This is a genomic window from Stenotrophomonas sp. AG209 (assembly GCF_003550055.1).
Taxonomy (GTDB): Bacteria; Pseudomonadota; Gammaproteobacteria; order Xanthomonadales; family Xanthomonadaceae; genus Stenotrophomonas.
In genome coordinates this window covers 286257-342396 of record NZ_QXDB01000001.1, presented here as the reverse complement: position 1 = coordinate 342396, position 56140 = coordinate 286257, and the positions used below count along the sequence as shown (strand labels likewise).

Here is a 56140-nt window from a genome sequence, read left to right as displayed (position 1 = left end):
AAACTGGCGGGTGTGAACGACTGGCTGAAGGCCAATATAGAGGCCTGATGAACCATCCAGCGGTCATCGCGCTGAGGACCTGTGACTCTCCTACAGACTCCAATCGATCCGCATGCCTGCAATCAGCGCATTCGGCAGGTCACGCTGGCGTGCGGGTTCATTGAACTGGTCGGGATGCACGATGTAGTGCAGGTTCGGCGCAATCCGAAGTTGCGGTGTGACCTGGATGCCATAGCTCAGCTCCATCATCACCTGGCTTCCGTGCGGCGTGCCGCTGCCGCCGGCTGCCGCACGGGCCAGGCGAAGGTTCTCCAGCGCGATGCTGCTGTACTTCTGCTGGGTCACCACAAAAGCGATGCTGTCCTGCGGCCGGCGGGCGAACGTGCCCTTCTGCACCAGGCCGGCCTGCAGGAAATGATCCTCGATCAACTGGCCAGAGGTGCCCTTGAGCACCGCACCGAACAGGGTCAGGCCGCGTCCGGCACCATCACCGGTGAGTTGCTGTTCGAAGCGGGCGAACGCGCCGGAGCGGCCACGACGGGTCGCATGGTCCTGGCCACTGAGAAGTGCCGGAATGCCGTTGGCATCGCGTAGTGGATCGAGATAGGTCGAGTTGTCCTGCCAGCCACCGATTTCGTAGCGGGCTTTCAGTCGTGCCGAAGCAGGGCTGCGCCAGCCGATCGTGTAGGGCACGATCCAGCCCGTGGCCTGGTTCGTATTCCACTTCAGGCCGTGCTGGCCATCCTCCGCCTGGCTGGGATCGACCTGGTACGCGCCGACGCGCACATAGACATCGGGCGTCACCCAGGCCGTGGCATCGGCCATCCAGCTCGATACCGGCCACCAGGTGAAATTGCTGGTACGAAACACGTAGGTCGGGTTGCCGCAGGCCGAGTTGCCCTGGAAGTACTGGCAGAGCTCCGAACCAAGGTGGTGGATGTTGGCGACGCTGCGCCCGGCTTCCACCACCAATCGGTCGTTCAGCAGTTTCTGTTCAAGCGTCAGGTTGGCCAGGCGCGTGCCCTGGCCACCGTAGATTTCCTGCACCGAGGTGCTGTTGCCAGTGCTGCTGTTGGCCAGGTTGGTGCCATGGCGGTTGATGCCGTAGGCCTTGATCGTCGCGCCCCGCCAGCCAAACGCCGCGTCCAGATCCACGTCGGCGCCGAACATCAGCTGGCCAGCATAGGCCGTTCCGCTGCGCTTGCCGCCGTCGAGCGTGGCGGCCGCTTCGCCGGTGTAAGCCAGCTTGGGGGTGAGGACGTCGCTCGCCTCGGCGGCGGCGGCCAGGGGTAGCAGGGCCGGCAGGGTCGCCATCAGCAACAGGCGGCGGGAAGGAGAGGTCATGGGCGAGGTTCCTTTTACAGGGTGGGAGCCGTGACCGGCTTCTTGAGCACGCGCAGCGCGACCGCGGTGACGGTCACGCCGGCCACCAGTGCCAGCAGGTAGACGCCAAGGTGGGTGACCGCGTTCGGGATCGGCAGCACGAACACACCACCGTGCGGCACCTTCAGCTCGACGCCTGCGGCCATCGAGATCGCACCGGCCACGGCCGAGCCGAGGATCAGCGCCGGAATGGTGCGCAACGGGTCGCGCGCGGCGTAAGGGATCGCACCCTCGGTCACGAAGCTGAGGCCAAGCACGCCAGCGGCACCGGCCGTGCCGCGCTCCTCGGCAGTGAAGCGGTTGCTGAACAGCCATGTGGCCAACGCGATGCCCAGCGGCGGCGTCATGCCGCCGATCATCGTCGCCGCCATCGGCGTGTAGACCTGGCTGGAAATCAGTGCGGTGGAGAACGCGTAGGAGGCCTTGTTGACCGGCCCGCCCATGTCCACCGCCATCATGCCGCCCAGCAGCAGGCCGAGCAGAATCGCGCTGCTGCCCTGCATGCCGCGCAGCCAGTCGGTCAGCCAGGCCAGCAGCCCGGCGACCGGCGTGCCGATCACGTACATCATCAACAGGCCGACCAGCAGCGTGCCCAGCACCGGCAGGATCAGCACCGGCTTGAGGCCTTCCAGGCTGCGCGGCAGGCGCAGCGCACGGTTGATCCAATGCACGCCGTAGCCGGCGATGAAACCGGCCAGGATGCCGCCGATGAAGCCCGCATCCATGTTGACTGCCACCAACCCACCGATCATGCCCGGCGCGATGCCCGGGCGATCGGCGATGGAGTAGGCGATGTAACCGGCCAGTGCCGGCACCATCAGCATGAAGCCGGACTTGGCGCCGATCTGGAACAGCGACCAGGCCAGCGTGCCCTTGTGTGCATCGTCGAAGGCATAGATGCCGCCGAGCGCGAACGCCAGTGCGATCAGCAGGCCACCGGCAGTGACGAACGGCAGCATGAACGACACGCCGGTCATCAGGTGCTTGTAGGGGCCGGTGACCCTGGCCTTCTCGGGGGTGCGGCCTGAAGCCGCCGTACCCGCCTGCACGCCGGCCTCGGCCAGCGCCTTGCGGATCAGGTTCTGGCCGTCATTGATCGCCGGCTTGGTGCCGCTCTTGAACAGGCGTTTGCCAGCGAAGCGCGACAGATCGACTTCGCGGTCGGCGGCGATCAGCACCAGGTCAGCGGCAGCGATTTCTTCGTCGCTCAATGCGTCCTGCGCGCCGACCGAGCCCTGGGTTTCCACCCGGATCGCATGGCCCAATGCCTTGGCGGCCTGCTGCAACCCTTCGGCTGCCATGAACGTGTGGGCGATGCCGGTCGGGCAGGAGGTGACGGAGACGATGCGCCTGCTGGCGCCTGCGGCGGGCGCGGTTTCGGACGTCGTGGCAAGCTGCGCCAATACGGCAAGCGGGTCGTCCAGCACTTCACCGAGGCTGGCGCGCACGATCTGGGCGTTGCCGAAGCGCGCGGCATCTGCCTCGCCATCACCCACCAGCAGCAGCTGCGTTGCGGCGGCGGCCTGCGTTGCCGGCAGTGCCCCGGTCACGCCCTGGTCGCTGCGGATTTCGATCGCCAGTTCAGCCCCTTGCTGGCGGGCGGCGCGGCGCAGCGCTTCGGCGGCAAGAACCGCCTCGATGCTGCGTTCGCCGGCGGCGATGACTACGGTGGAAGCTTGCATGGGAACTCCTGGAATTCTTCGGGTTCGTCCTTGCAGTAGGGGCTATCGGTGGCCCGAGGCCAGCCGCAGCGTCCTCTGCAGGGGTTTCAATCCAACCGCTCGATCAGTACATCGCCGGTCCACGCGCGCACCTGCGCCGGGTCCAGCCGTCGCGCGTCGCCGCTCTCCAGCCGGCTCATCGAGAACGCTGTCGCCAGCCGCGCGCAACCCGCCAGATCCAGGGAGGGCTCCAGCAATGCGGCGGCGATGCCGGCGACCATGGCGTCGCCCGCACCGACCGTACTGCCCTGCGCCAGCCGCGCCGGTCGCGCGACCAGGGCGCCGCTGCGATCAATGAACAGCGCGCCGTTGGTGCCCATCGAGATCGCTACGAGTGCAACTCCGCGTTCGACCAAGGCCTGGCCCGCGGCCCGCAGGGCGCTGCGATCCGGCAGCGGCGTGCCGGCCCAGGCCTCCAGTTCGTGGCGGTTGGGCTTGATCGCGTAGGGCAGTACGCCTTGTGCGCCGCTCAACGCGGCGGCGAGCGCGTCGCCACTGGTATCCAGCAGTACGCGCGCACCAGCGGCGCCAGCCCGCGCCTGCAGTCGCGCCCATGCATCGGCTGGCAGCCCGGACGGCAGGCTGCCGGACAGCACCACCGGCTGGTCCGCCTGGAGCAGTGCGTCGAGTCGGCGTGATACCGCGTCCAGATCGGCGTCACACAGTGACAGGCCGGGCAGGTTGATGTCGGTGGTCTCGCCGTTGGCCTCGTCGACCAGCTTGATGTTGGTGCGGGTGCGGCCCGGAACGCGCAGGCAAGCGTCTGCGATGCCACGCTGGGAGAACAACGCGTTGAACACGCCGTCGTTGCCATCGCCGAGCACGCCCAGCGCGGTGGTCGGCACGCCCCAATCGGCCAGGCAGGCGGCCACGTTGACGCCCTTGCCGCCGGCGTCGTCGCGGGAGCTGCGGGCACGATGCACCTGTCCCGGATGCAGGTGCGGCAGCCGCACGGTCTGGTCGATCGCCGGGTTCAGGGTAGCGGTGAGGGCCTGGGCGCTCATGCGTGCGCTCCATCAAGGGCACGCACCTGCTCCGCGGTTTCGCAGTCCAGCGCGGTAGTGGCCAGCGCTTGCAGATCGGCCAGCGCGTTGCCACGCAGGCGTGCCTTCACGGCCGGGATGTCGTTTGGGGTCATCGACAGTTCGTCCACGCCCAGGCCGGCCAGCAGCATTGCGCCGAAGAGATCGCCCGCCAGGCCGCCGCAGACCCCAACCCAGCGCCCATGCAGGCGTGCGCCTTCCACCGTGGCGCGGATCGCGCGCAGCACGGCCGGGTGCAGGCTGTCGGCCTCGGCGGCGAGTTCCGGGTTCTGGCGGTCGATCGCCAGCACGTACTGCGTCAGGTCGTTGGTGCCGATCGAGAAGAAGTCGGCATGGCGGGCCAGCACATCACTCTGGGCGGCGGCGGCCGGGACTTCAATCATGATCCCGATCGGCACGTCGGGCGCCTCGAGCTCGGCGCGCAACCGTTCGCAGATGGCGCGCAGTGCGATCAGCTCGGGCACCGAGGTGATCATCGGGAACATGATGGACAGGCGTGCGCCGTCCTTCGCCGCGCGATACAACGCACGCAGCTGCGGTTCCAGCAGGTCGGGGCGACGCAGCAGCAGGCGCGCGCCACGCACGCCGAGGAACGGGTTTTCCTCGCGCGGCAACTCCAGGTGAGCAACCTGCTTGTCGCCACCGATATCGAGCGCGCGCACGATCAGCGGGCGGCCGTCGAGTGCCTTGGCCATCGCCACGTACGTGGCGTACTGCTCATCCTCGCTGGGCGTACTGCCACGTTCGAGGAACAGGAACTCGGTGCGCATCAGGCCGACACCTTCCGCGCCTTGCTCCAGCGCCAGTGGCACCTGCTCGGGCAGGTTGACGTTGGCGCCGATGTCGATGCGGTGGCCGTCTGGGGTCTGTGCCGGCTGCGCGCGTTGCGCCGCTTCACGCTCGCGGATCTGCTGCTGTTCGGCGATCCACGCACGGGCCGAGGCGAGATCGGCCTCGGACGGAGACAGATAGAGGCGCCCGCTGCTGCCATCGATGATCGCCTCGCTCCCCGCGCTGATCGCCAGCAGCTCCGCGCCAGCGGCGACCAGCGCCGGCAGGCCCAACGTGCGCGAGAGGATCGCGGTGTGCGAGGTCGGCCCGCCCAGCGCGGTGGCGAGGCCAAGCACGCGACCGGTATCGAGGTTGGCCGTGTCGGACGGCGACAGATCAGCAGCGAGCAGGATGCAAGAATGTGCAGGCAGGTCGGCAAGGCCGCCACCCGCCGCGGACGGATCAAGCTGTGCCAGTACGCGCCGGCCCACGTCACGCAGGTCGGCGGCGCGCGCGGCCAACACCGGGTTGCCCAGTGCCGCCAGGCCGGAGGCGATCTGCTCGATGGCCTGGTGCCAGGACCACGCAACGCCATGGCCTTCGACCATCAGCTGGCAGGTGCGGGTAATCAGATCGGTGTCGTCGAGCAGCGCGGCTTGTGCCTTGAAGATCGCCGCATCCGAGGCACCGAGCCGGCGCTGGGTGTCGTCCTGCAGCGCGGCCAGTTGTTGGCGGGTGCGGCTGAGCGCGTCCTGCAGGTGTGCGCCGCCTTCGCCGAGAGGGGTGGGGCGGTCGGCGACCTCAGCCTGCGTGCTGGCCAGCACATGCACCGGGCCGATCGCCAGGCCAGGGCTGGCGCCGATGCCGACGATCGCCGCCTGTGCGTCCGGCGGATTCCAGCCCGCAACCGGCGCGGCCTTGCGCTGCGCTGCGCGCTCGGCATCGGCCTTTTCCTGTGCCACCAGCCCATCCATGACCTTGCGCAGTGCGGCCAGCAGGGCAGGGGCATCGGCGCCCTCGGCAGACACGCTGACCGCGTCGCCATGGCGCAACCCGAGCTGCAGCAGCGCCACCAGGCTTTTGGCATCGGCAGCCTGATCGCCCGCGCGAACCTGTGCGCGGGCCGCGAAACCGCGCGCTGTTTCGGCCCAGCGCGTGGCCGGGCGCGCGTGCAGCCCGCTTGGGTAGGCGATGGTCCAGTCGAAACGCTCGGCAAGGTCCGTCACCGGCACAGTGGGAGCCCTGGTCGAAACATCGCCAGCCAACGCGTTGATGATCTCGCTCGCATCGGCCGTGGTGAACAGGCGCTGCAGGGTCGCGTCATCCTGGATCAGCCGGGTCAGCCGCCGCAGCAGGGTGATGTGGGTATCGGACTGCGCGGCAATGCCGACCACAAGGCGGGTGACCTGGCCCGGGTTCCACTCCACGCCTTGCGGGAACTGCAGCACGGCAATGCCATCGCGGCGCACCAGGTGACGGTCCTCACCCAGCCCGTGCGGAATGGCCACGCCATGGCCGAGGAAGGTATTCGCCAGCGCCTCGCGCCGGCCCATGCTCGCCTCGTAACCCGGCGCAACGCAGCCGGCGGCGACAAGCATCTGCGCCACCTGGGCGATGGCGTCGGCCTTGTCGAGCGCACGCGCATCCAGGCGGATCAGTTCCCGGCTGACGGGGGCAGGGGTAGTCAAGGGCTGCAAGGCGGGCTCCGGGAAGGGGATGCTGTGGCGTATTGGGAACGTTCCCAGTCCTCATTTCAATGTGCACTGCACAAAAAGCCAATACTCCTTTGGGGTTAGCATTGTTCTGGATGGCCATTTGGCCATGATCAGCGACAGTTTCCGGGAACGGTTCCAATGAGCATCAGCATCAACGACGTCGCGCGCGTGGCGGGAGTGTCCAAATCCACGGTGTCGCGGGTGCTCGGTGGCGGCCCAGTCAGCGAAGCGGTACGCGGTCGGGTGGAGGCGGCGATCCGCCAGACCGGGTATCACCCCAACCTGCAGGCACGACGCCTGCGCGCCCGGCACACCGGCATCATCGGGTTGATCGTGGCGGACATCCGCAACCCATTCTTCACCGCGCTGATCCGCGCGGTGGAGGAGGTGGCCTATCGTGAAGGCCTGCGCGTCACCCTCTGCAACACTGACGAGGACCCCGAGCGTGAGGCGCTCTATCTGCAGTTGATGCACGAGGAGCGCATCAGTGGACTGATCTTTGCGCCCACCCGGACCACAGTGGGGCGCCTGGAACGGCTCGCAATGAACTATCCAACGGTGCTGGTGGACCGCGCCGCACCTGGCGGGTCGATCGACAGCGTGGTGCTCGACAATCCGGCCGCGATGGCGGGCCTGGTCGAGCATCTGGTGGCGCGTGGCTATCGCCGCATCGGCGGCCTGTTCGGCAGCACCAGCACCACGGCGGCGGAGCGGCGGGACGGCTATCTCGCTGCGATGCGCACGCATGGGCTGGATCCGGATTATCGCGAGGTTGAGCCAACGGCTGAAGCGGCCATTGCAACGGTCGATCAGTGGCTGGCCGGCCGGTCGCGGCCGGAGGCGCTGGTCGCCAGCAACAGCCTGCTGCTCATGGGGGCATTGAAGGCCGCCCGCAGCGCAGGGTTGGCAATTCCTGGCGGGTTGGCGCTGGCGGGCTTCGACAACGAACGCTGGACCGAGATGGTCGAACCGGGCATCACCGTGATCGAACAGCCGGTCGAAGAGATGGGGCACGCAGCGATGTCGCTGTTGCTGGAACGACTGCGCACGCCGGAGTTGCCGGTGCGCCGGTTGGTGATGACGGGCCGGTGCGTGGTGAGGGGGTCAACCGCATGGAATCCAGAAGGACGACAACCAAGGTCCAAGGCATGAGAGGACATCAAGGCCGACAGGCGCGTCGTCGCATGAGCCGACTGCTTACGCTTGGAGCCTGCTTCCTGGCCGGATCCTTGCTTGCGGAGACATCACCACCGAAGCGCACCTGGCTTGTAAGCGGCGCAGAGCTGATCACGCTACTGCAGGGAAAAGGGGCTGACGGATTCTGTGCCGGCGAACAGTGCCGGAATCTGTCCAGCGCCCGTGCCAGTGCCTACATCCAGGGTGCTGCCGATGCCAATCGTGGCCAGTGGTGTGGCCAAGGCCAGATCCTTCCACATGAACTGGTCGATCGTGTCGCCTCCCATCTCCAGCAACTGCCCCAGGACCGCTTGCAACAGAATGCTTCTTCGCTGGTTGTGGAAGGCCTGCGAACAGCGTTTCCTTGCGAACGCCGGGCATCGCGCGGTGGCATCGGACCGTCCAGGAGAAACTGACCCAACCTCATTGAAGTGATCTGCCAGGCTTGTTCCCCGCCGCAACCGGGGTTGGCAGCACGTGCCGCTGTCGAGAAATTCCGCGCGTTGACCGCAGATTGCTTCGGCTCGGGAACAATCCCAGCGCCCCACGTTCCAGACCAGGTAGTCCATAGCCTGCCTTCCTCGTCGAAGTAGCATCGACGCTTGGAGCATTAAGCACTTCCGCTGAATGCGTTCGGTCTACGGAAGCTATTGGATGAACACTGAAAGGACGATGGCGGGCGGGCCCGCGCCCATACGCGATGGTCGCCGGGATACCGAGATCCGTAACTACGTGATGAACCTCGGCCCCCAGCATCCCGCGGCCCACGGGGTCCTGCGCCTTGTGCTTGAGATGGATGGCGAGACAGTCGTGCGCGCGGATCCGCATGTGGGCCTGCTGCACCGGGGCACTGAGAAGCTGGCGGAGTCCAAGCCCTTCAACCAGTCCATCGGCTACATGGATCGGCTGGACTACGTATCCATGATGTGCAATGAACATGCCTACGTACGCGCGATCGAAACCCTTCTGGGAATCGAAGCGCCGATCCGGGCACAGTACATCCGTACGATGTTCGATGAGATCACCCGGATCCTCAATCACCTCATGAACATCGGAACGGGCGCGCTGGACCTTGGTGCCATGGCCGTGATGCTCTATGCATTCCGGGAGCGCGAAGAGCTGATGGACTGCTACGAGGCGGTATCCGGTGCTCGAATGCATGCCACCTACTATCGGCCAGGTGGCGTGTACCGTGACCTGCCTGAGCAGATGCCGAAGTACAAGGAGTCGCGCTGGAAGACGGGGAAGCAGCTGCGGCGGTTGAATGCCGCGAGGGAGGGGTCGCTGCTCGATTTCATCGAGAATTTTACCCGCGAGTTCCCGGACCGGATTGACGAGTACGAAACCCTGCTCACCGACAACAGAATCTGGAAGCAACGTACGGTGGGCATTGGCGTCGTGAGCCCGCAGCAGGCCATGGACTGGGGAATGACCGGGGTGATGCTGAGAGGCTCGGGCGTGGCATGGGATCTGAGGAAGAAGCGCCCCTACGCGAAGTACGATGCCGTTGACTTCGACATTCCGGTCGGCACCGCCGGTGACTGCTATGACCGCTACCTGTGCCGGGTCGCGGAGATGCGGCAGTCCAACCGCATCATCAGGCAATGTGTCGCCTGGCTTCGCGCCAACCCCGGTCCGGTGATGGTCCACAACTTCAAGGTGGCGCCGCCGTCCCGGCAGGAGATGAAGTCCGACATGGAAGCGCTGATCCATCATTTCAAGCTCTTCAGCGAGGGCTACCAGGTGCCGGCAGGTGAAACCTACGCAGCGGTCGAGGCGCCCAAGGGCGAATTCGGTTGCTACCTGATCTCCGATGGCGCCAACAAGCCGTTCCGGGTGCACCTGCGTGCTCCCGGCTTCGCTCACCTCTCTTCTCTGGATGAAATCGTCAGGGGCCACATGCTGGCGGATGTCGTCGCCATGATTGGCACCTACGACATTGTGTTCGGCGAAGTGGATCGATGAGGAACCGGCTCAGCCCGCACATGGGGTGAACCACGTTCCGGCAGTCGCGAAGGGAACAGCCATGTGCAGCCTGAGCAGGTCTTCCACGGTGCGTGCCGCGCCCATCTCCAGGTTGAGGATGCCGGGCTCCAGGATTGATCCCAGCAGAACGCCGACCGCGATCGCATGAAGGCTGCGCGCCGCAGTGGCTGCATCAACGCCCTCGCGGAGTTGGCCCAGCGCCCCTGCGCGCTGGTACACAAGCTCCAGCATGCGGACCTCCGGCATCGCGCACGCTGCGAGCACGTCGCCTATGCCGCCCAGCTCACGTGATGCACCAGAGCGCAGGAGAAGCTCAACCGTTCGACGAACGCGTGGGGTGCGGCGCGTGTGATCAAAGACCCTGACCAGGTCCGCAAACAGAAGCCTGAACGGGTCACTACACTGCCGGATGGCGACCTCCTGCAGTCCTTCGGATGCATCTGGCCGCCCTCGCGCGGAGAGTTCACCCAGCAGGTTCTGGCGGGACCCGAAGTGCCAGTAGATCGCGCCGCGCGAATGGCCGCACTCGGTGGCGATCAGCTCCAACGTTGCGCCCGCGGCTCCGTGGCGCAGCAGGCACACCAGTGCGGCATCGAGGATCCTCTCACGCGTGGCGTGTGCGTCCTGCCTGGTTCTTCTAGCCATGGCACGGTTGCATCCCTGCCGTTCGATGAGCGCGTGGCCGCGCGTCCTGATCGTCCTTAGACAAGGCGATGGGACGGACCATGGCCACAGCGCTGCACCGGGATCTGCGGCGCTTGAATGTCGATCTTCGGTTCATTGGCGGGGGCAGGGCAGGACAGTGAGCCAAGCCAGAGACCATCGGCGGCGAGACGCGCAGACTTCAGCGCGGGATCGTCCGCCTCGGACGGCTCGGTGGCCAGCTTCTTCTTCATCCACTCGATCCACTGCAACGCCGGCAACTGCGTGAGGTCCAGGCGAATGATCAGGGCCGAGAGCATTGCAACGTCGTGCCGTCTGCAGCCTTCCACGACAGATTCCACGTAAGCATTTGTAAAGGCGCCATGCCGGAGGCCGTTGGTACGCATCTTCTGCTCTACATCCAGGCTGAATCCCTGGAGCCAGCTGGCGAAAGTGGCATCGATGAGATCCTGCTTGGAGTAGAAGTGATGGAACATCGCGCCACGGCTCACGCCCGAGAATTCAAGAATCTCACTGACAGTGACCGAAGACCGACCGTTGCGGACGATAAGCGCTGCCGTTTCGCGGATGAGTATGCCGGGCACACGCACGGACGAACTATGGGTAGCGTTCAAGAGAGCTTTCCTCATGTAGCGGGCGACCAACGATCCGCCAGGCCGGTACGGCCTGGCGGATTGCCGTTCGAGCCAGTCAGTGATGCGCCGCGGATGCTTCGCTTTCGGCGCTCTTCCGGGAAGCGATGGGCCTGCCGAATTCAATCTCCGGGTCCGCCTTCTCGGGCTGCCATGCCCCCAGTGCCAGTTGCACCTGCACGTGGGCCATCAGCAGCCCGGCCTGTGCCGCCGCAAGCTCTCTGCGCGCCTTCTCGTGCAGCGCCTGCTGCTGCAGGCCGGCATCCTTCGGTTCGATTCCGGCGTCCACGCGGGAAGAAGCATAGGCCGAAGATCTGCTGCTGAGTGCCTCGGCATTCACCGCCTGTTGCATCCTGACGTTGGAACTCGTCCACGCATGCAGGGAGTCCTCACTCTCCTTCAGCGCAGTCAGCACGGTCTGCTCGAACGCATGCCAGCTCTGATCGCTGCCGGCGCGAGCGGCTTCCTCCCTGGCCTTTTTCCGGCCAAAGCTCAGCCACTCCCACTGAAGCTCCGGGCCGGCAGAGAAGCGCTTTGCACTGGAATCGCCCAGCGAACCGAACGGTGCAAGGATGCCGCCGAAGACATTCAGCGTGAGGCGCGGAAGGTGCGCGCGCTCGGCGAGTACGACGTTGCCAAGGCTTGCTCGCAGCAGTGCATCGGCCTTGGCGACGTCAGGCCGCCTCGCCAGGAGGTCGGTCGGCTGCGCAAGCGATGCAAGACCCGGCGGGGCCGGCAGAGGAGCCGGGGCCAGCAACGCCTCCCAGGTGTCGTCCCGCGCGGTCGGCGAGCGGCCCGCAAGAACCGCCAATGCGGCCCTGTCCGCCTGCAGCCGGGTAACGGTTGCCGCCTCCTGCGCCACCAGCTCGGCATGTTCGGATTCGACCGCAAGCGCCTCCCTGCGATCGACCAGCCCGGCCGCATACCGCGCCTTCACGCGCACAACGCGGGCCTTGCTCAGCTCAACCTCGCGCTCAAGAGAGGACAGGTTGATCTGGTCCATCCTGAGCAGGAAGTAGTTCTTCGCAATCTCGGCCTGGAGCACTGCGGCAGCCGACCTCGCGTCAGCCGCCGCCGCATCGGCCTTGCGATCGGCCATGGCTGCGGCGGTGCCAATGCGCCCGAACAGATCCAGTTCCCAGGAGAACATCTGTCCGGCGGACAGCAGTCTCTGGGAAGGGGGGCGGGGAAGATCCTGGCGATAGGGATCCGCTTCGATCTGGGCGGACTGCATGGCTTCGGCCTTGGCCTGCAGCGCACCGCTCGGCAGATAGTCCTTGCGCGCCGCGCCTGCCAGCGCCCGCGCTTCCACCACGGCGGCAAGGGCAGACTTCAGGTCATGATTCCCACGCATGGCCAAGCTCACCAGTGCATCCAGGTTGGGGTCGGAGAAGTCCTTCCACCATTGCCTGTTGGGCGTCCCGGGCAGGACATCCGCGTCCAGCGCCGCCGGCGTGGGGGCCTGGCCCACATGATGCCGGGCTGCAGCGTCAGGGATCTCGGTCCTGGGGGCCACAGAGGCGCAGCCAGAAGACAGCGCCACGAGCACAGCAATCGACAGGCAGGCAACTCGATTTCCAATAGACATGATCATGCCTCCTCGGCCGGGTGAATGCGGTAGAGCGCGGCATACAGCGCTGGAATGAGACCCAGCGTGATCAGCGTTCCAAGGGCGAGGCCGCCGATCATCACGATCGACATGCTGGTCCACATGGAACCGCCAAACAGCAGCAGCGGGACGAGACCGAGAATGCAGACCATCTTGGTCATCACGATGGGGCGCAGGCGCTTTGCCGCAGCCTCTTCAATGGCCTGGAGGGGAGGCAAGCCATCGCGCTGGCCTTCGTCGATCGCATCGATGAGCAGAATCGCGTTGTTGACGATGATGCCGGCAAGTGCGAGCAGCCCCAGTGTTCCGATGAAGGTCAGGCTGGTGCCACTCAGCTTGAGTGCCAAGGTCGCGCCGATGACCACGAACGGAATGCTCGCCAGGACGATGAGGCTCTTGCGGATGCTCTCGAACTGCCATACGAACAACAGGAACATGGCAGCAAGGCAGAGCGGGAGCAGCTTCTCGATGCCGTCGTTGGCACTCTTGCTTTCTTCGATCTCGCCACCGAGTTCAACCCGCACGCCCTGCTTGCGGAATTCGGAAAGGAGCGGCTCCACCTTGTCCGCGATCCCCTGGGCCGTCAGCTCGGAGCTCTTTGCAAGTACGGTGACCGCGCGCGTCTGGTTCACTCGCTGGATTGAAGACAGCTGCGGCGCCAACCGAAGCTTGGCCACCTGGCCAAGGGGCACGCTTCCGCTGCCATCCGCCTTCTGGATCGGGAGTGCCTCAAGCTGGCCGATATCCGTGCGCAGCGCCGCCTCTCCGCGGAGGATGACCGGGAGAACGGTGTCGCCCTCACGATAGCGGGAGATCGTCGCGCCGGTCAGCAGCATGTCCATGCTCTTTGCGATGTCCGCGCTGCTGATGCCAGCGGCTTGGGCCTTGGGCTGATCGACGTCTACATCAAGCTGGACAACCTGGCGTTCGGCATCGCTGGATACATCCACCATCCCCGGCGTGTCCTGCAGCGTGCGCAGCAGCTTCTCGGCGGCAATCCGATGTGCGCCGTCGCTGCTGGAGATGCGGAACGTCGCAACGCCGGCATCCGAAGATCCCATCGAGAATCGCTTGGGCTCCACCCGCACGTCCGGGAAGTGTGTTGCCATCACAGAACGCAGCCGCTCAATGGCCGCTTCATGCTTGACGCCCTTCGCAAGGGACAGCACGGCATACGCGCGGTGTCCTGCGGGAGTAGGGGGATTCAGTGCCAGGATGAAGCGTGGACCACCATCGCCCATGTACAGGGCGTGGCTGGAGATCTCCGGAACGAGCTTCTCGTCGGCCAGTACCTTGCTGATCTGGTGAGCAACCGCCATCGTATTGGCCGGACTGGAATCCGGGGAAAGCTCAATGGCCATCTGCAGCTGATGGCGCTCGGACGGCGGCATCAGCTCGTTGGGGACGGTGGTGAACAACCAGCCGGAGGTTGCCAGCAGTGCAACCATTACGCCGATGTAGATGGCCTTGTGCCCCAGGATCCAGCGGACCTTGCCGCGGTACCAGCCCGTCAGCCGCTCGACCGCGCGTGCGGTGCGGCTGAGTTCGGCATGGTGATGGGCAAAGTACTTGCACAGCAGCGGAATCAGGGTAACGCCGATGACCAGCGACAACAGCAGCGCGATGGCCATCACGATGCCGAGGCTGCGCAGATACTCGCCGGTTTCCGTGCTGGAGATGGCCAGCGGCATGAACGCGAGGATGATCGCCAGCGAAGAAACCAGAAGCGGCACGAACATCGTGCTGCCTGCGTGAGCGGCAGCCTGGTCCGGCGACTCACCCAGCGAGAGCCGCCGCTCCATGTCCTCGGCAACCACGATCGCGTTGTCAACGAACAGGCCCAGGGCAATGATGATTGCACCCACCGAGATCATGTGCAGATCGATGTTCAGGATCTTCATGATTGCCATCGTCCCCAGCACCGTGGTCGGCACGATGGCGCTGACGATCAGGCCGGTCCTCATTCCAAGGAACAGCACGACGACCGCCATGACGATGGCCAGGGTCTCCAGGAAAACCTTGGCAACACGCAGCAGCTGGGTGGAAACAACCTCGGCCTGATCCGTGATCTGGACAAGCTGCATGCCGGCCGGCAGCGTTTCCGAAAGCCGTTCAACGTCGCCGCGCAGCAGATCGGCGAAGCTGACTACGTTGAGTCCTGGTGCCATGGAGACCGCTATTACGACGGCCGGCGTGCCATTGACGAATGCGCCGGTCATCGGCGGGTCCTGGGTCACCCGTTCCACTCGCGCAAGGGCGCCCAGAGGCACCGAGCCACCCTTCGGCAGCGGAATCGGCGTGCTCTTCAGCTGGGAGGGGTTGTCGGCGTCACCGCTCACGTTGAGCGCAATCTCCGACCCCCCGATCTCGACGTAACCCGCCGGCGCGATGACATTGCGCTTGGAAACCGCATCGGCAATCACATTGGGGTTGAGCCCGCGCGCAGCCAGGGAGGGCACGTCCAGGATGATCTGGACCTGCTCGTCCCTCACGCCATGCAGCGAGACACGCTCCACCCCGGGCAGCCGGAACAGTTCATCGCGCAGGCGGCGGGCTTCTGCCCGAAGCTCGCCTGCGCTGTAGCCTTCGCCGGTCAGGCCCATGGTCATCACCGCGACGCGCCCGAATTCGTCGTCCACGACCGGGCCAATCGTTCCCTCGGGAAGCTGGCTCTGGATGTCCCCCATGCGTGAGCGCAAGCGCTGCCACACGATGGGGATCTTTTCCGATTCCACGGTGGGGTAAAGATCAACGTAGGTGAACGCAAAACCTGGACGAACAGTCGTCCGGATGCGCTTGACCTCCGGCATTCCCCGAATGCTCTCCTCGATCGGGCGAGCGACAAGCTGCTCGACCCGGTCCACGCCGGCTCCTGGCATGAAGCTGAGTACCGTCGCCGTGCGAATGGTGATGGGAGGCTCTTCAGTGGACGGGAAGTCCAGCGCCAGAATGAGGCCGGTGAGGACGATCGCCATGATCGCCAGCAGAGTCAGTCGTGGACGCGCCAGTGAGAATGAGGAGAGGCTCATTGTTCTGATCCCATCTTCATGTCGACGGGCTTGATCTGCGTGCCCGGGCGGATGGCCTTGGCACCCGCGACCACGACGCGCTGACCGGCGGATATCTGCCCACTCACCTCGATCCAGTCGCCGTGGTACTGACCCAGGCTCACTTCAGCAATTTCGGTCGTCTTGCCATCTTTTGCCAGCCGAAGCACCTGCCCCTTACCGCCAACGGCAGACGGCAGGACAGCACGAAATGGCACCTGGAGCCTGGCCGGGCCCGCATCCGCGCCAGTGATCTGGACCGACCAGGTCGAGCCCACGGTCGCCGCCTCGGGAACTGCGACGTATGCCGTACGCACGCCGCCGGCGTCGACGCGTCCGTCGACACGCAGCACCTTGCTCGCCACGGTGTCCGAGCCGCTGATCAGATTGACCATCTGCCCAACATCCAGGCGAGCGCTGCCCGGAATCGCGACAGACAGCTCACGGCCCGCACCATCGACCTGGATGGCAACAGCGCCGGGGCCCACGGACTGTCCAACTTCAACGTTGCGGGCAACGACCACTCCATCGAAGGTGGCTCGCAGCGTGGCCTCCCCCTGTGACCAGCCGGCAAGTTCGTGCTGCGCGCGGGCGTTTCGAACAGCCGCCTTGGCGGCCGCCAGTTCGGCCTTCGCTGCGGTCATCTCCGCCGGGCTGAGCGCATCGGCCTTCTCTGCAACATTGAATCGCTCAACGCGACGCTGGACCTCGTCCAATGCCGCCTGCGCCCGTGCAACGTCACCTGCGGCGGATGCCTCCTGTGCTGCGAATGGGATGGAATCCAGGCGGGCCAGCACCTCGCCTTTCTTTACGGCATCGCCAGGTTCAACGAGTACTGCAGATACCTTTCCGGAAACCGGGAAGGACAGCTGTCCTCGCTGCGTGGCGCGTACGGTGCCGATGTAAGAGCGCTGATCGCCAGTGGCCTGTCGAACGGATGCGACGTACGCGGTACGTGCTTCGGGCGCGGCGCTTTCCGGTGTGTCGGAGCATCCCGTCATCGCGGACAGGGCAATGGCCAGTGCGCTGAGACGAGGCACCAGCGACCGAGTCATATGGGTCTTCACGTTCGGTTCCTTGCATGGGTGGTCGGTTCCACAGACCGGTTCGGCGCCGTCGGGTCTGCAGGCGGCGTAAATTTAGGGGGACACCTGCACCACGAACAGGACAGTTCTGGACACACAGGGGCTTGAACAGGTCAACTGGGACAGATGGCACACCTGCTGATCCCTCGTGGCAGGAGGCGTCCCGGCCTGAATCTGGTCAGCGACGTGAGGGCGTTGTTACTGCTGGTGCCCTCGAAGGGACATTGGAGGACGGGCGGGGGACCCAAAAGGTCAGAATGTGTCCGCCACGTTGAAACAGGTCCCCTCGCGGCCCGACTATGTCGATGTCGAACTACCTTTCGAATACGTGATGGCCCCTATCCCCAAGAATCTGCCGGCATCCATGGACTGGCCTGTCGCCGGCGAGGATGCCGCGCTGGATGCTGTCGCTCTCCATGCTTCTGAAGATCCAAATTCCGCAAGCGAATCGCAGATTGCAGAGATAGTGCCCACGGGGGCGAGGGCGATCCTCGGCCTGGTCGAGGACCGCGGGTTCTCTCCAGAGGAGCTATGCCGCGGGCTCGGCTTCACTTATCGAGATCTATCGATGAGGGACGTGAGGCTGTCCTATCGGCAGATGCGCCAGTTGTTCATGCGGGCTGAGCGTTTGCTGGGCGAACCTGCGCTGGGCCTGGCATTGGGGGCCAGACAGACGCCTATTTCATGGGGCGTACCCGGATTGGCAATGCTCACCTGCGAGACCTACGGCGATGCACTGACATACGGCCTCACCCATCAGCAGGCAATCGGCTCGATGCTGATCCACACGGTGGAGGAAGTGGGAAGGGAAGTGAGAATGGAAGTCCGGTTCAAACGATTCGACATTCAACTGGAGTCAGTACTGGTCGAGGACGCGTTCGCCGGATTCGTTGCGGTCAGCAGATACGTGGTTGGACCATCATTCGCGCCACTCAGGGTTGATTTCTCCCTCCCCAAACCGTCTGATCCTGAAGTCTATCGACGATTCTTCCAGTGCCCTGTGCGCTTCGATGCTGGCGTCAATCGCCTGACCATAGACTCACATTGGTTGAGCGCGCGCTTGCCCGGATTTGATCGGGTCAATTCAAGAATTGTCCGGGAGCAGTTGGATTCACTTCTTCCAACGCGAGGGGGGCGCAATGAGATTGTTGAATCCCTGTCGAGCCATCTTCGATGTGATATCGAGGCAACGACCAGGCAGAGTGAACTTGCGAGCCTGATCAATGTCAGCGAAAGAACGCTCCGCCGCCGCCTGAGCCGGCAGGATTCCAGCTATCGGGAGATTCGGGACGAAGCGAGATATGAACGTGCCCGCGACCTCCTGCTGAACTCAGAGTTGAGCATCGCCGAGATTGCAGAGGCGGTTGGATATTCCGATGCCCGCGCATTCCGGCGCGCATTCAAGCGTTGGGCAGGCTGCCTGCCGACCGAGTTCCGGGAATCCAGGTAGGCAGCATCCCCCTCGGTTCCCGCGCTGCGGAGGGCCATCGTTGGAAGCCTGGCCACCCAACCACACCGGCTCGACGACCAGCTCATGCTGCCGGCGGTGGATGCGCCATCGCGATCAATTGTACCTGTACGTGTTCGGTCCTCCCCAGCCCCCTCCATCACCTGGGTAGAACCATGAAGCGTATACGGCTGTTTGAATCGAAGATCGCCGCGAGATTCCTTCTCGGTTGATTCCTTTCCACACAACCTGCGAAAGCAATGCACTCCGCAAAGCCCCAATACCCTGGTCCTGCATCAGCCATTCATCGATCCGCCACTCTGAAAAATGCACGGCCTGCCAGGCGCGGCACAACAGGCAGCTGGCGGCAGCGGGTCCCATGGATCATTGCAGGCATGGCAATGCTGTTGCTGGCCGCATGCAGCCAGGTTCACGTTGTCAGGTCAAACCAGGCCAGGACCTATGCAGGGCTCACCATGCACGGCGAGCGCCGGATGGAGATCGTGCCAGCGGGCAGCTCGCATGGGCGCTTTCAGACGGTGACTCTCGCACCCGTCCTGCTGATGCCAGAGGTGGCCGCAACGCTGGGCCCGGGCATTGGCGAGCGCCTCAAGGCTGCCGTAAGCAGTCAGCTGCAGCGGCAGATCGACAGGCGCCTGGGCCGGAGCCTGACCGGGGCAGGGCAGCCGGGAACAGGGCTGTTGCTGCTTGCAAGGATCACCTCGGTGAAGGAGGCCTCTGCTGGCCTGAACATTGCCACATCGGTCCTTGTGGGGCCGGTAAGCAAGGGGCGGCTTTCCCTCGAGATCGAGGCGATCGACGCTAGCACTGGCAGGCAGGTAGCACTCCTGCTGCTGGCCGACGAGGCGGACATGAGAGACATCCGAAAAAGCTACACACCGGATGGCCATGCCAAGGCGCTTGCCGGTCGGCTTGCGATTGATGTGGTGGAATTCATTGCGCCGATGGTGAGACCACGCCAGCCTGTTTCACCATCGGCCGGATGAAGAGCGCCACCGATGCCGCGGTGGCGGCCCAGCCAAGTCCATCGGGGTGCCTGTCGCCCTGCCATCGCGTAGATGGCTCACTCTAGCCCTTGGCCGCGCAACTGCGTACGAAGGGGGAAGTGCAGGGGGTATGCCGCTCGAGGGCAGGGGAAGCCCGTACCCTCACACCATTCACTCCACAGCAGCGAGAATGGCCTACCGGGTGCGCCCATTGTGCGGCCCGCCCACCGAATGCAGGAACGCTGAAATGTCCAACACCCCCTTTGGTGAATCGTCATGCGCTGCCGCCGCCAGCGGTTGCGTCGAGGTGCGCGGTGCGCGCGAGCACAACCTCAAGAATGTCGACGTCTCCATTCCGCGCAATGCACTGGTGGTGTTCTCCGGCGTATCAGGTTCCGGCAAGTCATCGTTGGCCTTCGGTACCGTCTTTGCAGAGGCGCAGCGGCGCTACTTCGAGTCCGTTGCGCCGTATGCCAGGCGCCTGATCGATCAGGCGGGCGTGCCGGATGTGGACGCCATCGATGGCCTGCCGCCGGCAGTGGCCCTGCAGCAGCAGCGCGGGGCCAGCAATACGCGTTCGTCAGTGGGCAGCGTGACCACCCTGTCCAGCCTGGTGCGCATGATGTACTCGCGTGCGGGTGCGTACCCGGCCAACCAGCCCATGCTGTACGCCGAGGACTTCTCACCCAACACGCCGCAGGGCGCCTGCACCACCTGCCATGGCCTGGGGCATGTCTACGAAGTGACCGAAGCACTGATGGTTCCGGACCCCTCGCTGAGCATCCGCGAGCGCGCCATCGCCTCCTGGCCGCCGGCCTGGCATGGCCAGAACCTGCGCGACATCCTGGTGACGCTGGGCTACGACATCGACGTGCCGTGGAAGAAGTTGCCGAAGAAGGACCGGGACTGGATCCTGTTCACCGAGGAAGCGCCCAGCGTGCCGGTCTATGCCGGTTTCACGCCCGCAGAGACGCGTGCTGCGCTCAAGCGCAAGCAGGAGCCCAGCTACATGGGCACCTATACCGGCGCGCGCCGCTACGTGCTGCACACCTTTGCCAATACCCAGAGCGCGCTGATGCGCAAGCGCGTGTCGCGCTACATGGAAGGCCGGTTGTGCCCGGCCTGCCACGGAAAGCGCCTGAAGCCGGAGGCGCTCTCGGTCACCTTTGCCGGCGTGGATATCGGTGAGTTCATGCGGCTGCCGCTGGACCAGCTGGCGGCGCTGCTGGAGCCCATCGCACAAGGTGATTTCGGCGCGCACAGCAAGGGCGCTCGCACCAGCAGGAGCGCGACACCCCGCGATCGCGCCCGGAGGGCCGCGAGTGGCCAGGCGACCCACGAGGGCGCTCCGGACGTGCGGCTGACCTCCGCCCTGTCCGAAGAGAAGCGCCTGGCGGCACAACGCTTGGCAGGCGGGGTCATGGCCCGTGTACGCCAATTGCGTGACCTGGGCCTGGGGTATCTCTCGCTGGACCGCGCCACGCCAACCCTGTCGGCCGGCGAACTGCAACGCCTGCGGCTGGCCACCCAGCTCAGCTCGCTGCTGTTTGGCGTGCTGTACGTACTCGACGAACCCTCGGCCGGCCTGCACCCGGCCGACAGCCAGGCGCTGTACGACGCGCTTGAGCGCTTGCGCGATGGTGGAAACTCGGTGTTCGTTGTTGAACATGACCTGGAGTTGATGCGCCGCGCGCAGTGGCTGGTGGATGTTGGGCCCGAGGCGGGCGAGCACGGTGGCCAGGTCCTCTACAGTGGCGAGCCCAACGGCCTGCGCCAGATCCAGCAGTCGCGCACGGCGCGGTATCTGTTCGACCAGGTGCCCGCACCCGCGAGCCGGCAGCGCAACGCGAGCACCTGGCTGGAGCTGCAAGGCATCCATCGCCACAACCTGCAGGGCGTGGACGCACAGGTGCCGCTGGGGCTGCTGACGGCCGTGACCGGCATTTCCGGTTCCGGCAAGTCCAGCCTGATGGCGCAGGCGCTACCCGAGCTGTTGCTGCTGCACCTCGGGCATGAGCCTGCGGACGACAACGCCGATAGCGCGCCCACCGACGGGCCGACCGTGATCGAAACGACGCGGGGCACATTGGCAGGCGATATGGACGCCATCCAGCGGGTGGTGCAGGTCGACCAGAAGCCCATTGGCCGCACGCCACGCTCCAACCTGGCCACCTATACCGGGCTGTTCGATCACGTGCGCAAGCTGTTCGCCGCCACGCCCGCCGCGCGCCGACGCCGTTTCGATGCGGGCCGCTTCTCGTTCAACGTGGCCAAGGGCCGGTGCGAGACCTGCGAGGGCGAGGGGTTCGTCAGCGTCGAACTGCTGTTCATGCCCAGCGTCTATGCGCCGTGCCCGACCTGTCATGGTGCCCGCTACAACGAAGCCACGCTGAAGGTGCAGTGGAACGACCGCAACATCGCCGACGTCCTGCAGATGACGGTTGACCAGGCGCATGCGTTCTTCAATGAAGAGGATGCCATTGCCCGCCCGCTGCAGTTGCTGCAGGAGATCGGCCTGGGCTACCTGCGGCTGGGCCAGCCGGCCACCGAACTTTCAGGCGGCGAGGCCCAGCGCATCAAGCTCGCCACCGAGCTGCAGCGCAGCCAGCGCGGGCGCACGCTGTATGTGCTGGATGAACCCACCACCGGCCTGCATGCATCGGACGCAGACAGGCTGTTGGTGCAGCTGCAGCGGCTGGTGGACGCGGGCAATACGGTGGTGATGATCGAGCATGACATGCGCGCGGTCGCACAGGCGGACTGGGTGATTGATGTAGGCCCCGGCGCTGGCGGGGCAGGGGGCACCATCGTCGCGAAGGGAACGCCGCAACAGGTGGCGCGCGCCAAAGGCAGCAGAACGGCGCCGTTCCTGGCGAAGGAGCTGGCTTCCCTGTAGCGCCGAGCCATGCTCGGCTATCGATGTCCGGCGCCGGAAGGCCAGCATCGAGGCAGCGCCTTCAACAGGAAACGGGCTCCGGCACATTGCCGGAGCCCCTGTTGTTTACTTTTCCTGCAGGAACGTCAGCAGATCCTGGTTGACCTTGTCCTTGTGGGTGTCGGTCAGGCCATGCGGCGCACCCGGGTACACAATCAGCCGTGCGCCCTTGATCAGCTTCGCCGACTGGCGGCCGGAGATGTCGATCGGCACGATCTGGTCGTCATCACCGTGGATCACCAGCGTCGGCACGTCGAACTTCTTCAGGTCGGCGCGGAAGTCGGTGGCCGAGAACGCGGCGATCGAATCGTAGGTGTTCTTGTGGCCACCCTGCATGCCCTGCGCCCACCATGCATCGATCAGGCCCTGCGACACCTTCGCGCCCGGGCGATTGAAGCCGTAGAAGGGGCCCGACGGGATGTCCTTGTACAGCTGTGCGCGGTTGTCCATCTGCGCCTTGCGGATACCATCGAACACTTCCATCGGCAGGCCATTGGGGTTGTCGGCGGTCTTCAGCATGAGCGGCGGCACCGAACTGATCAGTACCGCCTTCTTCACCCGGCCGGTGCCATGGCGGCCGATGTAGCGCGCCACTTCGCCGCCGCCCGTGGAGAAGCCCACCAGGGTGACATCGTGCAGGTCCAGCGTGTTGATCACCGTGGCCAGGTCATCGGCGTAGTGATCCATGTCGTTGCCATCCCACGGCTGGCTGGAACGGCCGTGGCCACGGCGGTCGTGAGCGATGACGCGGTAGCCATGATTGGCCAGGAAGATCATCTGCGATTCCCAGCTGTCCGAGTTCAACGGCCAGCCGTGGCTGAAGGTGACCACCGGGCCGTCCTTCGGGCCCCAGTCCTTGTAGTAGAGCTGCACGCCATCGGCGGTGGTGATGTAGCTGGCGGTGCGCGCGATGCTGGTGACCGCTGCCGGCTTGGCCGGTTCGGCGGCCTGCGCGGACAGGCCGGCCTGGACCGAGAGGGCGAGGGCGGCAACGGCCAGGGTACGGGCGAAGGTGTTCATGCGGAAACTCTCATGGGTGGGTGGTGAGGCGTACTTTGCGCCAGCAATCAGGCGCCTGGATGATGAAATGTCCGGATTTCTTGATAGATCGTCTTGCACGGTTGTGCACACACGAACCGCCAACCATTGCCCGTTGACAAGGGAGAACGAGCGTTCTACCTTTCAGCCATGCACAAGACCGGCACCGACACCGCGCAGAAGATCCTGGCCACCGCCGAGGCGCTGATCTACCAGAACGGAATCCACGCCACTGGCATGGACCTGCTGGTGAAGACCTCCGGCGTTGCCCGGAAGAGCATCTATCGGCACTTTGAAAACAAGGACCAGGTGGCCGCTGCGGCATTGAACGCGCGCGACGTGCGCTGGCTCGCCTGGTTCCAGCAGGAGTGCGACAAGGCCGACACCCCGGAAGCACGCATCCTCGGCATGTTCACCGTGCTCAAAGGGTGGTTCCAGTCCGAGGGCTATCGCGGCTGCGCCTTCATCAACACCGCAGGCGAGGTCGGCGACCCCGACGATCCGATTCGCCACATCGCCAAACATCACAAGCAGAAGCTGCTGGATTACACGCTGGAACTCACCACGCAACTGGATATCAAGCAGCCCGCCGCACTGGCGCGGCAGCTGCTGGTTCTCATGGAAGGCGCCATCACCGTCTCGCGCGTGATGGGCGACTACACCGCCGCAGACACTGCAAGGGATGTTGCAAAGGTGTTGTTGGAGCAGGCCAGGCGCTGACGCCTGAGCCATCAAAACCCGTCGAAGCACCCCGTTCATCCACTTGATTGGAGGCCCCACCGTGTCCATTGAAGCACCCCGTCCGCCACTTCCCCCGTTCACCCGCGAATCGGCCATCGAGAAAGTGCGCCTTGCCGAGGATGGCTGGAACACCCGTGATGCCGACAAGGTTTCGCTGGCCTATTCGCTGGACACCGAGTGGCGCAATCGCGCCGAGTTCACCCATGGCCGCGAGGAGGCCCGGCAGTTCCTGGCCCGCAAGTGGAACAAGGAGCTTGAGTACCGGCTGATCAAGGAGCTATGGGCCTTCACCGACAACCGCATTGCCGTGCGCTACGCCTATGAGTGGCATGACGACTCCGGCAACTGGTTCCGTTCCTATGGAAACGAGAACTGGGAATTCGGCGCCGATGGCCTGATGCAACGCCGCTTTTCGTGCATCAACGACATGCCGATCAAGGAAAGTGACCGCAGGTTCCACTGGCCGCTGGGGCGCCGCCCCGATGATCATCCGGGGCTGTCTGATCTGGGCATGTGATTCGCATTGCTTCCCGGAATGCAACATCACGCCCCCCTCCACGGGCCTACCGCAGCAACGGTGTGCTGCCTAGGCTGATCGCACACGGCACACGCCGTGTTCCTGGCTCACCGCTTGCGCAGTGGCCCGCCTTCCCATGAACCCTTCGGCCCGCTTGGCGGGCCTCTGTAGAGTCGCGCCATGCTCGACTATTGCCTGCCACCACGCCGCGCGCCTCAACCACGCCGCTAGCGTCCGCTTCCGGCCAACGGATGCACTCCTCATGTAAATCCGGCTAAGCTGCGGGGCGTCCACGCGTGGAAACGCCAGATCCCCTCAAGAGGCTGCCATGGAACCGCACTATCAGCTGCTGGCGAGCGTGCTCATGGGGGTGTTTGTCTTCCTGTTCTTTCTTGCACGTGACTACTTCAAGAGCCTCGGCTGGATGCTCGGCCCGTTCGACCCCAATCTAGGGTATCCCTCTGCTGCCAAGCTCATCTCAGCAGCCAACAAGACCATGCTCGTGATTGGGGCGCTCGTGTTGATCTGGGCCTTCATCGGGCCTTCTCCGTACCGCAGGAACTGGGAACTCGAGGCCATGGGCCTGGCCCTGGGGGCGTTGGCCTGCTATGTGCTGCTCATCCTTCTGGCGTCTTCCCGCAGTCGATCCACACGGCAATGAGTCCAGCATCACGCACGGCCGTGGCAGCTCGCCCGGACCACAGCGGTTGCTGACCACCGACGCGGCACCGTATCCGAGCGCCGCATGATGCAGTTCCGCAGGCCAGCCCACGGCGCGCTGTGGGCCTGTCTGGGCAGCTTTACCCGGGCATCAATACGCTGTCCACCAGGCGCACGTTTGCCAGAGGCGGCGTTGAAGATGACCGGCCAGCAGGCTCGGCCGACGATGCAGGCACACCCTGGACAGGCTTCACAGATCTGTACTACCCAGACGGGCATAGTGCCACTTGGGTAGTCTGAGCGCGTCCATCCAGCCACGGGGTTTCCCCGAACGCCAGGAGGTCACTGTGCCAAGTTGGGACGAAGGAATGAAGTTGACGCGTCGCCAGGTGATCGCCGGCGGCGCCACGACCATGGCGATGTCCGCCGCACCGGGGGCGTCATCGCTCGCCGCCGAACTGGCGGCGTCCCCACCGCCCAGGCCGCCGGTCATCAGCACGGTGGCGTTGACGGTCAACGGCAAGCATCGTGAGCTCGAGCTGGACACGCGGACCACGCTGCTCGACGCCCTGCGCGAACATCTGAAACTGACCGGCACCAAGAAAGGCTGCGACCACGGTCAATGCGGTGCCTGTACCGTGCTGGTCAACGGTGAACGCATCAATGCCTGCCTCAGCCTGGCGGTGCAGCACCAGGGCGATGCCATCACTACCATCGAAGGCCTCGGAACCCCTGATGACCTGCATCCGATGCAGGCCGCCTTCATCAAGCATGACGGTTACCAGTGCGGGTATTGCACGCCGGGGCAGATCTGTTCGGCGGTGGCGGTACTGGACGAGATCAAGCGCGGTGTCCCCAGCCATGCGCAGGCCGATGTCAGCGCACGGCCGCAGGCCACCAACATGGAAATGCGCGAACGCATGAGCGGCAACCTCTGCCGCTGCGGCGCGTATTCCAACATTGCCGAGGCGATGCAAGAGGTCGCTGGCGCGGCCTCTGGAAGGGGGCGCTCATGAAGGTCTTCAGTTACGAGCGCGCGAAGTCTCCTGCCGAGGCCGCCAGGGCCGTCGCCGGCACCGAGGGCGCGAAGTTCCTGGCGGGAGGAACCAACCTGCTCGACCTGATGAAGCTGGAGGTCGAGACGCCCGCGCACCTGGTCGACGTGCAGGACATCGGCCTGGACAGGATCGAACCCACGGACGACGGCGGCCTGCGCATCGGCACGCTGGTCACCAATACCGCGCTGGCCTCGCATGAGCGCGTGCGCCGCGACTACGGTGTGCTGACCCGCGCGATCGTGGCTGGCGCGTCCGGGCAGCTGCGCAACAAGGCCACCACCGGCGGCAACCTGCTGCAGCGCACGCGCTGCCCGTACTTCTACGACCCCCATCTGCCCTGCAACAAGCGCCTGCCCGGATCAGGCTGCGGCGCGCTCGAGGGGTTCTCCCGGCAGATGGGCGTGATCGGCACCTCGGACAGCTGCATCGCGACCTATCCGGGCGACATGGCGGTGGCCTTGCGTGTGCTGGACGCCTCGATCCAGACCATCAAGGGCGATGGCAGCACGCGCAGCATTCCGATTGCCGAGTTCCATCGTTCCCCCGGCGACACGCCGCAGCAGGACAATGTGCTGCAGCGCGGTGAGCTGATCACCCACGTCACGCTGCCGGAGCCGCTGGGCGGCCGGCACGTGTACCACAAGGTGCGTGACCGCGCGTCCTATGCGTTCGCACTGGTTTCGGTCGCCGCGGTCGTGCAGCGTGACGGCTCGGCGCGGTTCGCGTTCGGCGGGGTCGCGCCGAAGCCGTGGCGCATCGAAGCAGCCGAACCCCTGCTGCGCGACAGCGTCAAGGCCGCGACCCGGCAAGTGTTCGCCGGTGCCCGTCCAACGCAGGAGAACGCGTTCAAGATCGCGCTCGCCGAGCGCACGCTCGCAGCCGTCCTGGCCGAAGGAGAGCGCTGATGCCCCTCGAATTCAACGCCCCCGCCGGCGACAACCTGTTCGACAAGGCCAAGGTGGTCGGCAAGTCGACGCCGCGCATCGACGGCCCACGCAAGACCACCGGCACCGCCCCGTATGCCTACGAGCGCCATGACGTCGCGCCGAATCAGGTCTACGGCTACATCGTCGGCGCGGGCATCGGCAAGGGGCGCATCATCTCGATGGATGTCTCCCGCGCACGTGCCGCCCCCGGCGTGCTGGCGGTCATCACCGCACCGGAAACCAAGCCGGTCGGCAAGTCGAACTGGAACAACGCGCCACTGTTCGGCGGGCCCGAGGTCGCCCATTACCACCAGGCCATTGCCTGCGTGGTGGCCGAGACCTTCGAGCAGGCCCGCGCCGCTGCGGCGTTGATCCGCACCCGTTACGAGCGCGGCAAGGGGCGCTTCGATTTCCCAGCGCTCGCGCCGTCCGCGCCGCTGGCCAAGGGGCGCGGTGGCAAGCCCGACCGGCAGACGCTGGGTGATTTCGACAGCGCTTACGCGAGCGCGGCGGTCAAGCTCGACGAGACCTACCACACAGCCGACGAAAGTCATTCGATGATGGAGCCGCACGCCACCATCGCCGCCTGGGAAGGCGACACGCTCACCCTGTGGACCTCGAACCAGATGATCGACTGGGCCAGGCAGGGCATGGCCGCGATCCTCGGCATCGATGCTGGCAATGTGCGCGTGGACTCGCCCTATATTGGCGGCGGCTTCGGCGGCAAGCTGTTCATCCGCGCCGATGCGGTGCTGGCTGCACTGGCCGCCAAGCAGGTCGGGCGGCCGGTGAAGATCGCGCTGCAACGCCCGTTGATGCCCAACAACACCACGCACCGGCACGCAACCATCCAACGCGTCCGGATCGGTTGCGCGAAGGACGGCAGGATCTCCGCCATCGCCCATGAGAACTGGTCGGGCAATATCAACGGCGAGGACGGCGAGAACGGCACCCTGCAGACGCCCAAGCTCTATGCAGGCGCCAACCGCCTGGTGGCCAACTACATCGCCACGCTCGACATGCCCGAAGGCAATGCGATGCGCGCGCCGGGCGAAGCACCGGGCCACATGGCGCTGGAAGTGGCGATGGACGAAATGGCCGAGAAGCTGGGCCTCGACCCGATCGCGTTCCGCATCCTCAACGAACCCGAGGTCGTGCCCGGTGATCCGTCCAAGAAGTTCTCCGACCGCAACCTGGTGCGCTGCCTGCGCGAGGGCGCGGAGCGCTTCAACTGGAACAAGCGCAACGCCAAGCCGGCGCAGGTACGGGAAGGGCACTGGCTGGTCGGCATGGGCGTGTCCGCCGGCTATCGCGGCGCACCGACGATGAAGTCGGCGGCGCGGGTCCGGCTTGACGGCCAGGGCGGGGTGATCGTGGAAACCGACATGACCGACATCGGCACCGGCTCCTACACGATCATCGCGCAGACGGCGGCCGAGACCATGGGCGTGCCGCTGGACCGGGTCCAGGTGACGCTTGGCGACTCCCGCCATCCGGCCTCCGCCGGTTCCGGTGGCCAGTGGGGCGCGGCAAGCTCCACCGCAGGCGTGTACGCGGCGTGCGTCAGCCTGCGCCGCAAGGTGGGCGAGAAACTGGGCTTCGACGGCGACACCGCAAACTTCGCCAATGGCCGTATCCAGGCGGGTGGGCGGACCATCGACCTGGCCGAAGCGGGGACACTTTCGGCAGAGGACGGCATTGCCTTCGGCGACTTCAAGCAGGGCTACGACGTCGGCACCTATGCAGCGCATTTCTGCGAGGTCGCCGTGCATGCCTACACCGGAGAGACGCGCATCCGCAGGATGCTTGCCGTATGCGATGGCGGCCGGATCCTCAACCCGCTGTCCGCACGCAGCCAGGTCATCGGCGGCATGGTGATGGGCGCAGGCGCGACCCTGATGGAGGAACTGGTGGTCGACAAACGGCTTGGTTTGTTCGTCAACCACGACCTTGCGGGCTACGAAGTTCCCGTGCACGCCGACATTCCGCACCAGGAAGTGGTCTTCCTCGACACGCTGGATCCGGTGATCTCGCCGATGAAAGCCAAGGGTGTCGGTGAGCTGGGCATCTGTGGGGTCGGGGCCGCGATCGCCAATGCGGTCTACAACGCCACCGGTGTGCGCGTGCGCAACTATCCCATCACCCTGGACAAGCTGTTGCCCGGCTTGCCCGACGTGGGCTGACCCTTGCGCATGGACCGACCCGTGGCCTCACCCGTCCTGGAGGCCTCTGCGGCAGAGGGAGTGGAGCCCAGAGATCCTGCCGCGCACCTGTCCGCAGCGCCGGGCTTCCTCACCGAAGGAAGCCCGCGCGGCGTGCTCGAGACTGCCTTGACGCGCGTGCGCGCGGGGGAGCACGCCGTGCTCGCGCTGGTGCTGGAAACCGATGGCTCCACCTACGCCGGTGCCGGCGACATGGTGCTGTTCTGCAACGGCAACCAGACCGGCTGGCTCAGCGGCGGATGCCTGGAGCCCGAGCTCGCGCGTCGCGCGGAGCAGGTGAGCGCGGCGGGGCAGGTCGATTGGATCGAGATCGACACCCGCAGTGACGATGACCTGTTGAGTGGGTCCGCGCTCGGCTGCCGCGGCCGGCTTCGGATTGCGCTCCTGCCATTGCGTGCCATGTCCGGCATCGACGACGTGATCGAGGCGTGGTTGCGCGACGGTGTGTCACTCCAGCGCGACCTTCGCACCTCGGGGCAGATCGTTTTCCGCGCCGGCCATTGCGAGCAGGCATGGCAGCTGCATCCGATGGACGGGGCGCAGCGCTTTGGAGAAGCAGCGTGGCGTTTGCCGTTGCCCCGGCTTCCGCGGGCCCTGGTGTTGGGGGGCGGTCCCGAAACGCCCTTCCTGGTTCCGTTGCTGCGGGGCCTGGGGTGGCGGGTCAGCGTGGCCGAACGACGAGCGCGCTGGTCCTCAGCGAGGCAGGGCGCGGATGCACAGCTCCAGGTGAGCCCGGCCGAGGCTCTTCATGCCGACCCGTGCGACGCGGTGCTGGTGATGCACCACGACTTCGAGCTGGACCGCGAGGCGCTGGTGGCCCTGGCCGATACCGAGGTTGCCTTCATTGGACTTCTGGGTCCGCGGCGAAGGCGTGAGGATCTGTTCAAACTGCTGACACAGGATCAGCGCAACCGCCTGTCTTCCAGGCTTCGATCACCGGTCGGCCTCAACATCGGCGGGCGGGGGCCGGAGGCGATTTCGCTCAGCATTGCCGCGCAGCTGCAGCAATGGCGAAGCACCGCCGGCACGTGACGGCCGCGCATGCGGTCGTCGTGCTTGCTGCGGGCGGCAGCACCCGGCTTGGCCAGCCCAAGCAGCTTCTGACCCGGCAGGGCGAGACCCTGGTGCATCGCGTGGTGCGGCTGGCGCTGGAGCTCGTGCCAGCGCAGGTGTTGGTGGTGGTGGGCGGGAACGCACAGGCCGTGACATCCAGTATTTCCGGACTGGATGCCACCCCGGTAACCAACCACCACTGGGAAAGCGGCCTGGCCAGCAGCCTGCAGGTTGCTGGCACACACCTGCTGCCCAGTGTGGCCGCCGTGATGGTTGTGGCATGCGACCAGCCCGCGATCGAGCACGCCCATCTGCAGGCGTTGCTTTCGGGGGTCAGCGCGTCTGCGTCAGGATGCGCTGGCACCCGTCACGGAAACGCCCTTGGCGTTCCTGCAGTGGTGCCGCGCGCATGGTTCAATCAGGTGGGTGCAAGCGGTGACCGCGGCTTCGGAGCGCGCTTGAGGCAGCTTCCCATCGATGCCGTGCATGTCCTTCAAGCGCCGGAGCTGGGCCTGGATATCGACACGCCAGAAGATCTCGCGCGTGCGCGCCTTGCGGGCTGGATCGATGCCGGGAGGTGAGTCGTCGGCTACGATGGTGGCGCCGGCATCTGCGCCGGCGGGCAGGGGGACGCAATGGATATGCAGGCAGAGGGCGGATTCGATTCGCCGGACAGGACCAAGCACCAGGAACTGACCTTCCACTGGCTCTACCAGCGGGTGCAAGGGCTGGTTGAACATAGCATCTATCGTAAGGCGGGGAGGGTGGAGACCTGGTCGTTTCGCATCGGCATGGGTGCGGCGATCATCGGCATACTTACTGCTCAGCTTCCGGATCGGTGGTTGCCTACTGGCGCGGTACTCCAGGTGGTTATTGCCTGCCTTGCAATCGAAATCGGGGGCTTCGTTGTTGGAGGCGCCTTGGCCGCCCGCAGAGGCATCCACCAATTCAGTCAGCCACGGCTGTCGCACGCCAAGGAGATGGACGGTGACTTCGCCCACTGGCAAGCGGTGGTTACCGAGCTTCGCCGTTTCCCTCGCATTGAGCGCGAGCGCCGCCTCAAGTATGTCAGTCAGCTGCGCAACAACATGATCGAGCGCATGGGCCTGATGTACGGCGGGCTGCAACGCCTTGGGCCATTCCCGCTGCTCATAGCGTTTTATTTGCAGTTCCGGGGATGGAAATGGGGCGACTGGGCAGGCGCCTTCGACGTCAGCCTGGTCGGCGGGTTGTTGATCCTCGCCATGGTGGTTCTGTACCTGTTGGGCTGGATGCTGATCAGCATGCGCATCCGCCTGGACACCTACGTCGCCTTGCTCGAAGGCTCCATCCACGAACCTGAGCCGCCGCAGCCCGCGCCTCTGTAGAGTCGAGCAATGCTGGACTACAGCACACCACATGGCGCCCCACCAGACACATCGCAAGCGAGAATCCGCACCCCCTTCTTCAAGACAAGCTCTGGGCATCCAGATCAAGGGAACTGCGGAAAAACACCCGCATGTGGAAAGGACAATAGCAATCTTGAGGAACAGGTGGATTTCATGAGCGAGGGCGGCGCCATCAAATGACCATATGCAGGGTAACCGGTCTTCTCATATGCCTTGCGGGTGCCGGGTTGGTTAATGCGCAGGTGCCCCCTCAGCCGGACAGGCCGATAGTTGAGCTTGACGGCTCGATCGCAACGGACAGCGCTGCGGTGCTTGATGACAAGCAGCTACTTACGTTGATTGGGCGCGCAGATGCAGGCGACGCTGAGGCGGCGTTTCGGATTTCACGCCACTTTGAGGGCAAAGGCACGGCCGGCAGCTCCCATATGTGGCTTGTCTATGCCGCAGCGCTGGGGCACCCGATTGCACAGTACAACGTGTTCTTCATGTTGAGGGACAAACAGGACTGTGAGTCATCCAATGAAGCGTACGCATGGCTCAAGAGTGCCGCGCTGAAGGGAGTGAAGGGCGCGGATTCCGAGCTAGAGCAAGCGGCTCGCATGGCGGCTCAGCGATGTGCCAGAAAACGATAGGAAGAGAGAATCCATCTACGAAATGAGCAGATACAATCGATTTCTTCAGGCTTACTACATCATGTTCTTCTGGGCACTCAGGCTGGTTGCCTGCCTTGGGGCTGCCGTGAATTCAGTATTCCTTGCTTTCGTGCTGATTGATCTTGCTGAAGGTAGCCGAGACTATGGGTTTGCGGGCTTGGCGTTTGTCGCTTTCTCTCTTTGCGTGGCATTTGCCATGTGGAAAATCGGGTCTGTCGGCCTGCTTCGTTTCCGGCAAGCGAAGGCATCATAGGTCTTACCAGATCGTACGGTGCTGGAACGCAATCTACCGGCAGGGCCACATCATGCAGCTACGGAGGAAGGGACATAACATGAACGGATTGATTCGAAAGTGTTGTGGCCTGGCTGTGGCGATCGGACTCGGAGTGGCGCTGTTCCCGCCTGTTGTGCTTGGATCGGAAGCAATTCAGACCTCAGAGTCGACTGTGATTTCTGCCTTCTCCAGGGCCTGTCAGGACTTTAGCCAGAAGCTGAAGGCACAAGCACATGGCACTCCTGGGCTGGATCGGCACTTGGCGGATATTGCTAACTACCAGGCAATCGTCTACCTGGAGGGCTCAAGAGTGGTTGTGCAGCTCATGCCGCTTCCCTATGGGGACTCCAGTGTTCGCGGAGGCGGCGGGAAGTACGTCGTCGAGGGCGGTCCCGATGGCGAAATGACTTTCGAGCCTTACCGCTAGCCGAGAGGGGCATCAACCCACGCCCTTGTAGCGTCGAGCCAGGCTCGACTACTGCATGCCACATCGCACCCCCTCATGCGCCTCGCCTGCGAACATCTGCAGCACCCGATCCAACAGAACAGGTTCCGGCACGTCTGCCAGTACCTGCTCCAAATAGCCCAACGGCTGCAGCTGCCATTGAAGCAACGTACCAAGCTGCAGAGCCGCGGGCGCCCGCTGCTCCGCGTCCAATGAGACCCCCAGCAGCAGATGTTGCGAGCGCCTCTCCAGCCACAGCACCGGTACGTCTCGGCAATGAACCTGGAACTCGGCATCTCGATGCCGCTCGACAAACTGGAAGCCCTGTCGTGGCCGAGACTCCACGAACTGCATCGCCTGGCGGCGCAGTTGTGAGAATCGATCGTCGTTGATGCTTTGGAACCCGATAGGCAAGGGCACCGGTGGCGCCGGCCACTGCGCCTGTGCCATAACCACCGCGACGAGACAGAGCGCGGTGGCCGCCCAGCGATGCCGCGTCACTCAGCCGTCCGGGCGCACCCGTATGCTGGCGTGCGCCGCCAGCCCCAATCCGGCCATGATCAGCCCTTCCATGACGCGCGGGCCGACGTATTGCTCCAACTCGCCGTTCTCGCGGGCGCGTTGTGCGGCCAACAGGATTTCCAGCACCACGCGAAGGCCGGCCAGCGAGCAATCGGTATCCGCCAGGGCGATGCGTCGACCGGGCATCTGGTGGCGCTCTGGCCAGGGCTGACCGTCGGAGGCGGCACCGGCGCCGATGCTGTGCAGCAGGGCGATGAGCGTATTCGGATCCAGCACGGGGCCGCTGGCGGGCGCGTCGTGGATCGGGTGCGGGGCAGGGGAGTGGGGCTGGGTCATGGCAGGGCTCCTTGCGTGCATGCAGAAGCCGCCACCGATAAAGGTGGCGGACGGTGCGAGGTTCGAAACCCGGTCTACGCTAAAACCGGCAGGCACAAGGCCTCCGCGCACCGCCCGCCATAGCCGGCCGACGGATTGCCAGCCGGCACCACCTGATGGGTGATGCCGGCTGGCAAGCGTTTACTTCAGCGTAGAACCGGGGTTTCGAATCCCGACCACCGATGCACGGTGGCACGGCAAGGAATACGCGGACCTATGCGTGATGCCAATGCAGTAAGGCCGATGCCGACAACACTTTCAACATTTTCAGAATCGTTGCATACGGCGCAATGAGGCTGGAGCATTGCGCTGTAAGGCTGTCGGCGATGTCGGCGGTCCAAGCCTGACGGGTGTCGGCATCCGCCCGGCGGAGCCATGAGCGAGGCGGATGCGACAGGATTACCAAGGGCTGGCAGGCGTCAGTAGCCTTTCAACGCGACCTTGGCCCGCTCCAGCCACGCGGCATTGTGGCTGCGCGCATGGCGCGACCAGTGCTGGGCATCGTCGATGATGCTGGCGAACAGGCTGCGGGCCTGCTCACGGTCGGCGGGCTGCGGTTGCGCCATCAGCCACTCGGCGTACAGGCAGCGGGCGGCCGCATCGTTTCCCCATTCCACAGCGCGCTCGAACGCGGCGCGGGCGTCGGGCGACTGGGTGGCGGCCAATGCCTGCGCATAGAGCAGGGTCTGTTCTGGCTTGCGGCGCACATCCGGATGGCGGGCGAACAGGCCGTCCAGCGTCTCGACTGCAAGTGCGGCGTGCCCGGACTGGAGGCGAGCACGGGCAAGGCCGGTCAGAATGTAGGGGTCGTCGGCCAGCGGCGAGCTGGCTGCTTGCTCAAGCAGGGTTCTGGCTTCCTCCGCCTGGCCGGCATCGAGCAGCGTCATGCCCAGGCGAACCCGATTCTGCACGGTGGGCGTGCGCGCCAGCTCGGCGCGGGCGTTGCGGAGGTCCTGGCCCGGATCCATGAGCTGCTTGGCGGAGCGGACGACCTGCCGGGCGCCGCGCGAGTGGCGGACTTCCGGGAAGTAAATCGCCAGGAAGTAGACGACGCTGCCGAGCAGCGGGAATGAGAAGAGCAGGATGAGCCAGTAGAGGCTCTGGCCCGAGCGGATGGCGTGCACCGCGAAGTAGATGGCCGCCAGTACGTGGAGTCCGATTCCGATGTAGGGCATGTGTACCGCCTCGTCCTTGTGAGGGGTGGAACTGTAGTTAGGAGGAGAGATGTGCCAACTGGACGGCGGCGTGAGCAGGCTAGAGATTATGCGAATGGCCCCGCTCCCCGCCGAGCATGTCTAGTCGAGATAAGCCTGCGTTATCGGGGGTGGGGTAGAGGTCCGATTTTGGTCTGAAGCAGACATCTGCATCAACAGTAGCGTCTCGATAGTAGCCGACACCGGGCTGGCTTACATCTTCAACCACCTCGCACTGAAGGGTAACAGACTGCGGAAAAAGCGGATCCTAGTATAACCCGCGGTCGACGTGGGCTATGTGTCGGTCCGCACGCCATTCTTGTCCGATCCGTCGATAGTTGAGACTTCTTTCGCCGATATGGATATCGACATGCCGTCAAACTTCACTGTTCGGTTCTTGGGCGCATCGCCAAATGGGCGGTAGTCATACTCAGCGAATGGGATGTAAGCGACAATTCCGAGATACAGAAAAATAAGAAGCCTGGAGCTTCTCACTCCGATCTTGTATAGCCCGTCAGCATGAATTTGAAGGTCCATTTCGAGCCGCTCCACCTTAAACCAGAACGCTGCATCTTTATCAGAAGCGCCAGCTCTTTTTAGCCATTTATGCAGATGCGCAACTATGGCCTGGCGCTCTTTCTCAATGTGTAAAAATGAATGGCCATACACTGCATTCCGGATGGCATGCACCAATTTTGAATCAGCCTCAATATCCTTCTGCCAGGCCTTAAAGGCGCCGCCGTGCTCTTTGTCCCTTTTGAACGACTTAAAGCGATCATTAACTAATTTATTGAACCTAAAAGTGCCCAGGGTGAAATACTTGCTGTTTTGATCTGACACCAAGTTTCCAATACACTCCATTGAAAGGCCAAAAAATCCAATTGTAAGCGGCATCATGGAAATTCCATTCCTCAGTCCGACCAGGTAGTAATTCATGGCCTGCTCAAACAGCGCCTTTTCCCAGGCTGATGGATAATTATTTTCTTTCTCAAAGGCGGTATCTAAGAACTCTTGAAGCTGCTGCTGACTGGCGCTGAAGCCCCCCCTATTAAATGAATGCCTAGTGTCTTCTCGCTGGAATGGATCCGTACAGTCTTCACCAAAGAAAACTGACAACCAAGCGAGAAAGGTGTCATGATCAGCATGGCACTTTCCAGATGATATGGCGATTACTTTGCCGTCGTCGAATTCGCCATTTTTGAATTTTAATTCGTAATGGATCCCACAGTATGAAACATTCCAGACATCATCTGAATTGGCAATGTAGCAGTGCCTGAGGTGAATAATTATGTTACCCATTACGTTCCCTGTAAGAATTCTGCTCAATTTTCAAGCCGCCCCCATTTTATCGATCAACTCCTAATTGACTTGAGTGCAATTGCAGTTGGGAAGCGTCCCTTGGGTACGTTTCCCGAGACGCCACCATATCCCGCCAGCTTCTAGTGCGACGGTTGTAGACCTGCGAGTTCACTAAGTCGCCGCAGAGATTCAGCCAACCCCTCGGGGGCGGCCTTGGTCGTCTCTCCCAAATATCGCCAACATGAATAAACGCTTGTAGTTCCTTGATAGATCCATGCCCAATCATCGGGAGTGACATCTAAGAACAAGCGCCTTTGAGGGTCCAGAGGAGTGTTATGCCTCAGCAGATCCCCGCAATAAATTTGATTTGTACCAGCGAGCCCTTGAATTTTGCATGCAAGGTTGGCCGCAGGCCCGACTGCCGTCAGGTAGCTTCTATCGTGATCTGCAGATCCTCTCGCGGTGCCGATACGAGCCAAAAGCAGATCACCCATATCTAGTCCAACTCGGGCATCTACCGGCTCAATGCCATGCCGAGCGAGAAATGGATTCACAATACTCCCAAGAACGTAGAGCATTTCGGAAGCAGCTGCGAGTGCACTTCTTGCAGCAGTGGGGCCATCCTCCCCAATCCCAAGCACGCCCATGAGCCCGTCCCCAGTGTTTTTCTCGACATACGCTCCGTGTCGATAGAGAACCCTCATCATTGCCGGAATCACAGAATTAAGCATGAAGAGCGTGCTTCTAAGCTCATCATCGTCGGAAGATTTGGTCCGCTTTGTGAAACCGCGAATGTCGAAAAATATGACAACGGCCCTTACTCGGCGAGCGGAGCCAATCCGAAGGTCATCCACAGCGGGCGCAACACGTCCATTTGTGATGTCAGCCAGTCGATTGGGAAGGTTGGGCGCGGTCAGCTCGATGGAGGCAACATAGCCGTCATACACGGAAGCAGGAATGGAGTGTGTCATCACGGCCCCACCGCTACAGCCAGGACGAAGGAAGCGCAGGCGGCTGCAAACCATAGGATGGATCTGCGAACCGATCGCCCCTTCTTTAGAAGGACTGCGCTAACAAAGAAATTCTGCTTGGAGTATTCATACATTACTTGTTCCGGATCCAACTTTTGAAGAGATTCCTGATAGGCATTGACACTCCGAAACTTAGCAATATCAGCCCAAAATACATGTCCACTTCCACTATGGGGAGTTCGAGGCAGCACCACGAGAAGCGCACATAACGCGGCCACTCCTGCGAACGCAACGGCTGCAATTCTCAAGATCGGATCGGCCTTGTGCGCCTGATCTGATAGGCCCAAACCAATCAGCACAAGCGCAGCACCCGCAACCGCCGTCGCCTTGACATCCATCAGTTGGATGTACTGATTGAGATACCCATTAATTGCATACGGAAAATCTTGCCTATCCATCGGCGCGCCCTGAGAAGTGAATTGAGTGGCAGTATGCCAAACGGATAAGCCGTGCGCCCATACCCACGACTCATGTAGACCACATTGGACGTCTCGGCGTCAGATTCGGGATCACGCACGCCGAACCGTCGCTCTCGGCGAATTCTGAGGGCTTCAGCAAGGTAAATCACGCTGGATTTCGCCGTGGTCGAGGCTTTCCGGGCGGGCGCAGCGTGAGGGGCGGCCTCGGCCATCATCAACCTCCATTCGCGCGCAATGTTGCACGTCAAGGACCACTAGGTCATATCACTTGGTTCCAACTGGTGACCTTCAGGAGTAGACATATGCCCAGCTTGGAAACCGAAGTCAGCCCAGGCGCCGGCCAGATTAATTCGTTCCTGCGGATCGATCTTGCTCATGCTGCAATCTCATCCTTGTCGGGGGAGCCAACAGGGAGGCAAGAGCCAAGCCAGAGCTTCAGCCATTACCAAGCGGAGCCCACGAACCGGATCAGGCAGCTAAAGCATTTCGCATAATGTATAGACGGTGGCCCTATCAAAGCCCGTAACCGCGGCTTGAGCCTTGTAGGGTAGGGCGAAGCCAACAGCCAGGCACAGGGCCATTGCGGTCGCGGCCAGCTTCCTCCATACCGCCTTCTCTTCCCGGCTGATGGCCCGTGCCTCGCCGACGATTCCCAGAACACGCGCTAGCGGAATTCCACTCAACCCGGCGATGGTCGCGCACACCACAGGGTCGGGCAGGGCCCTTGCATGCCTGTAGTTGCTGATCGCTGAGCGGCCTACGCCAAGAGCCGCTGCGAGTTGGTTATCGCTGCTTACCCCCGCCGCGACCTTGCACGCGTCGAGCAGTGAATTGATGTCCTGCATGTTCATGCCCCTTGACAGGCTGTGTTCAAGGGGAATATACATGCACCCGATGTTCATTGACCTTGAACATCCCCGCCACCGGCACCCCAAGGCCGCTGGCGGGTTCCCTTGGGGTTGGGGGGCAAGGAAGAAGGACCGATGCAATCAAGCACCGAGTCAAATCTCCGGAATTCGTTCGGCCGCCTCTTCGAGCTTGATACCGATGGCATCGAGATCAGCCAGCGTTTCCCGAGCTTCAGGCCAGAGCGAATTGCTAGCGGTATCTATTGGAGCCTTCGGGTCGGATTTTTTAGTTCGCTCGAGCACCGTGGTTGCCTGCGACTCGAACAGGAGGAGAAAAGTCGCCAGCTTCACCTTCAACTCAACGTCCCGCTTATCCAGATAGCGCCAGGCCTCGTCGTCCAGCGGCACCAGCTTCAGAAGCTCCACGGCGCCCTTGGCTGCACCCTTGACTGTGCCAACCAGGAGGCCACCCTCGCTAGCCTTCTCAAAATCCACAGTCACCCTAAATGGCCTACGGACGATCTTTGCCCATTCCCGCAGGGCTTGTACGCGACCAGCGTGCATATGGTGATCTCTTCGAGCCGCCCTCTCCAGCTCGCTCTGCCTCAACAAATGAGCTTCGCGTGCGTACTTCCACGCGCCGTAACCGATAACCCATGTGCCGATTGCTGCAAGCCAGTCTCCAAGGCTTCCCCAAGGGAATTTCTCAGCACCTGCTCCGACCCACGCAAAGATCAACCAGCTGAGTGTGGCGGCAAGGCCGCCTGCAACCAAGCAGGCCACCAAGACATCTCCGATCTCGATCTTGCGCAAATACCACTTTCCCATTTCGCCCCCGTTACTGGGATTTTCAATCGGGAGATTCTGCCATGACCCAGCCCCTTCTGGATTTCGGTCTGCTGGGCGCCACCACGGCCCTCTCTATCGGCTGTGCTCGCATCGTTTCGTGGCTACTCGACCGGCGTGACTACACCGCCTCGCAGCGGTCCCGCGAAGCCCAGGTCATCGCACTCGCACGGGCTGAGATTGCCGCCACCACGCGCGGCGATCTGCTGGCCGCAGCTGCGTTCGCCGAAGAGCAGGAGCGCGCCGCATGAGCAGATTTCCCTCATTCGCCGAACTGGCGGAGTTCGATATGGGGCTTGCGGCGTGCGCCGCGCTCATTGCCGTTTGGCTGGGAGTGGCAATGCTCTCCATCGTGATCGAGCAGGCGTGGCTGGGGCTTCGTCGCCTGTGGAAGCTCGGCAAGGACCGCTCCAATGGCCGTTGATTGCGCGGTGCTGGCCGGGTCGGGACTCCCCTCGTCTAACAGGGGAGTCAGTGAATTCAGGAACGAGACGGGCACCCTGACGGTCGGCATTGACTGGTTCTCCGCTTCCATCGATCTGCGCGCAGCGCTGGACGAGGTCGCGTTCCGTGATGGCGACAGCTTCGAAGAGGTCCGCCAGTGGATCGAGTTCTCCCCAGAAAACGCACGCGTTGCAGCCCTGCAGGTGTTCTGCTGGTTCTTCGCCGGGCTTGGCCTTGAACTGGATGAGACAGCGGGCGGCGGTCGCTTCTACACGTGGCGCATCAAGATCATCGACGCAGCCAAGAAGTTCGTCGGGATGATCGAACTCGGCGGCGAAGAGTGTCGCCGCGCGGATGGCACGTATACCGCCCGCATCGAGCTAACCGGCGATGGATGCAAAGCGATAGGCGCAGCGCGCTGCGGCCATGCGCAGCGGTGGCTGGAGCTTCGAGCGAAGCTCGAAAGCTGCGCCGGAAGGATCACCCGTGTTGACGTGTGCGCCGATGACCTGGTGGGCGAATACCCACTGCGCATGGCTCAGAAGTGGTATGCAGCTGGCGAGTTCGACAACCGTGGTCAGCGCCCCAAAGCGCAGCTGGTGGACGACTACGACAGCGGCGACGGCAAGACGCTCTATATCGGCGGCAAGAAGTCCGAAAAGCAGCTGCGCGTGTACGAGAAGGGCAGGGAGCAGGGCGACAAGAGTTCGCCTTGGGTGCGCTATGAGGCGCAGTTCCGCAACTCCAACCGCAAGGAACTGCCGCTCGACATTCTGCGTGATCCGGCGTCCTACCTGCTCGGGGCTTATCCGGTGCTGTCCTTTCTGCGCTGCGTTGCCACGCGCATCGAAATCACGAAAGCCGCCGTTGAAGCGACGTGGAAGAGCGTTCGTCGCCACATCCGCCGCCAGTACGGCGCGGCCCTCAATTTCATCGCCAAGAACTGCCCTGACGATCAGGCGTTGCGGGCGGTAATCGAATCCTGCACTTCGCCATCGCTGCCGAAGTGGGTCACAGGTGACACAGCAGCGCATTGGCCCGAAATCGCGGCCGTACAGCCAACCTCAAAGGGGTAATGAAATGATCCAGAACGTCATCAAGGTCACCGTCCTGTCGTCCAGCGTTGATGAGCGCGGTGGCAGCTTCAAGAACGATGCAGGCGAGAGCGTGGAATACACCACCCGCAAGCAGAAGGCGAAGCTTGAAACGGCAGGCTTTGCCTATCCGTTCGATGTGCGCCTGGACAAGGGGCAGCAGCCGTTCCCCGAGGGCGAATATGAGCTGGACGTGGCCGCTATGGCACAGGTCAACAAGGGCGTGCTCTCGCTGAGCAAGTTCACCGCGCTGCGTGCGGTTCCCAAGGCCACTCCGCGTCCGGCAGCGCAGGCCTAAGCCATGGGCCTCTGCGTTGTCTTCGGGGAAGACGGAAAGCTGATTCCAACCGGTCAGCCCGTTGATCAGTGCGCGGGGTATGTGCTGATGAGCAGCGCAGAGGCATCCATGGTGACCGTCATCGCGGACGCCTTCCAGCCTCCAAGCAAAGAGCAGCTGGCGGTATGGGCAGGCGGTCCGTTCGGCCTCCTTCTTTTCCTCTTCGTCGCCGGTCGGATTGCCGGTTCCGTGGCGACGTTCTTCGACAAACACCGGTAACCCAACTACTCATGAAAGGAGTTTCACCATGGATTACGAAAGCATCCTCAGCGGCCTGTCGGTGGCCGGTGCACTGACCGCCTTCGCAGGTGCCGCCGCGCTGATCGCGCTGGTCGGCTTCGGCAAGTGGGCAGCCAAGAAGGTGGCCGGATTCTTCGGCGGCTGATCGCAAGGGCAGGGTGGGGCAGGGTTACCTGCCCCTTTTTATTGGAGGCGTTATGGACTTTGACAGCATCCTTGTAAATATCCGCCCACAGTTGGTGGTTATGGCGATCTGCGGAGCAGCGGCAATCGCGGCGCAGATTGAGTTCGCACTGTGGGCCGCGCCGAAAGTGGCGCGATTCTTCATCGCGAGGGGAACGCGATGATCTGGTGCCTATTCGCGGGGCTGTTGAGCGCGCTGTGTGGGGTCGTGGCGTGCATGGGGCTGGACGCATGATCCGGCTGCTCGCGCTGGCAATGCTCGCATCTTTGGCGCTGCTGATGCCTGGGCACGCGCGAGCCGCTGCGGATTGCCCCAACAACGGGACCTGCGATCAGGGCAAGGCCTACGCGATGTGCAAAGCGGCGATTGAGCGCACCAAGCAGAAGTTCGACGTTCCGGGCAATCCTTGGGGCAAGCCAACTGTTCGCCAGGACTGCCCGCAAGGCGGCACTGCTGCTAGCGGCTCTTTTACGTGTGCCGTTGGTGAGGGGCCGAATGGTGGTGCGGTTCGGTGCTACAACGCCGCAGGCGACGATAACACCCAGCAGTTCTACTTCAATGGCGCCTGCTCGACGCGCCCATATGAACTTGGCTGGCAAGGTGGAGAGACAGCGGTCACTGTGAATGCCTGTCACAACGGCTGCATGTACACCAGCTCACTTGATCCGGAAGGGGCGGCAGGCGTCGGCTTCTTCCCCACTGGCGGAACTTGCACAGAGTCTGATGCGCCAGCGCCGACGCCTGCAGGGGATGGCGGCGATCCGGGGGATGGCGGCGGTGGTGACGGCGGCGGCAGTGATCCGGGCGGCGGCGACGGTGGTGGCGACAACGGCGGCGGTGACGGCGACGGTGGTGGAAACAACCCCGGCGGCGGTGATGGCGGCAGCGGCGGGGGAGACGGAGATGGCGATGGCGACGGAGATGGGGACGGGGACGGTGATGGGGACGGCGGTGGACCCGGCCCGGGGCCAGGTCCCGGTGAGGGCGACGGAGATGGTCCCGGCGAGGTCGGTAGCGACGGCGGCCCCCTGTACGAGCGGGACAAGAACCTGACGCTGGATAAGGTGTTCAACGACTTCAAGCAGCAGGTCGAGAAGTTGCCGATCATCCAAGCAACCAAGTCGTTCTTCACCGTCAGCGTCGGCGGCAGCTGCCCTGTTTTCACGCTACCGGCGTCGCAGTACTGGGACACGATGACCTTCGATCTTCACTGCTACGGCGTCATCTATGAGTCATTCCTGCTGATGGGCTGGGTACTGCTCGCTATCGCGGCATTTATGGCCGCAAAGATCGCGCTGACATGATGAATATTCTCGCCTTCCTGATGCCGCACGCCGGGTGGTTGACCGACCTCACTCAATGGTTGCTCCGGCAGATACAACGCTTCTGGGACGCCCTTGTAGCGTTCTTCAATGACCTGCTCATCCTCGCCATTCAGACGATGCTGGCGTTGATGATCAAGATGATTGGCGCTCTGCCGGTCCCGGATGTGTTGAAGAACTACAGCATCGGCACGCTACTTGGAAATGCGGGCAGCACGGTGGGTTGGTTCGTGCAGACATTCAAGCTTGGCGAGTGCTTGGCGCTTATCGGTTCCGCCGTCGCGTTCCGGATTCTGCGCAAGGTCATGACTATGGGGAAATGGTGACATGCTGGTTTTCAATGAAGGCGTTCCGCGTGCAGGGAAGAGCTATGACGCGGTCAAGAATCACATCCTGCCGACGATCAGGAAGGGGCGACGGGTGTTCGCGCGGCTCAATGGCCTCAACCATGAGCGAATCGCTGAATACCTGGGCATGCCGGTCGATGAGGTCCACCAGCTGCTCACGCTGGTAGACACGAAGGACGTGGCAGCGACGTTCGCTTGCTACAAGGATGACGTGACCGGCCAGTGGTGCATTCCGGATCAGTTCAAAGATTCGCTGTGCGTCATTGATGAGGTGCACGAGTTCTACGTTGCACAGCGCCAGCCACTGCCCGATGCGGTAGAAAATTTCTGGGCGCTGCTTGGTCAGAACGGCGGCGATGCGGTCATCATGACGCAGTGGATCAACCGCGTTCATCAGGCGGTTCGTGCGCGCATCGAGCGCAAGAACGTCTTCCAGAAGCTCACCGCTGTAGGCATGAAGAACCGCTACCGGGTGACCTTCTTTCACACCACCTCGCCGGGCAAGTATGAGCGGGTAGGAGGCAAGACTGAGAAGTACGATCCCGCGATCTACCCGCTCTACCACGGTTACGCCGTGGGCGCTGAGAACACCGAGGTGTACGAGGAGGGCGGCACCAACGTTTGGAAGGCGCTCGCGCTCAAAGGCGGCGTCATGGGCGTGGTCGGGATCGTCGGCGCCGTGGCCTTTATCGGTTTCTTCCTGAGTGGCGGCGGGCTGGTGCCGGAGGAAGAAAAGGCGAAGGAAAAGCAGCTGCATGGCGTCACCGCCGCGGCGCCGGCAGATCAAAGCACGATTCCGAATCTGCCGGGCGTGCCCGCTCCCAAGGCCGCCCCTGATCCTATGGACGCGTTGACTCCGGAACAGCGGTACGTGGCGCAGCTGTCGAAAGCGAACCGTATCCGGCTGGCGCTCACGGCTGTCTTTGGCGAGCGCCAGGTCGGCATGGTCGAGTGGGTTGACAGCAGTAACAATACGGTCGACCAGCTGACGTTTGACGCGTTGATTGCGCTGGGCTTCCGGGTGCGAGTATTTGCCTATGGCGCCAACATCAGCGCCGACAGTTACAAGCTGGTCGCTACACCATGGCCGCGCCAAGCGCCGCGACGTGAGGAGGACCCGACGCTCTATCGCCTGGACAAGCCGGACGCTGGCACCGGCATTGCGACCGCAGGGAGTGAGGCCGGTGCTGGCGTCCGGGTCGTCAGCGCACAAGGGGCAGTTTCCACTGCCGGAGGCACGCTGGTTCGGGTGGGTGAGCGCCCTGTGGGGACATTCCCCGAGTCGAAGCCGTACCCACCCAGCTTCTGAGGCGTGATGCGTCACGCAAATTGACTGTATCGAGTACCATCCCTCCAATCTGGAGGGGAATATGGACATTCGACTTGGGGCGATGTGTGTATTGCTGGTCATGACCGGCGTGGCGTCAGCACAGCAGATTCATTCAGCGAGGGGGCCAGCGCCAAAGCCAATTCCGGCAGCGCCCAAGGCCGCGTATAACTCGATGGCGAAGACGACAACGCCATTCAACTGTGAACAGTACCGCTGGCCGAACCATCCTCATCCGGGCATGAAACCGCTCTGTGATGGGCTTGAGGCCAATGCATTACAGCAGGAGTCCAGGCAGGCGGGACGCCCAAGTCCATCTGCCGAGGTGGTGGCGCTACCTGCGATGGGTACGGATGCAGCCAAGCGCTCAGGAATGGCATGCATTGGCGGTCAGGCGATGCGTAGGCTACCAAACGGGTGGGAACAGGTGTCCTCGCGTTCTGGCGGCTGGTTGCGCTGTCGGGAGCAGTGATCCGGGGTGTAGGGGCAGCGCCCCTACGGAAACGCCTCACACGCGCTCGTGGCGTCTCGGCCCCGGTACCGGCAGGACTGCCTCTGGCGGCTCGGCGTCAGGGCCAGCCATCGCCACCGCCGACCGCTGTTTGCGCCGGCTCACCACGTCTCGCAGATTAACGACAGTGGCAGGATGATGGAGGATGCTTGCGTCGCGATTGCGTGCATTTCTGGAACTGTCGATCGACGGCGCCGAGCGTGCAGCTTCCATCATCCGGCGCCATTCCTGCGCTTGGCAGGCGGTGAGCGACAGCCAGGCCAGATCTTCCGGAAGCAGCTCGCGGCCTTCGGGCGTGATCAGACGATCACCGAGGAAAGAAAAACCGGCCCATGGGCCGGTCAAGTCGATACGGTGGTGCGGGTCGAACTCAATCATGCCGCGATCTCATCCTTGGCCGGGGACTGAGGGCGTAGGCAAGAGCCGAGCCAGAGGCCCAGCCATTGCCACGCCGAGGACACGAACGCGACCACAGCCCGATACAACATTTCGCATAATGTATATTATGTTCTTTGGCTTGAGGGCCGGCACGACCCTTGGCCAGTCCCCGGGCTCCTGCTCTGACATGGGACCTGATCGTGCGTCATCGGAACCTGGCTAACCCTCGTGATCAATGTGGCCACACTGCTGGCCGCTGCAACCGGCGTTTAGCCGCCGTGACCGTCCGCACGATCAACACCGCCAGCAACGGGATCGCGATTCCATACACATACTGGGTCAGCGTCACGCCAATCCCGAACGGGAACCAGATCGTTGGAACCCCCAGCGAACCGAGTTCACCCGTGTACTGCGATACGGTAATCACCAACATCACGGTCAGCGCCATGCCGCGCATTGGCCCATTGCGGGCTATCCGCGCGGCGACAAGCACGAGCAGCGCGAGTGTGCCGAGGCGAAAGACCTGAGTGGCCCAGGCAGCCCCCATAACGCCTCCAGCAACCCCCAGCGCCGCCAGAACAAGGGCGCCAGCATCGATCGCCCGCGAAGGTGGCAGCACCCAGCGATTCCACGCCAGCGCCCATGCCGCCAGACTGAGCGGCATCCACAGCACATTGTTCAACCAGGTGTAGGCCGGCAGGCTGAGCAGATCTGTCCAGGAGACGATCGCGTTGTCCAGCCGCTTCACGGCAGAGAGCAGAAGCGCGACGCAGACGAAGGCGATGAACGACTGATGGCTGCTGAGCGGCCTTAGCGACAGCGCCAACACGATCACCATGGCCATCGCCAGCGGCTCGACCACTTCAACAATGTAGCCCGCGACGGTACGCCACCATTGCACGCGATGCAGCTCACGGCTTTCTGGCTGCGACGCAAGTGTCGGGGCCACGTGGATGCCGCCGCTCGCAGGGCCGGAAGCACTGCCGGGCTGCATGAATACTCTTATGGCGATCACACCCTGCGTGCCTGCCGCATCAGCGGGCAGCGAAAAGATCATCGGCCGCGTACCCACGACACGAGGCGACTCCCCTAGCCTGCCTGAGCCGCCCAGGCGCTTGCCGTTCCAGTACAGCTCGTAGCCATCCTCCACGGCGGTAGGCCCGAGGATGTCCCATACGCGGCCGCCCTCTGGAATCACAAGCGAGCGCCGGTACCAGGCATATCCCTGGTACCCGGCGTGACCGTGTGCCATCCATCCGCCGACATAGTTGGGCAGCCCCACGTCGCCGTCGATGCTGCTGGCCGGCGCGCTCAGGTCGAGTGTTTCCCAGGACGAATCATCCACTGAGACACCCGCCCAGCGCGGATCGTCACCGACATGAAATTTCCATGGCCCGTCAATCAGGGGTGCCACAGCGCGGAGCCTGGATGGATCAGGCCGACCGCCGATGGCAAGGACGGCGGCGATGCATATCCAAGCCACCAAGGTGAGCACCAGGATGCCGATGACGGACGTGCGTTGCCCCGATGGTGCAAGGAACGGGAATCTGGTTGCCGCAGTCATTACGGGTCCTCTGCAATGGAGTCGCCAAGGATTCTTGCTGCACGGGCAGGCCGCCCCTGCCCCACCTGGTCCTACAGAAACCGGTGCATCACATACACATCAACCAATCCCAGCGACCGATGCCGGAACGCCGCCGGTAGCGTCCCGACCACGGCGAAGCCCAGCTTCCGGTACAGCTCAACCGCTGGCGCATTGGTGCTGACCACGTAATTGAACTGCATGGCCAGGAACCCCTCCGATCTTGCGCGATCCAGGCTGTCTTCCACCAGCGCCCGCCCGATGCCACGCCCTTGCGTCAGCGGATCGACCACGTAGGTGGCGCTGGCCACATGCGCCCCCAGGTCCGGGTAGTTGGCGCCCATCTTGTACATTCCGACCACGCGTCCTTCCAGAACGGCCACAAAGGCCGCCTGCACTCCGAACCAATGGCTCCGAAAGGTGCCGGCCTCGAAGGTGCCGGCGAACGGAAGCGAATCCTCCATCGCAATGGCCGCCTTGAAAATCGCCCACATGGCGTCGAAGTCACCGTCGGTGGCAGCTCGGATATCCATGCGATTCCTCACGGATCGGCGTAGTGGGCAAGGCGGACACTAGCAGAATCCAGCAAGCGTCCCCTACCCGCTTCACGCGCCACCGCCATCGGTTCGGCAATAGTTGAGTGAATTCCGGCCCTTAGAGCAGTACATGCCCCCTACTTCCGCGCGCATCCCGCACCGGCTCCGCCGATGGCGCGTCGCTGGCTACATCCTGCTGGGCGTGTACGTTCTCTACCTGCTGGCCGGCAACATCTTCCTCAACACCCCGCTGTTCGACCAGGTCACCAACCGCAAGCCGCACAAGTTCGTGATGACCACCGGCCCGGCCATCACGCTGCTGCCGGGCCACGTCATTGCCTGGAACGTGCATATGCGCGGCCACGTCAACCACACCGTCTACGTACTGCACGCCGAGCGTGCCAGCGCTCGCTTGGCGGTCCTGCCCCTGTTCCGCCGAGAAGTGCGGGTTCCGCGATTGCAGGCCACTGGCGTGTCGGCCGAGATCAGTCGCGTCGAGGACGCCATTCCGTCACCGCCGCGTAGCGACCAGGGCTGGGCCCTGCGCTTCGACGCCATCCACAGCGACAGCATCCGCAGTGCCCGGCTCGGCAAGCTGCTGATCATCGGAAAGGGCCAGGGCACGGTCGGGTTCCTCAAGCAGCTGCGCGGCGGACCGTCCGAACTGTTCGATTCCGAGGTCTCGTTCAGCAAGGCAGACACCAGCTATGACGGCGTGCAGCTGCTGGGCGACATGGATCTGACCGCGCGCTTCAGCTATCCGCGCCACTATCGCGACCAGGCGCCCGGCCTGGCCAAGTTGAAGCTGCTGCATGCGCAACTGGAGGTGGATGCGCGCAGCCAGGGCCTGCGCATGGATACGGATGCGCAGACGCCGCGCATCTCCAGCTCGCCAGTGCCCGGCCGCCTGCAACTGGCAGTTCACATGATCGACGGCCAGCTGCAACCCGGTGACCACGCGCTCTGGCAGGTGCCGCTCTTCCTCGGCGATGGCGCGCCCAATCGCGGCGTGCTGGCCCTGCAGCTCAATGTGGCCAACGACCTGCGCCTGCAGGCCCGCCTGCCGCCACGCCCGGATTCGGCCGCCGGCATCGATGCCGACCTGCTCATCACCGGGCGCGAGATTCCGTTCCAGCACCCTGCCCAGCTGCTGGAACGCAGCTCCGGTACCGTGCGTGGCGAATGGGCCTTCACCTCGCTCAACTGGATCCCTGCCCTGTTCGTGCGCAAACCATGGCTGCAACTCGACGGCGGCGGCACCCTGAAGGCCGATCTGCGCCTGCGCAATGGCGAACTGATGGAAGGCAGCACCGTGGACATTCCCTCCGCCGCGGCGGTGGCCGAAGTGGCCGGCGTGCGTCTGGCCGGTACCGCCAGCGCGCATGGCGAGCTGAAGGCCGGCAGCCCCAACCAGGCACAGCTGGCGATCCGGTTGCCCCGCTTCACCGCGCGGCCCAGCGATGCGAAGGATGTGCGGCTGTTCGACGGGCGTGACCTGGCCGTGGACCTCACCGGCGATGGCCGCCTGCAGGAACTGCGCAAGGGCGTTCGTGCGCGGTTGCGCTTCAGCCAAGCGACCATCCCGGACCTGGCCGCCTACAACCGCTACCTTGGCTCCCAACAGGTGCGCCTGCTGCGGGGCACCGGCAGCCTCAGCGGCGACGCCACGCTCGACACCGATGGCCGCGTCGGCCACGGCACCGCGCGGCTGCTGGGCCGCAATGCCAGCGCCAAGGTAGCGGGCCTGGACATGGGCGGCGATGTCGACGTGAATGCGACGCTTCGCCGCGGCGACTTCAACCAGCGCCATTTCGATCTGTCCGGCACCACCGTGGAGCTGCGCAATGTGCAGGTGGCGGGCACCGATTCCAGCAGCGTGTGGAAAGGCCGTGCCGTGTTCAAGCGGGGCCGCATCGACGCGCAGTCCCCGTTCCAGGTGGACGCCACCACCGATCTGACCCTGAGCGATGCACGCCCCTTGCTGGCGGTGTTCGCCAGGCGCACCGACTATCCGCGCTGGACGCTGTCGCTGCTCGACTCCGGCCAGGTCGATGCACAGGCCACGTTGCGCTGGCGCCCAGGTCATCTGCTGATCGACGGCCTGCGGGCCGAGAATGATCGCCTGTCGGTACGTGCGCGGCTGGATCTGCTGGAGCAGCGCAAGCGTGGTGATCTCTACCTGCGTTGGGGGCTGCTGGGCGCGGGCATCGAGCTTGATGGCGAACAGCGCCAGTGGCATCTGGCCAAGGCGCGGGAATGGTTCGATCAGCGCCCTTCGCTGTTGCCGGCTGGCGAAAGTGGAAGCGCCGCGGGTTCTTCAGACTGATCGCCCCGGGCTGCATCCATTTGCCGCTTCCGTTCGTATGAGCGTGTAAACGCAGGACGGAGCGGCACGGAATGAAGCGGCGTTCACAGGTTATGGGCCTTCTGGGATGGGGTGTGGTCACTTTTGCGGCGGCGGCAGTCGGCGCGTGGGCATCGACATCCGCCGCCAGCTTCTACGCCACCCTCGCCTTGCCCGCCTGGGCACCGCCTGCCACCGTGTTTGGCCCGGTGTGGAGCCTGCTCTACGCGATGATGGCCATTGCGGCGTGGCTGGTCTGGCGCGAACGCGGCTGGCGCAACGCACAGCCGGCCTTGGCGCTCTATCTGGTGCAGCTGGCCGTCAACGCCCTCTGGAGCTGGCTGTTCTTCGGCTGGAAGCTGGGCGCGCTGGCCTTCGTCGACATTCTTGTATTGATCACCCTGGTCTGCGCAACGATCGTTGCCTTCGCCCGCATCCATCGCGGCGCGGCGGTGATGCTGCTGCCTTACCTGGCCTGGATATCGTTCGCCTCGGCGCTGAACTTCGCGGTGTGGCGCGCCAATCCCGGGTTGCTGTGACCCAGTGTCAGTGCTCTCAGGCCTGTGCGACGCGCTGCGGCTGCCATGCACGCAGCAACGCCGGCTTGAACGCCTGCTGGCCACAACCCGTGGGGCATCGCACCACGCGTGCGGCGGTATGGCTGACCAGTCCCTGCCCCTCTTCCGCCTTGAACACCGTTTCGCAGCACAGGCAGCGCGCAACCAGCGAGTACAGGTGGAGCAGGCGCCCACTGGCCGGATCCTGCAGGGCATCCACATCCAGCAACTCGAATTGGCAGCTGTCGGCAAGCATGCGGTATGGCGTTGAAGGCAAGGTCTGCAGGTTCACGGGACGTGGTCACTCAGGAATGTGCGTTCACCCTAGGCAAGTCGGTGTCGAGCGCGCGTGCAGCGCACATGTACCTTTCGCGAAACATGCAAGTGCTGTTGGAATGTTCAGATGAAGAATTCAGGTTTGAATGAAACGTTCTTCACGCGCACGTGCTGGTAGGCGAATGCACGATTTTGCTTCACCATCCATGCATACCGGATGCAGCGCTGGGCCATTCCAGCCATCCACGAATCATGAGTCCCGCCCTTGATGCCTTCTGCCGAGCCCACGCACGACACCGCTAAGTCCCGTTGTGCGCGCGAACCGATCCACACGCCCGGTGCCATCCAGCCATACGGCGTGCTTCTGGTAGTGGAGCCACAGTCACTGCGGGTGCGTGAGCGCGCCATCAGCCAGCCGGGGTTGCTGCAGCAGTTCGGCGAACCCTTGATGCAGCATGTCAGCGAAGTACTGGGCGGCGTGCTGGCACCCTTCCAGGCGCTGTTCCAGCAGGCCACGGTGGGCAGCAGCGCCCATGTCGGCGCTGTGCACCTGGATGGCCATGGGCGGCATCAGCTGCTGGTGCATCGCTCCGCCACCGATCTGCTGATCGAGCTGGAGGCACCGGTTCCCGGCCAGCCGGGTTCGCTGGAAGAACTGTATCCGTCGATCCGCGAACTGATGACCGGCATCGAATCGGCTACCACCGTGGAAGATCTGTGCCAGCTGGCGGCCGCGCACATGCGCCGACTGACCGGCTTCGACCGTACCCTGGTCTACCAGTTCGATGCCGGCTGGAACGGCATCGTGGTCGCCGAGGATGGCAACGGCCTGTTGCCGTCCTACCTGGACCTGCGCTTCCCCGAGTCGGACATTCCGGCCCAGGCCCGCGAGCTGTACCGGCGCAACCGGGTGCGACTGATCGCGGACAGCAACTACACCCCTGCCCCGCTGATGCGCAGCGACGAACACCGCGACGCACCGGCCACCGACCTGAGCCTGGCCGTGCTGCGCAGCGTTTCGCCCGTGCACCTGCAGTACATGCGCAACATGGGCACCGGCGCGTCGATGTCGGTGTCGCTGGTGCATGAGGGCCAGCTGTGGGGCCTGGTGTCCTGCCACACGGTGCAGCCGCGCCGCCTGCCCTACCACGTGCGCACCGCCTGCGAATTCATGGGCCAGATCCTCTCGCTGCAGATCGCACTGAAGGAGCGTGCCCGCGCCATCGAAGAGCGCGTGGCGCGCCGCTCGGTGCTGGTAAAGCTGCTGGCACGCATGGCCGGCGATGAGGATTTCATGGCTGCGCTGCGCCACGATGAAGCCAGCCTGCTGTCGCTGACCGGCGCGGCAGGCGCCGCCATCGTGCACAAGGGCGACTGCATGCGTGTGGGCCAGAGCCCGCCCGCAACCGACGTGCTGGCCCTGGCCGATTGGCTGGCCGCACAGCAGGCCGGGCAGGAGACGTACTGCAGTGACCACCTGGCAGCCGACTGGGCGCCCGGTGCGCGCCTGTCCGACGTGGCCAGCGGCGTACTGGCGGTGTCCATTTCGCAGCTGCATGACAGCTACCTGATGTGGTTCCGCCCCGAAGTGCTGCGTACCGTGCGCTGGGGCGGCGATCCACGCAAGACCGCGGCACCCGACGTGGCACTGTCGCCGCGCAGCTCCTTCGAGGCCTGGAAGGAAACCGTTCAGCAGCGCAGCCTGCCGTGGAACGACGCCGACCGCGATGCCGCCCACGAGATGCGCACCGCCATCGTCGACATCGTGCTGCGCAAGGCCGAAGAAATGGCCGAGCTCAACGAGCAGCTGGTCCGCAGCAACAAGGAACTCGAAGCGTTTTCCTATTCGGTCAGCCACGACCTGCGTGCGCCCTTCCGCCACATCGTCGGTTACTCGGAGCTACTGGGCAGCTCGGCCGGCGAACGCCTCAACGATACCGAGCGCCGCTTCCTGGATACCATCGTGGAGTCGGCCAAATCTGCCGGAACGCTGGTGGACGACCTGCTGAGCTTCTCTCAGATGGGTCGCTCCACGCTCGGCCGGGTGCGGCTGGACATGGCCGCACTGGCCAAGGATGTGCGCCGCAGCCTGGCGCTGGACTACGCAGGACGCGACGTGCAGTGGACACTGGCGCCGCTGCCGGAGGTGCAGGCCGACCCGACAATGATGCGCCTGGTCTGGCAGAACCTGCTGGCCAACGCGGTCAAGTTCACCCGTGAGCGCGAGCAGGCAGCGATCGAGATCGGCCATGAGCGCCTTGAGGAGGAGGACCACTTCTTCGTGCGCGACAACGGCTGCGGTTTCGACATGCGCTACGTGGACAAGCTGTTCGGCGTGTTCCAGCGCCTGCACCATGTCGAGGAATTCGAAGGCACGGGCATCGGCCTGGCCAATGTCCGCCGCATCGTCGGCCGCCATGGCGGCCGCACCTGGGCCGAGGGCGAACCCGGCAAGGGCGCCACGATCCACTTCACCCTACCCCGTTCCACAGGAGATCACCCATGAGGGACCTGCGGCCGATCCTCTTGGTAGAGGACAGCCCCAAGGATGCAGAGCTGACGCTGGCGGCGTTGTCGCGTTGCCAGTTGCTGAACGATGTCATCCATGTACGCGACGGCGCCGAAGCGCTGGACTACCTGCGCTGCGAAGGCAAATTTGCCGGCGCCAACCACGGCGGCCCGGTGGTGGTGCTGCTGGACCTGAAGCTGCCCAAGGTGAACGGCCTGGAGGTGCTGGAGCAGGTACGTGGCGATTCGAACCTGAGCAGCACGCCGGTGGTGATGCTGACCTCCTCCCGCGAAGAGCAGGATCTGGTGCGCAGTTACGAACTGGGCGTCAACGCATTCGTGGTCAAGCCGGTGGACTTCAAGGAGTTCTTCGACGCCATCCAGGGCCTGGGCATGTTCTGGGGCATCACCAACCAGCCGCCGCCGCATCGCCCCAACGGCTCGGGGCAGCACGATGCGTGATGGATCGCGCCGCAGCGAGCGCCTGCGCATCCTCATGCTGGAGGACAGTGCGCTTGATGCGGAGCTGATCACCGCACAACTGCAACGGGCCGGCCTCGACTTCGAGGCCGAGCGCCTGTGGACCCGCAATGCCTTCATCGAGGCGATCGAGAATCGCGCCTTCGATGTCATCCTGGCCGATCATGTGCTACCGGGATTCGATGGCGACGCCGCGCTGGCGCTGGCCCGAGAGCGCATCCCGCAGACGCCCTTCATCTTTGTCTCCGGCACGCTTACCGAGGAGCTGGCGGTACAGGCCCTGACCCGTGGCGCGCGCGATTACGTGGTCAAGCAGCGCCTGCAACGCCTGCCGGATGCGATCCGCCGCGCCCGCCAGGAGGCGCACGAGCGCACCCAGCTGGCCCACGCCCAAGCCGCCCTGAATGACAGCCAGGCCCAGCTGCAGCAGGTGACCGATGCCGTCCCGGCACTGATCGCCCAGCTCGACAGGGAGCATCGCTACCGCTTCGCCAACAAGGCCTTCCTCGACTGGCACGGCGTCAGCCTGGCCGAACTGCTGGGCCGTACTGCGCGCGATGTCAGTGGCATTTCCGCCTTCGAACATGCCCTGCCCAGCATCGAACGGGTGCTGCAGGGTGAGCGCACCCGCTTCCAGGTGGAACTGGCCCACCGCAGTGGCGAGTCACGATTCGTGCAGATGGACTGCGTGCCGGAGCGAGGCGCCGACGGCACCGTGGTCGGCTACATCTGCCTGGGCAGCGACGTCTCCGGGCTGAAGCAGGCCGAGCTCGCCCTGCGCGAAGACAACCAGCTGCTCGAGCAGCAGGTGCAGGCGCGTACTGCCGAGCTTCGGGCCAGCAAGCGACGCTTGCAGGCCATCTTCGAATCCAGCTTCCAGCACCAGGTGCTGCTGGACCAGGGCGGCCGCGTGGTCGACGCCAATATCGCCTCGTTGGCCGCCGTACTGGCCGACAAGCCCGATGTGGTGGGTCAGCGCTATGGGCAATCGCTGTGGTTCGCCACCAGCGGCGACGTCGGCACCCTGGTGGACCAGGCCGTTGCCGCTGCCGCGAAGGGGCACAGCTCGCTGCATGCACTGGATCTGGAGTTGCCCACCGGCCGTCGCAGCTACGATTTTTCGTTCCGTCCGCTATTGGATGCCGAAGGCGCGGTGACGGCGGTGGTGTCGGAGGCCGTGGAAACCACCGCCCGCCTGCAGGCCGAGCATGCACTGCGCCAGTCACAGAAGATTGAAGCGGTGGGCCAGCTCACCGGCGGCATCGCCCACGACTTCAACAATATCCTGACGGTGATTTCCGGCAACGTCGAACACGCCATGCTGCTCAGCGAGCGTGCCGGCGAGCCGGGCGCCATCGTCAGCCGTGCGCTGGACAACGCCCTCAAGGGCGTGGGCCGTGCCGCCAGCCTGACCCAGCGCCTGCTGGCATTTGCCCGGCGCCAGCCGCTGCACAGCCAGGCCGCCAATCTCAACGATCGCCTGCTGGACATGCATGACATGCTGCAGCGTGCGTTGGGCGAGCTGGTGCAGCTGGAAATCCGCGCCGCTGCGGACGTCTGGTGCGTCGAGATCGACGTCAGCCAGCTGGAGGCTTCGGTGCTCAACCTGGCCGTCAACGCCCGCGATGCCATGCCCCACGGCGGCCGGCTGGTGATCGAGGTCGACAACAGTCATCTCGACCACGATTACGCTGCCCTGTTCCCCGATGCAGCGCCTGGCGAATACGTGATGCTGCGGGTCCGCGACAACGGCCACGGCATGGACGCGGCCACCCTCGCGCGCGTGTTCGAGCCCTTCTTCACCACCAAGCAGGTCGGCCGCGGCACCGGCCTGGGCCTGTCGATGGTGCACGGCTTCGTCAAGCAGTCCGGCGGCCATGTGCTGATCGATTCAATGGAAGGTGGCGGCACCAGCATCACCATGATGTTCCCGCGTTCCGCGCTG

General features: G+C 64.0%; 56 protein-coding genes (2 of these 56 only partly in view). 32 read left to right on the top strand and 24 right to left on the bottom strand.

Annotated features, from left to right (window positions below; all coding sequences use genetic code 11):
- Nucleotides 1-48 carry the end of an aromatic alcohol reductase gene (locus DFO63_RS01555; RefSeq protein ID WP_049445182.1) on the top strand. The gene continues 882 nt to the left of window position 1, outside the view, so only the last 48 of its 930 coding nucleotides appear in the window; the start codon falls outside the window, past its left edge; the stop codon is at nt 46-48.
- Between the two features lie 42 nt (nt 49-90).
- On the opposite strand, the gene DFO63_RS01550 is transcribed toward DFO63_RS01555, so the two are convergent.
- The 4 genes from DFO63_RS01550 to ptsP form a co-directional block, all read right to left on the bottom strand.
- Nucleotides 91-1344: a carbohydrate porin gene (locus DFO63_RS01550; protein ID WP_049445185.1), complete on the bottom strand. Its 1254-nt coding sequence runs from the start codon at nt 1342-1344 to the stop codon at nt 91-93.
- Between the two features lie 14 nt (nt 1345-1358).
- Nucleotides 1359-3065 carry a fructose-specific PTS transporter subunit EIIC gene (locus DFO63_RS01545; RefSeq protein ID WP_119006278.1) on the bottom strand — a complete coding sequence of 569 codons (1707 nt, stop codon included), beginning with the start codon at nt 3063-3065 and terminating at the stop codon, nt 1359-1361.
- 86 nt (nt 3066-3151) lie between these two features.
- Complete coding sequence (locus DFO63_RS01540; RefSeq protein WP_119006277.1) at nt 3152-4108, bottom strand: 1-phosphofructokinase family hexose kinase; 957 nt, start codon at nt 4106-4108, stop codon at nt 3152-3154.
- Nucleotides 4105-6615, bottom strand: a complete 2511-nt coding sequence (ptsP, locus tag DFO63_RS01535; protein WP_119006276.1) for a phosphoenolpyruvate--protein phosphotransferase — start codon at nt 6613-6615, stop codon at nt 4105-4107. The genes DFO63_RS01540 and ptsP overlap by 4 nt, the downstream gene beginning before the upstream one ends.
- A gap of 156 nt (nt 6616-6771) precedes the next feature.
- Here ptsP and DFO63_RS01530 point away from each other — a divergent pair, with 156 nt between their 5' ends.
- From DFO63_RS01530 to DFO63_RS01520, 3 genes are all read left to right on the top strand, one after another.
- Nucleotides 6772-7785, top strand: coding sequence for a LacI family DNA-binding transcriptional regulator (locus tag DFO63_RS01530; RefSeq protein ID WP_119006275.1), 1014 nt, complete (start codon nt 6772-6774; stop codon nt 7783-7785).
- Nucleotides 7746-8225: a Rap1a/Tai family immunity protein gene (locus DFO63_RS01525; protein ID WP_310648379.1), complete on the top strand. Its 480-nt coding sequence runs from the start codon at nt 7746-7748 to the stop codon at nt 8223-8225. Before DFO63_RS01530 ends, DFO63_RS01525 begins: the two co-directional genes overlap by 40 nt.
- Nucleotides 8226-8481: 256 nt before the next feature.
- On the top strand, nt 8482-9774 hold the full coding sequence (locus DFO63_RS01520) for an NADH-quinone oxidoreductase subunit D (RefSeq protein WP_119006969.1): 1293 nt from the start codon (nt 8482-8484) through the stop codon (nt 9772-9774).
- Nucleotides 9775-9783: 9 nt separating this feature from the next.
- Here DFO63_RS01520 and DFO63_RS01515 read toward each other — a convergent pair whose 3' ends face one another.
- The 5 genes from DFO63_RS01515 to DFO63_RS01495 form a co-directional block, all read right to left on the bottom strand.
- A complete protein-coding gene (locus DFO63_RS01515; protein ID WP_119006273.1) occupies nt 9784-10440 on the bottom strand; it encodes a TetR family transcriptional regulator in 657 nt (218 codons plus the stop codon).
- Nucleotides 10441-10496: 56 nt separating this feature from the next.
- The gene (locus DFO63_RS01510) at nt 10497-11072 is read right to left on the bottom strand and encodes a TetR/AcrR family transcriptional regulator (protein WP_259337358.1); all 576 of its coding nucleotides are present in this window, start codon (nt 11070-11072) and stop codon (nt 10497-10499) included.
- Between the two features lie 76 nt (nt 11073-11148).
- Entirely contained in the window at nt 11149-12678 is a 1530-nt protein-coding gene (locus tag DFO63_RS01505; RefSeq protein ID WP_101765491.1) for a TolC family protein, read from the bottom strand.
- 2 nt (nt 12679-12680) lie between these two features.
- Entirely contained in the window at nt 12681-15728 is a 3048-nt protein-coding gene (locus DFO63_RS01500; protein WP_119006272.1) for an efflux RND transporter permease subunit, read from the bottom strand.
- Complete coding sequence (locus DFO63_RS01495; RefSeq protein ID WP_233490756.1) at nt 15725-16813, bottom strand: efflux RND transporter periplasmic adaptor subunit; 1089 nt, start codon at nt 16811-16813, stop codon at nt 15725-15727. Before DFO63_RS01495 ends, DFO63_RS01500 begins: the two co-directional genes overlap by 4 nt.
- Before the next feature lie 382 nt (nt 16814-17195).
- Here DFO63_RS01495 and DFO63_RS01490 point away from each other — a divergent pair, with 382 nt between their 5' ends.
- The 3 genes from DFO63_RS01490 to DFO63_RS01480 all read left to right on the top strand — a co-directional run bounded on the left by DFO63_RS01490 (nt 17196) and on the right by DFO63_RS01480 (nt 22181).
- The gene (locus DFO63_RS01490; protein WP_182474408.1) at nt 17196-18281 is read left to right on the top strand and encodes an AraC family transcriptional regulator; all 1086 of its coding nucleotides are present in this window, start codon (nt 17196-17198) and stop codon (nt 18279-18281) included.
- A gap of 392 nt (nt 18282-18673) precedes the next feature.
- Nucleotides 18674-19285: a DUF3313 domain-containing protein gene (locus DFO63_RS01485; RefSeq protein WP_259337353.1), complete on the top strand. Its 612-nt coding sequence runs from the start codon at nt 18674-18676 to the stop codon at nt 19283-19285.
- Nucleotides 19286-19532: 247 nt separating this feature from the next.
- Complete coding sequence (locus DFO63_RS01480; RefSeq protein WP_119006271.1) at nt 19533-22181, top strand: excinuclease ABC subunit UvrA; 2649 nt, start codon at nt 19533-19535, stop codon at nt 22179-22181.
- Nucleotides 22182-22286: 105 nt separating this feature from the next.
- Here the strand turns inward: DFO63_RS01480 and DFO63_RS01475 are convergent, their stop codons facing one another.
- The gene (locus DFO63_RS01475) at nt 22287-23240 is read right to left on the bottom strand and encodes an alpha/beta hydrolase (protein ID WP_119006270.1); all 954 of its coding nucleotides are present in this window, start codon (nt 23238-23240) and stop codon (nt 22287-22289) included.
- Nucleotides 23241-23408: 168 nt separating this feature from the next.
- On the opposite strand from DFO63_RS01475, the gene DFO63_RS01470 reads away from it, so the two are divergent.
- From DFO63_RS01470 to DFO63_RS01420, 11 genes are all read left to right on the top strand, one after another.
- Complete coding sequence (locus DFO63_RS01470; protein WP_119006269.1) at nt 23409-23978, top strand: TetR family transcriptional regulator; 570 nt, start codon at nt 23409-23411, stop codon at nt 23976-23978.
- Nucleotides 23979-24039: 61 nt separating this feature from the next.
- Nucleotides 24040-24516, top strand: a complete 477-nt coding sequence (locus DFO63_RS01465; RefSeq protein WP_087922607.1) for a nuclear transport factor 2 family protein — start codon at nt 24040-24042, stop codon at nt 24514-24516.
- A 328-nt stretch (nt 24517-24844) separates the two neighbouring features.
- Nucleotides 24845-25177, top strand: coding sequence for a hypothetical protein (locus tag DFO63_RS01460; protein WP_014037205.1), 333 nt, complete (start codon nt 24845-24847; stop codon nt 25175-25177).
- Between the two features lie 367 nt (nt 25178-25544).
- Nucleotides 25545-26192, top strand: coding sequence for an aldehyde dehydrogenase iron-sulfur subunit PaoA (gene paoA, locus DFO63_RS01455; RefSeq protein ID WP_119006268.1), 648 nt, complete (start codon nt 25545-25547; stop codon nt 26190-26192).
- On the top strand, nt 26189-27139 hold the full coding sequence (locus DFO63_RS01450; protein WP_119006267.1) for a xanthine dehydrogenase family protein subunit M: 951 nt from the start codon (nt 26189-26191) through the stop codon (nt 27137-27139). The genes paoA and DFO63_RS01450 overlap by 4 nt, the downstream gene beginning before the upstream one ends.
- Complete coding sequence (paoC, locus tag DFO63_RS01445; protein WP_119006266.1) at nt 27139-29343, top strand: aldehyde oxidoreductase molybdenum-binding subunit PaoC; 2205 nt, start codon at nt 27139-27141, stop codon at nt 29341-29343. Before DFO63_RS01450 ends, paoC begins: the two co-directional genes overlap by 1 nt.
- A 9-nt stretch (nt 29344-29352) precedes the next feature.
- Nucleotides 29353-30414: an XdhC/CoxI family protein gene (locus DFO63_RS01440; RefSeq protein WP_119006265.1), complete on the top strand. Its 1062-nt coding sequence runs from the start codon at nt 29353-29355 to the stop codon at nt 30412-30414.
- On the top strand, nt 30390-31016 hold the full coding sequence (locus DFO63_RS01435) for a nucleotidyltransferase family protein (RefSeq protein ID WP_119006264.1): 627 nt from the start codon (nt 30390-30392) through the stop codon (nt 31014-31016). The genes DFO63_RS01440 and DFO63_RS01435 overlap by 25 nt, the downstream gene beginning before the upstream one ends.
- Nucleotides 31017-31070: 54 nt before the next feature.
- A complete protein-coding gene (locus DFO63_RS01430) occupies nt 31071-31802 on the top strand; it encodes a hypothetical protein (RefSeq protein WP_119006263.1) in 732 nt (243 codons plus the stop codon).
- A 675-nt stretch (nt 31803-32477) separates the two neighbouring features.
- The gene (locus DFO63_RS21925; protein ID WP_147416382.1) at nt 32478-32729 is read left to right on the top strand and encodes a hypothetical protein; all 252 of its coding nucleotides are present in this window, start codon (nt 32478-32480) and stop codon (nt 32727-32729) included.
- A 79-nt stretch (nt 32730-32808) separates the two neighbouring features.
- Nucleotides 32809-33177: a hypothetical protein gene (locus DFO63_RS01420; RefSeq protein WP_147416380.1), complete on the top strand. Its 369-nt coding sequence runs from the start codon at nt 32809-32811 to the stop codon at nt 33175-33177.
- A gap of 48 nt (nt 33178-33225) precedes the next feature.
- Here the strand turns inward: DFO63_RS01420 and DFO63_RS01415 are convergent, their stop codons facing one another.
- The 9 genes from DFO63_RS01415 to DFO63_RS01385 form a co-directional block, all read right to left on the bottom strand.
- The gene (locus tag DFO63_RS01415) at nt 33226-33696 is read right to left on the bottom strand and encodes a hypothetical protein (protein WP_119006260.1); all 471 of its coding nucleotides are present in this window, start codon (nt 33694-33696) and stop codon (nt 33226-33228) included.
- Nucleotides 33697-34053, bottom strand: a complete 357-nt coding sequence (locus DFO63_RS01410) for a hypothetical protein (protein ID WP_119006259.1) — start codon at nt 34051-34053, stop codon at nt 33697-33699.
- Nucleotides 34054-34511: 458 nt separating this feature from the next.
- Nucleotides 34512-35267, bottom strand: coding sequence for a tetratricopeptide repeat protein (locus DFO63_RS01405; protein WP_119006258.1), 756 nt, complete (start codon nt 35265-35267; stop codon nt 34512-34514).
- A 312-nt stretch (nt 35268-35579) separates the two neighbouring features.
- Nucleotides 35580-36584: a hypothetical protein gene (locus tag DFO63_RS21920; protein ID WP_147416378.1), complete on the bottom strand. Its 1005-nt coding sequence runs from the start codon at nt 36582-36584 to the stop codon at nt 35580-35582.
- A 140-nt stretch (nt 36585-36724) separates the two neighbouring features.
- Nucleotides 36725-37555 (bottom strand): adenylate/guanylate cyclase domain-containing protein, encoded by an 831-nt coding sequence (locus DFO63_RS01395; protein WP_182474380.1) that lies wholly within the window; start codon nt 37553-37555, stop codon nt 36725-36727.
- Nucleotides 37555-38013 carry a Pycsar system effector family protein gene (locus DFO63_RS21915; protein ID WP_147416376.1) on the bottom strand — a complete coding sequence of 153 codons (459 nt, stop codon included), beginning with the start codon at nt 38011-38013 and terminating at the stop codon, nt 37555-37557. The genes DFO63_RS01395 and DFO63_RS21915 overlap by 1 nt, the downstream gene beginning before the upstream one ends.
- Before the next feature lie 275 nt (nt 38014-38288).
- Nucleotides 38289-38411, bottom strand: a complete 123-nt coding sequence (locus DFO63_RS22250; RefSeq protein ID WP_259337347.1) for a hypothetical protein — start codon at nt 38409-38411, stop codon at nt 38289-38291.
- 99 nt (nt 38412-38510) lie between these two features.
- Nucleotides 38511-38921: a DUF3693 domain-containing protein gene (locus tag DFO63_RS01390; protein WP_182474379.1), complete on the bottom strand. Its 411-nt coding sequence runs from the start codon at nt 38919-38921 to the stop codon at nt 38511-38513.
- Between the two features lie 114 nt (nt 38922-39035).
- Nucleotides 39036-39695, bottom strand: a complete 660-nt coding sequence (locus DFO63_RS01385; RefSeq protein WP_147416374.1) for a hypothetical protein — start codon at nt 39693-39695, stop codon at nt 39036-39038.
- 56 nt (nt 39696-39751) lie between these two features.
- Between DFO63_RS01385 and DFO63_RS01380 the strand changes: the two genes are divergently transcribed.
- From DFO63_RS01380 to DFO63_RS01345, 9 genes are all read left to right on the top strand, one after another.
- A complete protein-coding gene (locus DFO63_RS01380; protein WP_095378030.1) occupies nt 39752-39979 on the top strand; it encodes a hypothetical protein in 228 nt (75 codons plus the stop codon).
- Nucleotides 39976-40152 (top strand): hypothetical protein, encoded by a 177-nt coding sequence (locus DFO63_RS22085; protein ID WP_170944929.1) that lies wholly within the window; start codon nt 39976-39978, stop codon nt 40150-40152. Before DFO63_RS01380 ends, DFO63_RS22085 begins: the two co-directional genes overlap by 4 nt.
- Nucleotides 40142-41248, top strand: a complete 1107-nt coding sequence (locus DFO63_RS01375) for a replication initiation factor domain-containing protein (protein WP_119006253.1) — start codon at nt 40142-40144, stop codon at nt 41246-41248. The genes DFO63_RS22085 and DFO63_RS01375 overlap by 11 nt, the downstream gene beginning before the upstream one ends.
- Nucleotides 41249-41252: 4 nt before the next feature.
- Entirely contained in the window at nt 41253-41564 is a 312-nt protein-coding gene (locus DFO63_RS01370; protein WP_119006252.1) for a single-stranded DNA-binding protein, read from the top strand.
- Nucleotides 41565-41567: 3 nt separating this feature from the next.
- Nucleotides 41568-41822: a hypothetical protein gene (locus DFO63_RS01365; RefSeq protein WP_049439782.1), complete on the top strand. Its 255-nt coding sequence runs from the start codon at nt 41568-41570 to the stop codon at nt 41820-41822.
- 28 nt (nt 41823-41850) lie between these two features.
- Nucleotides 41851-41988: a hypothetical protein gene (locus DFO63_RS01360; protein WP_032958702.1), complete on the top strand. Its 138-nt coding sequence runs from the start codon at nt 41851-41853 to the stop codon at nt 41986-41988.
- A gap of 269 nt (nt 41989-42257) precedes the next feature.
- Nucleotides 42258-43331 (top strand): hypothetical protein, encoded by a 1074-nt coding sequence (locus DFO63_RS01355; RefSeq protein WP_220452923.1) that lies wholly within the window; start codon nt 42258-42260, stop codon nt 43329-43331.
- Nucleotides 43328-43675: a phage coat protein gene (locus DFO63_RS01350; RefSeq protein WP_119006251.1), complete on the top strand. Its 348-nt coding sequence runs from the start codon at nt 43328-43330 to the stop codon at nt 43673-43675. Before DFO63_RS01355 ends, DFO63_RS01350 begins: the two co-directional genes overlap by 4 nt.
- A gap of 1 nt (nt 43676) precedes the next feature.
- Nucleotides 43677-45005, top strand: a complete 1329-nt coding sequence (locus DFO63_RS01345; protein ID WP_119006250.1) for a zonular occludens toxin domain-containing protein — start codon at nt 43677-43679, stop codon at nt 45003-45005.
- A 526-nt stretch (nt 45006-45531) separates the two neighbouring features.
- Here the strand turns inward: DFO63_RS01345 and DFO63_RS01335 are convergent.
- From DFO63_RS01335 to DFO63_RS01325, 3 genes are all read right to left on the bottom strand, one after another.
- Nucleotides 45532-45912 carry a DUF3653 domain-containing protein gene (locus DFO63_RS01335; protein WP_119006248.1) on the bottom strand — a complete coding sequence of 127 codons (381 nt, stop codon included), beginning with the start codon at nt 45910-45912 and terminating at the stop codon, nt 45532-45534.
- 232 nt (nt 45913-46144) lie between these two features.
- Nucleotides 46145-47476 (bottom strand): glycoside hydrolase family 2, encoded by a 1332-nt coding sequence (locus DFO63_RS01330; protein WP_119006247.1) that lies wholly within the window; start codon nt 47474-47476, stop codon nt 46145-46147.
- Nucleotides 47477-47547: 71 nt separating this feature from the next.
- Entirely contained in the window at nt 47548-48027 is a 480-nt protein-coding gene (locus DFO63_RS01325) for a GNAT family N-acetyltransferase (protein WP_119006246.1), read from the bottom strand.
- A gap of 133 nt (nt 48028-48160) precedes the next feature.
- Between DFO63_RS01325 and DFO63_RS01320 the strand changes: the two genes are divergently transcribed.
- Complete coding sequence (locus DFO63_RS01320) at nt 48161-50356, top strand: hypothetical protein (protein WP_119006245.1); 2196 nt, start codon at nt 48161-48163, stop codon at nt 50354-50356.
- A 71-nt stretch (nt 50357-50427) separates the two neighbouring features.
- Nucleotides 50428-50913, top strand: coding sequence for a TspO/MBR family protein (locus tag DFO63_RS01315; protein WP_049445281.1), 486 nt, complete (start codon nt 50428-50430; stop codon nt 50911-50913).
- A gap of 16 nt (nt 50914-50929) precedes the next feature.
- Here DFO63_RS01315 and DFO63_RS01310 read toward each other — a convergent pair whose 3' ends face one another.
- Both DFO63_RS01310 and DFO63_RS22080 read right to left on the bottom strand, forming a co-directional pair.
- Nucleotides 50930-51223: a hypothetical protein gene (locus tag DFO63_RS01310; RefSeq protein ID WP_032127324.1), complete on the bottom strand. Its 294-nt coding sequence runs from the start codon at nt 51221-51223 to the stop codon at nt 50930-50932.
- 107 nt (nt 51224-51330) lie between these two features.
- Nucleotides 51331-51540, bottom strand: coding sequence for a hypothetical protein (locus DFO63_RS22080; protein ID WP_182474419.1), 210 nt, complete (start codon nt 51538-51540; stop codon nt 51331-51333).
- On the opposite strand from DFO63_RS22080, the gene DFO63_RS01305 reads away from it, so the two are divergent.
- The 3 genes in view from DFO63_RS01305 to DFO63_RS01295 are tightly spaced (each overlapping or abutting the next) and all read left to right on the top strand, a layout consistent with a single transcriptional unit that may run on beyond the window.
- Complete coding sequence (locus tag DFO63_RS01305; RefSeq protein ID WP_049445284.1) at nt 51476-53713, top strand: ATP-binding protein; 2238 nt, start codon at nt 51476-51478, stop codon at nt 53711-53713. The two genes, DFO63_RS22080 and DFO63_RS01305, sit on opposite strands and share 65 nt — an antisense overlap.
- Complete coding sequence (locus DFO63_RS01300) at nt 53710-54177, top strand: response regulator (protein ID WP_049445287.1); 468 nt, start codon at nt 53710-53712, stop codon at nt 54175-54177. The genes DFO63_RS01305 and DFO63_RS01300 overlap by 4 nt, the downstream gene beginning before the upstream one ends.
- On the top strand, nt 54170-56140 hold the 5' portion of the coding sequence (locus DFO63_RS01295; RefSeq protein ID WP_049445290.1) for a hybrid sensor histidine kinase/response regulator. 429 nt of this gene lie beyond the right edge of the window; the window shows 1971 of its 2400 coding nt (coding positions 1-1971); it begins with the start codon at nt 54170-54172; its stop codon lies beyond the right edge, outside the window. Before DFO63_RS01300 ends, DFO63_RS01295 begins: the two co-directional genes overlap by 8 nt.

Coding starts and splice junctions, on each gene's coding strand:
- DFO63_RS01470 (WP_119006269.1), top strand. CDS start 23,409: ATGCACAAGACCGGCACCGACACCGCGCAGAAGATCCTGGCCACCGCC.
- DFO63_RS01315 (WP_049445281.1), top strand. CDS start 50,428: ATGAAGCGGCGTTCACAGGTTATGGGCCTTCTGGGATGGGGTGTGGTC.
- DFO63_RS01380 (WP_095378030.1), top strand. CDS start 39,752: ATGACCCAGCCCCTTCTGGATTTCGGTCTGCTGGGCGCCACCACGGCC.
- DFO63_RS21925 (WP_147416382.1), top strand. CDS start 32,478: ATGAGCAGATACAATCGATTTCTTCAGGCTTACTACATCATGTTCTTC.
- DFO63_RS01345 (WP_119006250.1), top strand. CDS start 43,677: ATGCTGGTTTTCAATGAAGGCGTTCCGCGTGCAGGGAAGAGCTATGAC.
- DFO63_RS01390 (WP_182474379.1), bottom strand. CDS start 38,921: ATGTATATTCCCCTTGAACACAGCCTGTCAAGGGGCATGAACATGCAG.
- DFO63_RS01300 (WP_049445287.1), top strand. CDS start 53,710: ATGAGGGACCTGCGGCCGATCCTCTTGGTAGAGGACAGCCCCAAGGAT.
- DFO63_RS01430 (WP_119006263.1), top strand. CDS start 31,071: ATGGATATGCAGGCAGAGGGCGGATTCGATTCGCCGGACAGGACCAAG.
- DFO63_RS01485 (WP_259337353.1), top strand. CDS start 18,674: ATGGCAATGCTGTTGCTGGCCGCATGCAGCCAGGTTCACGTTGTCAGG.
- DFO63_RS01525 (WP_310648379.1), top strand. CDS start 7,746: ATGGAATCCAGAAGGACGACAACCAAGGTCCAAGGCATGAGAGGACAT.
- DFO63_RS01395 (WP_182474380.1), bottom strand. CDS start 37,555: ATGACACACTCCATTCCTGCTTCCGTGTATGACGGCTATGTTGCCTCC.
- paoC (WP_119006266.1), top strand. CDS start 27,139: ATGCCCCTCGAATTCAACGCCCCCGCCGGCGACAACCTGTTCGACAAG.
- DFO63_RS01320 (WP_119006245.1), top strand. CDS start 48,161: ATGCCCCCTACTTCCGCGCGCATCCCGCACCGGCTCCGCCGATGGCGC.
- DFO63_RS01550 (WP_049445185.1), bottom strand. CDS start 1,344: ATGACCTCTCCTTCCCGCCGCCTGTTGCTGATGGCGACCCTGCCGGCC.
- DFO63_RS01355 (WP_220452923.1), top strand. CDS start 42,258: ATGATCCGGCTGCTCGCGCTGGCAATGCTCGCATCTTTGGCGCTGCTG.
- DFO63_RS01480 (WP_119006271.1), top strand. CDS start 19,533: ATGTCCAACACCCCCTTTGGTGAATCGTCATGCGCTGCCGCCGCCAGC.
- DFO63_RS22250 (WP_259337347.1), bottom strand. CDS start 38,411: ATGAGCAAGATCGATCCGCAGGAACGAATTAATCTGGCCGGCGCCTGG.
- DFO63_RS01530 (WP_119006275.1), top strand. CDS start 6,772: ATGAGCATCAGCATCAACGACGTCGCGCGCGTGGCGGGAGTGTCCAAA.
- DFO63_RS01440 (WP_119006265.1), top strand. CDS start 29,353: ATGGACCGACCCGTGGCCTCACCCGTCCTGGAGGCCTCTGCGGCAGAG.
- DFO63_RS22085 (WP_170944929.1), top strand. CDS start 39,976: ATGAGCAGATTTCCCTCATTCGCCGAACTGGCGGAGTTCGATATGGGG.
- DFO63_RS01460 (WP_014037205.1), top strand. CDS start 24,845: ATGGAACCGCACTATCAGCTGCTGGCGAGCGTGCTCATGGGGGTGTTT.
- DFO63_RS21915 (WP_147416376.1), bottom strand. CDS start 38,013: ATGGATAGGCAAGATTTTCCGTATGCAATTAATGGGTATCTCAATCAG.
- DFO63_RS21920 (WP_147416378.1), bottom strand. CDS start 36,584: ATGGGTAACATAATTATTCACCTCAGGCACTGCTACATTGCCAATTCA.
- DFO63_RS01375 (WP_119006253.1), top strand. CDS start 40,142: ATGGCCGTTGATTGCGCGGTGCTGGCCGGGTCGGGACTCCCCTCGTCT.
- DFO63_RS01450 (WP_119006267.1), top strand. CDS start 26,189: ATGAAGGTCTTCAGTTACGAGCGCGCGAAGTCTCCTGCCGAGGCCGCC.
- DFO63_RS01330 (WP_119006247.1), bottom strand. CDS start 47,476: ATGACTGCGGCAACCAGATTCCCGTTCCTTGCACCATCGGGGCAACGC.
- DFO63_RS01475 (WP_119006270.1), bottom strand. CDS start 23,240: ATGAACACCTTCGCCCGTACCCTGGCCGTTGCCGCCCTCGCCCTCTCG.
- DFO63_RS01490 (WP_182474408.1), top strand. CDS start 17,196: ATGGACTGGCCTGTCGCCGGCGAGGATGCCGCGCTGGATGCTGTCGCT.
- DFO63_RS01305 (WP_049445284.1), top strand. CDS start 51,476: ATGCCTTCTGCCGAGCCCACGCACGACACCGCTAAGTCCCGTTGTGCG.
- DFO63_RS01420 (WP_147416380.1), top strand. CDS start 32,809: ATGAACGGATTGATTCGAAAGTGTTGTGGCCTGGCTGTGGCGATCGGA.
- DFO63_RS01410 (WP_119006259.1), bottom strand. CDS start 34,053: ATGACCCAGCCCCACTCCCCTGCCCCGCACCCGATCCACGACGCGCCC.
- DFO63_RS01370 (WP_119006252.1), top strand. CDS start 41,253: ATGATCCAGAACGTCATCAAGGTCACCGTCCTGTCGTCCAGCGTTGAT.
- paoA (WP_119006268.1), top strand. CDS start 25,545: ATGAAGTTGACGCGTCGCCAGGTGATCGCCGGCGGCGCCACGACCATG.
- DFO63_RS01505 (WP_101765491.1), bottom strand. CDS start 12,678: ATGTCTATTGGAAATCGAGTTGCCTGCCTGTCGATTGCTGTGCTCGTG.
- DFO63_RS01360 (WP_032958702.1), top strand. CDS start 41,851: ATGGATTACGAAAGCATCCTCAGCGGCCTGTCGGTGGCCGGTGCACTG.
- DFO63_RS01350 (WP_119006251.1), top strand. CDS start 43,328: ATGATGAATATTCTCGCCTTCCTGATGCCGCACGCCGGGTGGTTGACC.
- DFO63_RS01520 (WP_119006969.1), top strand. CDS start 8,482: ATGGCGGGCGGGCCCGCGCCCATACGCGATGGTCGCCGGGATACCGAG.
- DFO63_RS01515 (WP_119006273.1), bottom strand. CDS start 10,440: ATGGCTAGAAGAACCAGGCAGGACGCACACGCCACGCGTGAGAGGATC.
- DFO63_RS01405 (WP_119006258.1), bottom strand. CDS start 35,267: ATGCCCTACATCGGAATCGGACTCCACGTACTGGCGGCCATCTACTTC.
- DFO63_RS01540 (WP_119006277.1), bottom strand. CDS start 4,108: ATGAGCGCCCAGGCCCTCACCGCTACCCTGAACCCGGCGATCGACCAG.
- DFO63_RS01365 (WP_049439782.1), top strand. CDS start 41,568: ATGGGCCTCTGCGTTGTCTTCGGGGAAGACGGAAAGCTGATTCCAACC.
- DFO63_RS01545 (WP_119006278.1), bottom strand. CDS start 3,065: ATGCAAGCTTCCACCGTAGTCATCGCCGCCGGCGAACGCAGCATCGAG.
- DFO63_RS01325 (WP_119006246.1), bottom strand. CDS start 48,027: ATGGATATCCGAGCTGCCACCGACGGTGACTTCGACGCCATGTGGGCG.
- DFO63_RS01435 (WP_119006264.1), top strand. CDS start 30,390: ATGGCGAAGCACCGCCGGCACGTGACGGCCGCGCATGCGGTCGTCGTG.
- DFO63_RS01500 (WP_119006272.1), bottom strand. CDS start 15,728: ATGAGCCTCTCCTCATTCTCACTGGCGCGTCCACGACTGACTCTGCTG.
- DFO63_RS01335 (WP_119006248.1), bottom strand. CDS start 45,912: ATGATTGAGTTCGACCCGCACCACCGTATCGACTTGACCGGCCCATGG.